The 55,305-nt window shown below is 69.0% G+C and carries 56 protein-coding genes and 2 pseudogenes (1 of these 58 only partly in view); 33 read left to right on the top strand and 25 right to left on the bottom strand.

All coding sequences use genetic code 11. The features are described from left to right. Positions 1-420 carry the end of a glycosyltransferase gene (locus tag ABZY31_RS22080; protein WP_356412876.1) on the top strand. The gene continues 894 nt to the left of window position 1, outside the view, so only the last 420 of its 1,314 coding nucleotides appear in the window; the start codon falls outside the window, past its left edge; it ends in the stop codon at positions 418-420. A gap of 25 nt (positions 421-445) precedes the next feature. Here the strand turns inward: ABZY31_RS22080 and ABZY31_RS22075 are convergent, their stop codons facing one another. Both ABZY31_RS22075 and ABZY31_RS22070 read right to left on the bottom strand, forming a co-directional pair. After that, a complete protein-coding gene (locus ABZY31_RS22075; protein WP_356412874.1) occupies positions 446-1,057 on the bottom strand; it encodes a TetR-like C-terminal domain-containing protein in 612 nt (203 codons plus the stop codon). Continuing rightward, positions 1,050-1,925 (bottom strand): alpha/beta hydrolase, encoded by an 876-nt coding sequence (locus tag ABZY31_RS22070; protein WP_356412872.1) that lies wholly within the window; start codon positions 1,923-1,925, stop codon positions 1,050-1,052. The genes ABZY31_RS22075 and ABZY31_RS22070 overlap by 8 nt, the downstream gene beginning before the upstream one ends. 650 nt (positions 1,926-2,575) lie before the next feature. On the opposite strand from ABZY31_RS22070, the gene ABZY31_RS22065 reads away from it, so the two are divergent. From ABZY31_RS22065 to ABZY31_RS22055, 3 genes are read left to right on the top strand one after another with little or no spacing between them, the layout of a single operon-like run. Then, the gene (locus ABZY31_RS22065; RefSeq protein ID WP_356412870.1) at positions 2,576-2,794 is read left to right on the top strand and encodes a hypothetical protein; all 219 of its coding nucleotides are present in this window, start codon (positions 2,576-2,578) and stop codon (positions 2,792-2,794) included. Then, positions 2,791-3,684 carry a sigma-70 family RNA polymerase sigma factor gene (locus ABZY31_RS22060; protein ID WP_356412868.1) on the top strand — a complete coding sequence of 298 codons (894 nt, stop codon included), beginning with the start codon at positions 2,791-2,793 and terminating at the stop codon, positions 3,682-3,684. The genes ABZY31_RS22065 and ABZY31_RS22060 overlap by 4 nt, the downstream gene beginning before the upstream one ends. Continuing rightward, positions 3,681-4,553, top strand: coding sequence for a hypothetical protein (locus ABZY31_RS22055; RefSeq protein WP_356412866.1), 873 nt, complete (start codon positions 3,681-3,683; stop codon positions 4,551-4,553). Before ABZY31_RS22060 ends, ABZY31_RS22055 begins: the two co-directional genes overlap by 4 nt. A 109-nt stretch (positions 4,554-4,662) precedes the next feature. Here ABZY31_RS22055 and ABZY31_RS22050 read toward each other — a convergent pair whose 3' ends face one another. Then, on the bottom strand, positions 4,663-5,391 hold the full coding sequence (locus tag ABZY31_RS22050; protein ID WP_356412864.1) for a VOC family protein: 729 nt from the start codon (positions 5,389-5,391) through the stop codon (positions 4,663-4,665). 83 nt (positions 5,392-5,474) lie between these two features. Next, on the bottom strand, positions 5,475-6,206 hold the full coding sequence (locus tag ABZY31_RS22045) for a helix-turn-helix domain-containing protein (protein WP_356412862.1): 732 nt from the start codon (positions 6,204-6,206) through the stop codon (positions 5,475-5,477). A gap of 236 nt (positions 6,207-6,442) precedes the next feature. Here ABZY31_RS22045 and ABZY31_RS22040 point away from each other — a divergent pair, with 236 nt between their 5' ends. The 3 genes from ABZY31_RS22040 (at position 6,443) to ABZY31_RS22030 (ending at position 9,131) form a co-directional block, all read left to right on the top strand. Then, the gene (locus ABZY31_RS22040) at positions 6,443-7,120 is read left to right on the top strand and encodes a DUF4097 family beta strand repeat-containing protein (RefSeq protein WP_356412860.1); all 678 of its coding nucleotides are present in this window, start codon (positions 6,443-6,445) and stop codon (positions 7,118-7,120) included. Positions 7,121-7,201: 81 nt separating this feature from the next. Beyond that, positions 7,202-7,765 carry a dihydrofolate reductase family protein gene (locus tag ABZY31_RS22035; protein WP_356412858.1) on the top strand — a complete coding sequence of 188 codons (564 nt, stop codon included), beginning with the start codon at positions 7,202-7,204 and terminating at the stop codon, positions 7,763-7,765. 208 nt (positions 7,766-7,973) lie between these two features. Beyond that, positions 7,974-9,131: an NAD(P)/FAD-dependent oxidoreductase gene (locus ABZY31_RS22030; RefSeq protein WP_356412856.1), complete on the top strand. Its 1,158-nt coding sequence runs from the start codon at positions 7,974-7,976 to the stop codon at positions 9,129-9,131. On the opposite strand, the gene ABZY31_RS22025 is transcribed toward ABZY31_RS22030, so the two are convergent. Then, entirely contained in the window at positions 9,124-9,561 is a 438-nt protein-coding gene (locus tag ABZY31_RS22025) for a protein phosphatase (protein ID WP_356412854.1), read from the bottom strand. The two genes, ABZY31_RS22030 and ABZY31_RS22025, sit on opposite strands and share 8 nt — an antisense overlap. Before the next feature lie 130 nt (positions 9,562-9,691). Continuing rightward, positions 9,692-10,171 carry a PH domain-containing protein gene (locus tag ABZY31_RS22020; protein ID WP_356412852.1) on the bottom strand — a complete coding sequence of 160 codons (480 nt, stop codon included), beginning with the start codon at positions 10,169-10,171 and terminating at the stop codon, positions 9,692-9,694. 319 nt (positions 10,172-10,490) lie between these two features. On the opposite strand from ABZY31_RS22020, the gene ABZY31_RS22015 reads away from it, so the two are divergent. Both ABZY31_RS22015 and ABZY31_RS22010 read left to right on the top strand, forming a co-directional pair. Further along, positions 10,491-10,661, top strand: coding sequence for a hypothetical protein (locus ABZY31_RS22015; RefSeq protein WP_356412850.1), 171 nt, complete (start codon positions 10,491-10,493; stop codon positions 10,659-10,661). Between the two features lie 95 nt (positions 10,662-10,756). Continuing rightward, complete coding sequence (locus tag ABZY31_RS22010) at positions 10,757-11,140, top strand: hypothetical protein (protein WP_356412849.1); 384 nt, start codon at positions 10,757-10,759, stop codon at positions 11,138-11,140. Here ABZY31_RS22010 and ABZY31_RS22005 read toward each other — a convergent pair. Further along, positions 11,038-11,466, bottom strand: a complete 429-nt coding sequence (locus ABZY31_RS22005) for a DUF5958 family protein (protein ID WP_356412847.1) — start codon at positions 11,464-11,466, stop codon at positions 11,038-11,040. The two genes, ABZY31_RS22010 and ABZY31_RS22005, sit on opposite strands and share 103 nt — an antisense overlap. A gap of 107 nt (positions 11,467-11,573) precedes the next feature. Between ABZY31_RS22005 and ABZY31_RS22000 the strand changes: the two genes are divergently transcribed. After that, the gene (locus tag ABZY31_RS22000; protein WP_356412845.1) at positions 11,574-12,128 is read left to right on the top strand and encodes a GNAT family N-acetyltransferase; all 555 of its coding nucleotides are present in this window, start codon (positions 11,574-11,576) and stop codon (positions 12,126-12,128) included. Between the two features lie 264 nt (positions 12,129-12,392). Here ABZY31_RS22000 and ABZY31_RS21995 read toward each other — a convergent pair whose 3' ends face one another. Both ABZY31_RS21995 and ABZY31_RS21990 read right to left on the bottom strand, forming a co-directional pair. Continuing rightward, positions 12,393-13,220: a 3-keto-5-aminohexanoate cleavage protein gene (locus ABZY31_RS21995; protein WP_356412844.1), complete on the bottom strand. Its 828-nt coding sequence runs from the start codon at positions 13,218-13,220 to the stop codon at positions 12,393-12,395. 124 nt (positions 13,221-13,344) lie between these two features. Then, a complete protein-coding gene (locus ABZY31_RS21990; RefSeq protein ID WP_356412842.1) occupies positions 13,345-13,746 on the bottom strand; it encodes a TraR/DksA C4-type zinc finger protein in 402 nt (133 codons plus the stop codon). 367 nt (positions 13,747-14,113) lie between these two features. Between ABZY31_RS21990 and ABZY31_RS21985 the strand changes: the two genes are divergently transcribed. The 7 genes from ABZY31_RS21985 (at position 14,114) to ABZY31_RS21955 (ending at position 20,353) form a co-directional block, all read left to right on the top strand. Continuing rightward, a complete protein-coding gene (locus ABZY31_RS21985) occupies positions 14,114-15,241 on the top strand; it encodes an alpha/beta hydrolase-fold protein (RefSeq protein ID WP_356412840.1) in 1,128 nt (375 codons plus the stop codon). A gap of 495 nt (positions 15,242-15,736) precedes the next feature. Next, positions 15,737-15,898 carry a hypothetical protein gene (locus tag ABZY31_RS21980; protein WP_037792689.1) on the top strand — a complete coding sequence of 54 codons (162 nt, stop codon included), beginning with the start codon at positions 15,737-15,739 and terminating at the stop codon, positions 15,896-15,898. A gap of 313 nt (positions 15,899-16,211) precedes the next feature. Then, entirely contained in the window at positions 16,212-16,385 is a 174-nt protein-coding gene (locus ABZY31_RS21975) for a CsbD family protein (RefSeq protein ID WP_356412839.1), read from the top strand. Positions 16,386-16,767: 382 nt separating this feature from the next. Then, positions 16,768-17,004 carry a hypothetical protein gene (locus ABZY31_RS21970; RefSeq protein WP_356412837.1) on the top strand — a complete coding sequence of 79 codons (237 nt, stop codon included), beginning with the start codon at positions 16,768-16,770 and terminating at the stop codon, positions 17,002-17,004. A gap of 244 nt (positions 17,005-17,248) precedes the next feature. Further along, positions 17,249-17,530: an STAS domain-containing protein gene (locus ABZY31_RS21965; RefSeq protein WP_356412836.1), complete on the top strand. Its 282-nt coding sequence runs from the start codon at positions 17,249-17,251 to the stop codon at positions 17,528-17,530. A gap of 2,153 nt (positions 17,531-19,683) precedes the next feature. Beyond that, positions 19,684-20,022 carry a MerR family transcriptional regulator gene (locus ABZY31_RS21960; RefSeq protein ID WP_356412834.1) on the top strand — a complete coding sequence of 113 codons (339 nt, stop codon included), beginning with the start codon at positions 19,684-19,686 and terminating at the stop codon, positions 20,020-20,022. A 139-nt stretch (positions 20,023-20,161) separates the two neighbouring features. Beyond that, positions 20,162-20,353, top strand: coding sequence for a cold-shock protein (locus ABZY31_RS21955; RefSeq protein ID WP_356412833.1), 192 nt, complete (start codon positions 20,162-20,164; stop codon positions 20,351-20,353). 38 nt (positions 20,354-20,391) lie between these two features. Here the strand turns inward: ABZY31_RS21955 and ABZY31_RS21950 are convergent, their stop codons facing one another. Further along, complete coding sequence (locus ABZY31_RS21950) at positions 20,392-21,588, bottom strand: macrolide family glycosyltransferase (protein ID WP_356412831.1); 1,197 nt, start codon at positions 21,586-21,588, stop codon at positions 20,392-20,394. A 57-nt stretch (positions 21,589-21,645) separates the two neighbouring features. Beyond that, entirely contained in the window at positions 21,646-22,299 is a 654-nt protein-coding gene (locus tag ABZY31_RS21945) for a CatB-related O-acetyltransferase (protein WP_356412829.1), read from the bottom strand. A gap of 99 nt (positions 22,300-22,398) precedes the next feature. Here ABZY31_RS21945 and ABZY31_RS21940 point away from each other — a divergent pair, with 99 nt between their 5' ends. The 3 genes from ABZY31_RS21940 (at position 22,399) to ABZY31_RS21930 (ending at position 24,221) form a co-directional block, all read left to right on the top strand. After that, positions 22,399-23,025 (top strand): TetR/AcrR family transcriptional regulator, encoded by a 627-nt coding sequence (locus ABZY31_RS21940; RefSeq protein WP_356412828.1) that lies wholly within the window; start codon positions 22,399-22,401, stop codon positions 23,023-23,025. 256 nt (positions 23,026-23,281) lie between these two features. Then, positions 23,282-23,611 carry a hypothetical protein gene (locus ABZY31_RS21935; RefSeq protein WP_356412826.1) on the top strand — a complete coding sequence of 110 codons (330 nt, stop codon included), beginning with the start codon at positions 23,282-23,284 and terminating at the stop codon, positions 23,609-23,611. A 331-nt stretch (positions 23,612-23,942) separates the two neighbouring features. Further along, positions 23,943-24,221, top strand: coding sequence for a hypothetical protein (locus tag ABZY31_RS21930; protein ID WP_356412824.1), 279 nt, complete (start codon positions 23,943-23,945; stop codon positions 24,219-24,221). 101 nt (positions 24,222-24,322) lie between these two features. On the opposite strand, the gene lpdA is transcribed toward ABZY31_RS21930, so the two are convergent. From lpdA to ABZY31_RS21915, 3 genes are all read right to left on the bottom strand, one after another. Continuing rightward, positions 24,323-25,735, bottom strand: a complete 1,413-nt coding sequence (gene lpdA, locus ABZY31_RS21925; protein WP_356412906.1) for a dihydrolipoyl dehydrogenase — start codon at positions 25,733-25,735, stop codon at positions 24,323-24,325. Between the two features lie 381 nt (positions 25,736-26,116). Next, a complete protein-coding gene (locus ABZY31_RS21920) occupies positions 26,117-26,470 on the bottom strand; it encodes an NPCBM/NEW2 domain-containing protein (RefSeq protein ID WP_356412822.1) in 354 nt (117 codons plus the stop codon). Positions 26,471-27,769: 1,299 nt separating this feature from the next. Then, complete coding sequence (locus ABZY31_RS21915; RefSeq protein ID WP_356412820.1) at positions 27,770-28,615, bottom strand: ribosome-inactivating family protein; 846 nt, start codon at positions 28,613-28,615, stop codon at positions 27,770-27,772. Between the two features lie 754 nt (positions 28,616-29,369). Here ABZY31_RS21915 and ABZY31_RS21910 point away from each other — a divergent pair. The 3 genes from ABZY31_RS21910 to ABZY31_RS21900 all read left to right on the top strand — a co-directional run bounded on the left by ABZY31_RS21910 (position 29,370) and on the right by ABZY31_RS21900 (position 33,730). Continuing rightward, positions 29,370-29,588 (top strand): hypothetical protein, encoded by a 219-nt coding sequence (locus ABZY31_RS21910; RefSeq protein WP_356412818.1) that lies wholly within the window; start codon positions 29,370-29,372, stop codon positions 29,586-29,588. A 464-nt stretch (positions 29,589-30,052) separates the two neighbouring features. Further along, positions 30,053-30,328: a hypothetical protein gene (locus tag ABZY31_RS21905; RefSeq protein WP_356412817.1), complete on the top strand. Its 276-nt coding sequence runs from the start codon at positions 30,053-30,055 to the stop codon at positions 30,326-30,328. Between the two features lie 246 nt (positions 30,329-30,574). After that, the gene (locus tag ABZY31_RS21900) at positions 30,575-33,730 is read left to right on the top strand and encodes a BTAD domain-containing putative transcriptional regulator (protein ID WP_356412904.1); all 3,156 of its coding nucleotides are present in this window, start codon (positions 30,575-30,577) and stop codon (positions 33,728-33,730) included. Here the strand turns inward: ABZY31_RS21900 and ABZY31_RS21895 are convergent. The 3 genes from ABZY31_RS21895 to ABZY31_RS21885 all read right to left on the bottom strand — a co-directional run bounded on the left by ABZY31_RS21895 (position 33,694) and on the right by ABZY31_RS21885 (position 36,500). Next, positions 33,694-34,674: an aspartyl/asparaginyl beta-hydroxylase domain-containing protein gene (locus ABZY31_RS21895; RefSeq protein ID WP_356412816.1), complete on the bottom strand. Its 981-nt coding sequence runs from the start codon at positions 34,672-34,674 to the stop codon at positions 33,694-33,696. The genes ABZY31_RS21900 and ABZY31_RS21895 overlap by 37 nt on opposite strands. 4 nt (positions 34,675-34,678) lie before the next feature. After that, positions 34,679-35,449, bottom strand: a complete 771-nt coding sequence (locus ABZY31_RS21890) for a TSUP family transporter (protein ID WP_356412814.1) — start codon at positions 35,447-35,449, stop codon at positions 34,679-34,681. 61 nt (positions 35,450-35,510) lie between these two features. After that, a complete protein-coding gene (locus ABZY31_RS21885; protein ID WP_356412812.1) occupies positions 35,511-36,500 on the bottom strand; it encodes a TauD/TfdA family dioxygenase in 990 nt (329 codons plus the stop codon). Between the two features lie 176 nt (positions 36,501-36,676). Here ABZY31_RS21885 and ABZY31_RS21880 point away from each other — a divergent pair, with 176 nt between their 5' ends. Then, a complete protein-coding gene (locus ABZY31_RS21880) occupies positions 36,677-37,435 on the top strand; it encodes a hypothetical protein (RefSeq protein WP_356412810.1) in 759 nt (252 codons plus the stop codon). A 529-nt stretch (positions 37,436-37,964) separates the two neighbouring features. Further along, the gene (locus ABZY31_RS21875) at positions 37,965-38,888 is read left to right on the top strand and encodes a hypothetical protein (protein WP_356412808.1); all 924 of its coding nucleotides are present in this window, start codon (positions 37,965-37,967) and stop codon (positions 38,886-38,888) included. Between the two features lie 9 nt (positions 38,889-38,897). Here the strand turns inward: ABZY31_RS21875 and ABZY31_RS21870 are convergent. Continuing rightward, positions 38,898-39,454, bottom strand: a pseudogene (locus ABZY31_RS21870) (DUF6233 domain-containing protein). 91 nt (positions 39,455-39,545) lie between these two features. On the opposite strand from ABZY31_RS21870, the gene ABZY31_RS21865 reads away from it, so the two are divergent. From ABZY31_RS21865 to ABZY31_RS21855, 3 genes are all read left to right on the top strand, one after another. Beyond that, positions 39,546-40,136: a terminal protein gene (locus ABZY31_RS21865; RefSeq protein ID WP_356412807.1), complete on the top strand. Its 591-nt coding sequence runs from the start codon at positions 39,546-39,548 to the stop codon at positions 40,134-40,136. Between the two features lie 230 nt (positions 40,137-40,366). After that, entirely contained in the window at positions 40,367-41,056 is a 690-nt protein-coding gene (locus tag ABZY31_RS21860) for a hypothetical protein (RefSeq protein ID WP_356412806.1), read from the top strand. Continuing rightward, positions 41,053-41,313, top strand: coding sequence for a hypothetical protein (locus tag ABZY31_RS21855; RefSeq protein ID WP_356412805.1), 261 nt, complete (start codon positions 41,053-41,055; stop codon positions 41,311-41,313). Before ABZY31_RS21860 ends, ABZY31_RS21855 begins: the two co-directional genes overlap by 4 nt. 570 nt (positions 41,314-41,883) lie before the next feature. Here ABZY31_RS21855 and ABZY31_RS21850 read toward each other — a convergent pair. Together ABZY31_RS21850 and ABZY31_RS21845 are read right to left on the bottom strand one after the other, a co-directional pair. After that, on the bottom strand, positions 41,884-42,057 hold the full coding sequence (locus ABZY31_RS21850; protein ID WP_356412803.1) for a hypothetical protein: 174 nt from the start codon (positions 42,055-42,057) through the stop codon (positions 41,884-41,886). 4 nt (positions 42,058-42,061) lie between these two features. Then, positions 42,062-42,319, bottom strand: a complete 258-nt coding sequence (locus ABZY31_RS21845) for a hypothetical protein (RefSeq protein WP_356412801.1) — start codon at positions 42,317-42,319, stop codon at positions 42,062-42,064. A 321-nt stretch (positions 42,320-42,640) separates the two neighbouring features. On the opposite strand from ABZY31_RS21845, the gene ABZY31_RS21840 reads away from it, so the two are divergent. Genes ABZY31_RS21840 through ABZY31_RS21825 form a run of 4 tightly spaced genes read left to right on the top strand, consistent with a single transcriptional unit; the run spans position 42,641 to position 49,034 of the window. Then, positions 42,641-43,165 carry an SseB family protein gene (locus ABZY31_RS21840; protein ID WP_356412800.1) on the top strand — a complete coding sequence of 175 codons (525 nt, stop codon included), beginning with the start codon at positions 42,641-42,643 and terminating at the stop codon, positions 43,163-43,165. After that, entirely contained in the window at positions 43,162-43,812 is a 651-nt protein-coding gene (locus ABZY31_RS21835) for a hypothetical protein (protein ID WP_356412798.1), read from the top strand. The genes ABZY31_RS21840 and ABZY31_RS21835 overlap by 4 nt, the downstream gene beginning before the upstream one ends. Then, complete coding sequence (locus tag ABZY31_RS21830) at positions 43,812-48,524, top strand: putative T7SS-secreted protein (RefSeq protein WP_356412796.1); 4,713 nt, start codon at positions 43,812-43,814, stop codon at positions 48,522-48,524. The genes ABZY31_RS21835 and ABZY31_RS21830 overlap by 1 nt, the downstream gene beginning before the upstream one ends. A gap of 21 nt (positions 48,525-48,545) precedes the next feature. Then, positions 48,546-49,034 (top strand): hypothetical protein, encoded by a 489-nt coding sequence (locus tag ABZY31_RS21825; protein WP_356412794.1) that lies wholly within the window; start codon positions 48,546-48,548, stop codon positions 49,032-49,034. A 666-nt stretch (positions 49,035-49,700) separates the two neighbouring features. Here the strand turns inward: ABZY31_RS21825 and ABZY31_RS21820 are convergent. From ABZY31_RS21820 to ABZY31_RS21810, 3 genes are all read right to left on the bottom strand, one after another. Next, entirely contained in the window at positions 49,701-50,579 is an 879-nt protein-coding gene (locus tag ABZY31_RS21820) for an AraC family transcriptional regulator (RefSeq protein ID WP_356412792.1), read from the bottom strand. A gap of 154 nt (positions 50,580-50,733) precedes the next feature. Next, entirely contained in the window at positions 50,734-51,150 is a 417-nt protein-coding gene (locus ABZY31_RS21815) for a hypothetical protein (protein ID WP_356412790.1), read from the bottom strand. 804 nt (positions 51,151-51,954) lie between these two features. Then, positions 51,955-52,116: a hypothetical protein gene (locus ABZY31_RS21810; RefSeq protein WP_356412788.1), complete on the bottom strand. Its 162-nt coding sequence runs from the start codon at positions 52,114-52,116 to the stop codon at positions 51,955-51,957. A 3-nt stretch (positions 52,117-52,119) separates the two neighbouring features. On the opposite strand from ABZY31_RS21810, the gene ABZY31_RS21805 reads away from it, so the two are divergent. After that, on the top strand, positions 52,120-53,037 hold the full coding sequence (locus ABZY31_RS21805; protein ID WP_356412786.1) for an NADP-dependent oxidoreductase: 918 nt from the start codon (positions 52,120-52,122) through the stop codon (positions 53,035-53,037). A gap of 185 nt (positions 53,038-53,222) precedes the next feature. On the opposite strand, the gene ABZY31_RS21800 is transcribed toward ABZY31_RS21805, so the two are convergent. Beyond that, positions 53,223-54,095, bottom strand: a complete 873-nt coding sequence (locus ABZY31_RS21800; RefSeq protein WP_356412785.1) for a hypothetical protein — start codon at positions 54,093-54,095, stop codon at positions 53,223-53,225. A 1,097-nt stretch (positions 54,096-55,192) separates the two neighbouring features. Beyond that, positions 55,193-55,305: pseudogene (locus ABZY31_RS21795) on the bottom strand (IS630 family transposase); the annotation flags it as partial.

Raw genomic sequence — 55,305 nt, 5'->3', positions numbered from 1 at the left:
GACCCCGCGCGGGCCGCCGCAGAACACGCTCCGGCCGACTTCTTCGTCGTGGGCGACGTGAACCACCAGGCCCTGTTCCGCCGGGTGGCCGCCGTCGTGCACCACGGCGGCGCGGGCACCACGACGACGGCCGCCCGGGCCGGTGCCCCCCAGGTCGTCCTGCCCCGGATCGTGGACCAGCCGCGCTGGGCCGCCCGCGTGGCCGAGCTGGGCATCGGCGCGGCGCACCACGCGCCGGACCCGACCACCGACTCCCTGTCCGCCGCACTCCGCACGGCCCTGGCCCCCGAAACCCTGGCCCGGGCCCGTTCCGTCGCCGCCACGATCCGCACCGATGGCGCCGCGGTGGCCGCGCGCCTGCTGCTCGACGGGGGCGGCGGGAGCGGCGGGAGCGGCGAAGGCGGCCGCCGCCCCCACTGACCGTCAGAGCCCATGGCAAGACGACTCATTCACGCGGCGCGTGCAACCCCGAGACGACCATGTGCACCAGCAGGTCGTACGTCTCGTCCAGCTTCTCCGGTAGTTCGAAGGCGCCCCCGGTCTCCAGCTCCGCGAACCCGTGCACCACCGCCCGCAGGCAGCGCGCCGCGTGGATCGCCGCGGAGTCCTCCAGCCCGTACGCGCGCAGGGTGGCCAGCATGATGCCGATCAGCCGCGCCCCCGCCTCGGCGGTCCGGGGCTCGGGGCGCTGGACGAGCGCCGCGTACCGGCGCGGATGGCGCCGGGCGTAGGCGCGCCAGGCCGTCATCAGGGCGCGGACGGCCTCGTCGGAGGAGCGGCCGAGGACGGCCGCGCCGACCTCGTCCGCCATCTCGTTCATGATCCGCGCCGAGAGCAGGTCGCGCAGCTCGGCCAGGTTGCGTACGTGCTTGTACAGCGAGGGGGTCGCCACCCCGGCCCGGGCGGCCACCGCCGACAGCGTCAGCGCGACGGGCCCGCCCTCGACGCCCCCGGCGCCCGCGGCCGCGCCACCCGCAGCCGCGCCCGCACCGCCCTCGTCGATGAGCTGCAGCGCGACGTCGACCACCGCGTCCACCGAGAGCGCCGCCCTAGGCACCGGCGCCGTCCTTCAGGAAGCCCAGGATCAGGGCGGCGGTCTCGGCGGGGAACTGGGCGTGCGGGTAGTGGCCCGCCCCCTCGACCATCTCCAGCCGGCCCACCCCCGCGGCCATGCCCGCCACGATGCCCTCGCCCTCGGCCCGGGGGTCGGCCCAGTCGGGGTCGAGCGTGCCCTCGACGACCAGTGCGGGGCACCGTACGTCGGCCAGCCGCGCCCCCGCGTCGGTCGGCGCGGACATCCCCATCGCGGCCACCACGGCGATCCGCCCGGGCCTGCGCAGGTCGGCCTCCAGGGAGGCGAGGCGCGCGTCGAGGCCGGTACCGGCGCCGTGCGGGGCGTGCGGGGCGGCGTCCCCGGCCCGCATCCCCGGGTGCGCGTGGCGCAGGTACCGCTTCCACAGCCCCACGCTGCGCAGCAGCCCCGTCCCCATCAGGAGCAGCATCCCCTTGCGGTAGCGGGCCCGCGTCGCGAGCGCGCCGAAGTCGATCTTCTGCGCCCGCGTGAAGGGGGCGATCTCGACGACCGCGCGGACCAGTTCGGGCTCCTCGGCCGCCGCGATCGTGGCGGCGCCGCCCGCGAAGGAGTGCCCCACCAGGACGGCGGAACCGCCGCCCAGGTGCCGGACGAGCGCGAGCAGGTCGCCCGCCACGTCGGTCCGGGTGTACGAGGCCCACCCCGCGTCGGATTCGCCATGTCCCCGCAGATCGGTACGGGCGACCCGGTGGCCGGCGTCTACCAGGAGCGCGGCCAGCGCCCCGTACGCCCCCCGGTTGTCGCCCATCCCGTGCGCCAGCACGACCAGCGGCCCCTCGCCCGTGACGTCGTACGCGAGCCGTCCGCCGTCGGTCCGCAGGAACTCGGTCATCGCTCTGCCCTCTTCCGGGAAGTCCGTGGGCTAATGCCCATTGCCTTAAAGCTAAGGTCATTAGCCTACGGCGTCAAGGGGTCGCGAGAGGACGAAGAAGGGGGCCAATGCGAGAAGAAGGCAGCTATGGGGGGAGGGCGCCGACGGCGGAGCGGAGGGGGCGGAGGCCGAGCGAACGGCACCCCGCGACGCAGGGCGGCACATGGCAACCGACGCCTGCTGAACGCGCTCCGATTCCCGCCCGGCCCGGACAACGGCCGGGCCGGGCGGGAACGGTCGAGCACACGCCCCCTGTAGTTCTCGGCACGGGAGCGGGCCGCTTCCGGATGGAAGGCCGACACCAACGGTGCCTTGCACCCATTGACGGGGGTCGGCGCCGCGATTGCAAGGAAAACCCGGAACTTCCGCGGCAGGCGCACGCTTGTGCCCTCGACCAGCACCGGAACGGTCATCCGTGTTCACGCGGACGTCGTTCCGTGATCGGCATTGTTCCGTGAATCCATGATCACGTGGCGTCACGGAGGGTCGGCGGTCCATGCTGAGCCTCCCCAACGACCGGCCGGCACCCGGGCGTTGAGGATTCCCGTGCCCCGGTCCCGGATGGCCGCACGGGCAGCAAGGCCGAACCCCAACGAAGTCGAGGACGACCCATGCCGAAGAAGTACATCGTGTTCATCGTCGCGCTGCTGATGGTGCTCGGCTGGAGCGTCGCGATGACCGCGATGGGCCAGAGCGCCGCGATCGCCACCCTCGCCCCGGCCCTCGGGCTGACCGTCCAGCAGATCCTCCAGGCGGCCCGGTCCCGGACCACCGCCGCGTCCGGGCACCGCGTGGCGACGGTGCCCGACGGGGAGGACCGCACCCCGTGACCCTCCCCTTCGATTCCACGGCCGCGGCCTCCCAGCCGGCGCCCGCCCGCCCCGGCCGCAAGCTCGGCCCGATGGCGGACACCGTCGGCAGCTCGCACCGGGCCTGGCTGGAGCACACGCGCGACAGCTACCTCGCCAGCGGCCTGACCCTCAGCGAACTCGGCCTGCGCATCCCGCTCGCCAAGTCCAAGCTCTCCGAACTGCTGCGGGGCCTGGGCCTCTACCCCCGCTGGGAGGTCGTCCACCGCCTCTCCGTCGAGCTGGACATGCCCGTCTCGCCCCTGTACCGGCTGTGGCGCCAGGCCGCCCTGGACGCGCAGAAGACCCACGAGTGGGTGCAGCGCTCCAGCGACAAGTCGGCCCTGACCACGCCCCACCCGCACCCGCCCGTGGCCCACGAACCCTTCCGCCGGACCGTGGAGGGCGACTACCGCCGCTACGCCCAGGCGTTCCTCGCCGACGGGCCGCGCGACGCGGCCGTCGACGACACCTTCGACATCCTCTGGCTGTCCTGGAACAGCGCCCTGGCCAGCCCCGACATACGCCGCTACGCGTGGAACATCCTGCGCGCCACCGTCATGGCCAAGACCCCCCACCTGGACGGTCGGCCCGAGCTGGGCTCCGCCGTCTTCGACACCGTCGCCGTGCGGGACCTGGCCGACGAGTCCGACCGTACGGAGCAGCTCGCCGAGAGCCTGGAACTGTTCCGCGCCATCAGCCGCCTGCCCGACCACCTCCTGGACGTCATGGTGCTGCGCCACCTGTGCGGCAACACCGTCGAGGAGACCTCCGCACTGCTGGGCGTCCCGCCGGCCACGGTGAACTCCGACGAACGCCACGCCGTCCGCGTCATCTTCCCCCCGCCCGAGAGTGAAGGCCCCCTCGAATGACAGCCGTCGAAGCGATCCTGGCCCGGGCGCTGCTGGTCCGCGACCGCGCCGTCCCCCGGGACGTCGTCCGCCCCCGCCCCTACCCGACCACCGACCCCTACCCGACCACCGATCTCCACCCGACGGCAGACCTCCACCCGACGACCGGCCTCCACGCCCCGGGCCGGCCCCGCACGCCCGCCCCCACCCCGGCCACCACCACGGCGGCCGAGAACCTGCGCGCCCTGTGCGAGACGCTGGTCACCCACACCCCGGCCGTCACCGTCACCGGGTTCGTCACCGACCAGGTCCCCGAGCCCCGCAGCGCCCTGGTACTGGCCTGCGTACTCCAGCTCACGGAAGCCGACGACGGCGCCCGCTTCTGGTGGCAGTACGCGGCGGGCGCCGGCCAGGCCACCGCCGCCTACTGCCTCTACCTCCACCACCTGTCCCTCGGCGAGCACGAGGCGGCCCAGTGGTGGCACCGCCAGACCGACGACGTCCAGTCGTCCCCGCCCGCCGCCCCCGCCCCCGCGTCCGGCTCCGCCCCCGCATGCGATGCGGAGCCCGAGGAACGGATCACCAGCTCCTCCACCACCACGATCCTGCGCGTCCTGCACCGCCTCGCCCAGCAGATGACCCGTCACCGCTCGGCCGCGGTCACGGAACTGATGGACTACATGCCGACCGCTGTCGCCACCGGCTACCTCCGCGAGCCCGACGTCGAACTCCCCCTGCCCGGAACCGACTTCGCCGCCCGCATCCGCACCCTCCTCACCCCCCGCCCGCACACCTCGACCCCGCCCCCACCCCGCCGCTCCCGCCCCTCGACCCCGCCCCGCCCCGCTGCTCCCGCACCCTCCACCCCATGGGAAACCGCCACCCGCTGAGGCCCCCCCGCACCCACATCCCGCCTCAGCGGCCGGTCAGTACGCAGCACTCATCACGCAGCACTCATCACGCAGCACTCGTTACGCGGAACTCGTCACGCAGCATTCGTCACGCGGAACCCGTCACGGAGAACTCGTTCCCGTCGGGGTCGGCCAGCACCACGCGCCCGCCGGCCCCGACGCCGACCCGCTCCGCCCCGAGGGAGAGCAGCCGGTCCACCTCCGCCTCGCGGTCGGCGCCCTGCGGTACGGCCAGCTCGAAGCGCACCCGGGGGCGACCGACCAGCGGCGCCACCGGCGGACCGCCCCAGGTGATCTTCGGGCCGCCGTGCGGCGAGCGGATCGCGGTCTCCTCGTCCTGGTCCCAGACCAGCGGCCACCCCAGCGCCTTGCTCCAGAAGTACCCGACCTCCTGCGAACCGTCGCAGGCCAGCGCCCCGACGAAGCCGCAGTCGGCGAGGAAGGAGTTCCCCGGCGGGATCACGCAGAACTCGTTGCCCTCGGGGTCGCAGAGCACCACATGGCCCTCGTCCGGGCGCTGGCCGACGTCGATGTGCCGCCCACCGCGCTCCAGCGCCCCGTCCACCGTGCGCCGCTGGCCCTCCAGGGACGTACTCGTCAGATCGAAGTGCATCCGGTTCTGCTCGGCCTTCGGCTCGTGCCGCTCGACGAAGCGGAGCCGGAAGCCGGTGTCGTCCAGGGGCAGGACCACGGCACCGTCCCCGGCGTCGTCGCCCGCGCCCTCGGCCACCTCCCAGCCGAGGACCCCTGACCAGAACCGCGCGAGCCGCGCGGGCTCACTCGCATCGAAACAGACCGCGAACAGTTGGGAGCTCATCCGCCAGAGACTAGGCGCGAGCGCTCCCCACCGCAGCCGAGTATCCGCCCGCCCGCCGCCAGGGCGGTCCGCCCAACGGCCCGCTACGGCGCCACCCGCCCCGCATCCGGTTTCGTGTGCAGGATCTCCCGCGCCTGCTCCGCGGCCCGCGTGATGCTCTCGCTGACGAAGTCGGTGAAGCGCGCGATGCTCTCCAGCCGGGTCGCGGCCGGGGTGCCGGGGCCGAGGACGCCCACGCCCTGGCGCGCGGTCGCGACGAGCTGGGCGGTGGCGCGGGCGCTGGCCATCGTCGACTGGTACCAGACGTCGTCGTCGACCACGTACCGGTCGCGCCGCCGCTCGTCGCGCTCCCGCCGCACCAGCCCCTGCCCCTCCAGGAACGTGATGGCCTTGGAGATGGACGCCGGGCTCACCTGGAGGCGCCGGACGAGTTCCGACGCCGTGAGACTGCCCGCGTCGGTGGTGTAGAGGCAGACCAGCACCCGGGCCGTCATCCGGGGCAGGCCGGACGCCATGAGGACGTCCGTGAACACCTCCTCGTACGCGCGCACGGCCTCCGCGTCACGCCCGTCGGCCGTCGGCGCCGCCCCGGCCCCCCGGTCCACGGCCGGCCCGCGCCGCTGCGCCCGCCGCTCGGTGGCGCGGTGGGCGAGGTCGGCGCGGTAGGCGGTCGGGCCGCCGTTGCGCATCACCTCGCGCGTGACGGTCGACGTCGGACGGTCCAGCCGCCGCGCGATCTCCGCGTAGGCGAGCCCGTCGGCCAGCCCCAGCCCGATCTGCCGGCGTTCCTGCTGGGTGAGCCTGCCTCCCGGCATCGGGATCTCCTTCGTACGTCATCGGAAAACCCCACGATAGCGTTCACTCTCATCTCATTGCAACGCACTTTCCGGCCTGTGTTGCGTTGAGCGTCATTCCATTGCAACGATTTGCTGCCATTGACCTGCAAAAACAACGGAGTTACGCAACAAGTCAGTTGTCTATTCCATAAACGCAACGTAGCTTTTCATTCATCAGAAACACCCGGTCGCACCTACCGAAAGAGACGGACCCCATGCAGAAGTTCTCCACCCCCACCCCCGTCACCGCCGTCCTCGACGTCCCCGCGGGACACATCCGCTTCATCGCCGCCGACCGCACCGACACCACCGTCGAGGTCCTCCCCGCCAACCCGTCCCACGCCGGCGACGTGAAGGCCGCGGACCGGATCACCGTCGCCTACGCAGAGGGCGACGGCATCCTGCGCATCGAAGCCGCACCGGCGAAGAACCGCGCCCTCGGCAGCTCCGGCTCCGTCGAGGTGACCGTCCAGCTGCCCGCAGGCTCCCGCATCGAAGCCAAGGCGGCGGACGCCGAGTTCCGGGGCGTCGGACGCCTCGGCGACGTCGTCATCGAGACCGCGCGCGGATCGGTCAAGCTCGACGAGAGCGCGGACAGCCGCCTCACCCTTCAGGCCGGCGACGTCACGGTCGGCCGCCTCGGCGGCGCCGCGGCGATCAGCACCCAGAAGGGCGACCTCCACATCACCGAAGCCGTGCGCGGCGCCGTCGAACTGCGCACCGGATACGGCAACATCGCGGTCGGCGCCGCCCGCGGAGTCTCCGCCTCCCTGGACGCCGAGACCCAGCACGGCCGCGTCCACAACGCCCTGCGCAACACCGAAGGCGCCACCGCCCCCCTGCACATCCGCGCGACCACCGCCTACGGCGACATCACCGCCGCCGGCCTCTGAACCCCGCGCACCGCACCACCCCGCGCACCGCACCGCGCAGTTCCCACCGAAGACCGGCCGCAGGCCCTAGCCTGATCGGCCATGCGAAAGATCATCCTCATGATGTCGGTGTCCCTGGACGGATACATCGAGGACGGCGACCGGCAGATCGACTGGCACCAGGTCGACGACGAACTGCACCGCCACCTCAACGACGAGATCCGCGCCATGGGCGGCCTCCTCGAAGGCCGCACGACCTACGAACTGATGGAGGACTACTGGTCCACGGCCGACACCGACCCCGCCGACACCGGCCCCACGGCCGACTTCGCCCGCATCTGGCGGGACACCCCCAAGTACGTCTACTCGCGCACCCTCCAACAGGCCGGCCCCAACGCCACGATCGTCCGTGACGTCGTCCCCGAAGAGGTCGCCGCCCTCAAGGCCGCTCCCGGCGGCGACCTCGGCCTCGGCGGCGCCCACCTGGCCGCCTCCTTCCTGGCCCACGACCTGGTGGACGCCTACCGCATCTACGTCCACCCGGTACGCATCGGCCGCGGCACCCCCCTCTTCCTCCCCGTGGACACCCCACCGGCCCCGCTGCACCTGGAAGGCACCCACACCTTCACCAACGGCGTCGTCGAACTCCGCTACGGGCGCCAGTAGGACCCGTAAGGCCGTAGGAACCGGAAGGAACCGCACGGTCCCGGCGAGGGGCGTCAGGGACCCCCGACACGCCCCCGACACCGCCCCGTCGGTGATCTGTCGGGCCCCGCCGAGCCCTGTCGGTCCGCTGTCGGCGCTCCACGGGCGAGGCCTGCCACCTTTCGGAGAGACGGCCGGGACCCCCGGCCGCCCACCCGAAGGAGCCCCCATGCCCACCACACCCAGCACCCCCACCCGCACGCCGGTCACCATCATCGGCGCGGGCCTAGGCGGCCTCACCCTGGCCCGCGTCCTCCACCTCCACGGCATCCCCTCCACCGTCTACGAGGCGGAAGCCTCCCCGGCGGCCCGCGCACAGGGCGGCCTGCTCGACATCCACGACTACAACGGGCAGCTCGCCCTCCGAGCGGCCGACCTCATGGACGAGTTCCACGCCATCGTCCTGGAAGGCCGCCAGGCCATGCGCGTCCTCCAGCCGGACGGCACCGTCGTGCTGGACAAGCCGGACGACGGCACCGGCGGCCGCCCCGAGGTCCTGCGCAGCGAACTGCGCCGGATCCTCCTCGACTCGCTCCCGCCCGGCACCGTCCGCTGGGGCCGCAAGGTCAGCGGCGCCCGCACCCTCGGCGAAGGCCGCCACGAAGTGACCTTCGCCGACGGCGCCACCCTCACCACCAGCCTGCTGGTCGGCGCGGACGGCGCCTGGTCACGGGTCCGCCCGCTGCTTTCCCCCACCACGCCCCGGTACACCGGCACCTCGGTCGTCGAGACGTACCTCTTCGACGCCGACACCCGCCACCCGGCCACCGCCAAGGCCGTCGGCGGCGGCATGCTGATCGCCCCCGCCCCCGGCAACGAGATCTTCGCCCACCGCGAGCGCGGCGACACCCTGCACGCCTACGTGGCCCTGACCAGGCCGCTGGACTGGTTCGACGCCATCGACTTCACCGACCCCACCGCCGCCACCGCACGCATCGCCCGCGAATTCGACGGCTGGGCACCGGAACTCACGGCCCTGATCACCGCCACCGACACCGCCCCGGTCCTGCGCCCGCACCACGCCCTCCCGACCGGCCACCACTGGGACCGCGTTCCGGGCACCACCCTCCTCGGCGACGCGGCCCACCTCGCCGCCCCGAACGGCGAAGGCGCCAACCTCGCCATGCTCGACGGCGCCGACCTCGCCCAGGCCCTCGCCGCCCACCCCGACGACACCGAAGCCGCCCTCGCCGCCTACGAACGCACCCTGTTCCCCCGCAGCGCCGAGGAGGCCACCTTCGAAGGCGTGCACCTCACCGACATCTTCTCCGACGACAACCCCACCCACGGCCTGCTCGACCTCCTCGCCGGCAAAGAGGTCAGCTGAGCGGGTCCAGGCCGACAAGGAGCCGGGCGACCCCGAGACCGGCGGTGAGGTATTCCTCGAAGACCCGGTTGTTCAGCGCGAAGGGGGATCGTTTCCGCCGGACGGTATCGACCGCTCCCGCCGTCTCCCAGCCCAGCTCGACCAGAGCCTGAGCCACAACCAGCCCGGAGCGGTTGTAGCCGGCTTTGCAGCGCACCAGAACGACCCGCCCGGCCCGGACGGCTCGTGCCGCGGTGAGGGCGAGCTGCTGGACGCCGTGGATCTGATCGGCGGTCAGCGGCCCGTCCGGTATCTCCGCGACCAGATGGTCGATGCCCGGACCGGGCCCGTGTCCGGGCCGGCTGAACAGGCTGATGACCAGATCGAACTCGGTGCCGACGACCGCCGCACGGCTCTCACCCCGGGCGTCGGCCCAAGAGTGACCACCCATCCACAGTCCGGCCGTGATCTCGTTCCAGGGGTCATGAGGTTCGGGTGCCCCATGGCCCTTCTGGCGTGTCCGCAACGGGGTCCTCCTTCCGCCCCCGCCGCCAACGATGCGTAGCTAGGCCGCCCTCGGATTACACCACCGGAGCATCACCGCCGCCGCGCCGCTCAGCGCAGATCATCCGCACGATGGCGATCTCCTGCTCGAAGTCGGGCACGTACAAGTCATTGAGGTGGATCAGCAGCTTGCGCCCACCGCGGGCCAAGTAGGCGTACGCGACCGTCTCCGGAATGTGGCTCGCCCCGCTGGTCAGGGGCTCGGTCCGGATGTCCTGGACCTCCGCCCAGGCAAACCGCCGCGTCCGGAGCGGACCGCGGAGCTCGATGCCGTCACCGTCGATCGAGGTACCACTGCGAGGAAGCGAGAAGGCCACGCCCGCGAACAACAAGACCATCAGCGCGCTCGCCGCCGCCTTGACCTGATCACTCACAAATTCCGGAAGGCCCCAGGTGAGAGTGAGGAACCCCAAAACGGATGCGCCGAAGAAGGTCAGCGTGCGGGCCGCCTTCCACCCGGTCACCCGATACCGGCGCGGCACATCCTGTATCCCCATGATCACCCCTCCTGGAAGCAGCCACTGTAGAACGGGCAGCGAACCCCGCGAAGCCGCGATGGCCCGTATGTCAAACCCCCGGTTGCCCGTTCACCCACGGGACCCCGACGGCGACAGCGGCTCGGCGTGGGTGGAAAGGCAGGGGTGACATCAGGGGACAGTCATGACATGGTCAACTCGCGTCTGGTATCTGCGACTTGGGGGCGTCATGGCAGGTAGCCCAGTGGTATTCCTTCTTGCTGCGGTATGGCTGGCGATTGCGCTGATCCCGCTGCGTTCGCCCGCTGCTCGAAGGGGCCTGGCGGCGTTCGTTCTGGGGGTGTCCGCCCTGGCGGTCATCGCCATCGGAATCCTGGCACGGCAGGCGGAGGAGAATCCCGCCCACCAGAGCGACGCCATGTGGTCGGCCATGCTGGTCGTAGGGGTACTGGTGGCTCCGGCCGCCATCGCCGCATTGGTGCGCAGGGCCCGCGTCGGCGGCGTGAGTTGAGATCCCCTAGTTGATCTTGAGGCTAGAGTGACCGGGCGTACGAGGGTCGGCTGACCGACCGTCGACGCCCGAAGCAGGAAAAGGAAACTCCGAGCGTGAAGAAGATGAAAGCCGCGGTCGTCGCGGCCGCCGTGACGGCAGGTCTGCTGATGTCCGTCGCCCCGGCTGAAGCCGCACAGTGCAAGGGGGGCGGCGGGGCCCTCTACATCTGCGAGTACGGGGTGACCGAGCACACGCTGTCCACCGGCGAAGAGGAAGAGTTCCTCATCGGCCTCGACTCCGCGGTGTGGACTCGCATGACCAGCGACGGCCACTGGGGAGGGTGGAAATCGCTGGGCGGAGTCGCCCGAAGCGGCGTGACGTACCACCCGGCCGGCTATGGCGGGATCACCGTGTGGGGCGCGGACGGCGCCATCTGGAACAGGCGCCGAACCGACGTCACCCAGGGCTGGACCCCGTGGGGAAGGGCCCTGCGGTAGAGGGCCCCCGGTCGGCGCCACTGCCAACCTGGGCCATGATCGGGGATGAAACACGGACCCGATCTGCTGACTGCTGTGAAGGTGTTGTGGGAGGAGTACCGCTCGGCTCCTTTCCCTCCGGGGCTGGCGGACGCCGGGTGCGTGCACACCTGATTGACACGATGAGGGCATGGGCTCTGGCCTACTGGATCGCGGGCCCAATGCCCGTCGGCCGCCGACGCCAGGTTGTGCCGTGCATGGGCACACCGCCCCTTGCAGTGCATCAACCGGCGTCGGGCGTCGGCGACGGCGAACACGGAGACGAGCACCCGGAAGGCACCTTCCACAGCGCCCCTCCGGGGCGAGCGCAGAGAACCGGACCGACCGACCGACCGCCCGCGGAGCGGACAAAAACGGATGGCCGGGCGCACGCGTGGCCCGTCAGGATGCCCGCATGACCTTGCTGCCCACCCCCGAGCTGCGCACGGCCCGCCTGCGCCTGCGGCCCTTCACCGACGCCGACGCGGCGCCGCTGTACGCCCTGCACAGCAGCGCCCACGTGCTGCGTTACTGGGACTCCCCGCCGTGGACCGACCCGGCCCGCGCCCAGCGCTTCCTCACGACCTGCCGCACGATGGAGGAGGAAGGCACCGGAGCACGCGTGGCCATCGACCGCGCCCCCGACGGCGAGTTCATCGGCTGGTGCGGCCTGCACCAGTGGAACCCCGACTTCCGCAGCGCCTCCCTGGGCTACGTCTTCGCCCCCACCGCCTGGGGCCACGGCTACGCCACGGAAACCGCGCACGCCGTCCTGCGCTGGGCCTTCGACACCCTGGACCTCAACCGCGTCCAAGCCGAAACCGATACCCGCAACCTGGCATCCGCCCGAGTCCTGGAAAAACTCGGCTTCGTCCGCGAAGGCACCCTCCGCGAAGACTGCATCGTCAACGGCGACGTCTCCGACTCCTGGATCTTCGGCCTCCTCCGCCGCGACTGGCACCCCGCCTGACCGGCCGGCCCCGTCCTTCACCGTCACGCCGGAAGCACTGCGGCCGACCACGTGCGGAGACCGAGCGGCCCCTCTCCGTTCGCGCGCCGACTCGGCAAGATCCAAACGGCTAGGCACCGACCGCTGCTGAACACATCGGGGTGTCCGTACGCACCCCGCGCCGGATCATCAGCGACCTCACCAACCGTCTGGGAGCGACACGGAAGAGCTCGGCCCCGCCCCAGGCCGAGGCCCCGGCCCAGGGCCTGGTGTGCGGTCAGCCTCCTACTCGTGACTGCCGCCACCCGCCCCTTCGCCACCGTCCCCCGCGCCACGGCCTCCACCCGGCACGGCGGCACCGTCACCCGACACGACGGCGCCGTCACCCGACACGACAACCCGGCGGCCGAGCGCAAGACGCATCAGATGGGCGTTGCCCTGCACCCGGGCACCGGCGGCGTCCGTCAGGACATCCTCCAGCCCTACCCGGCTCTCCAGACCGCAGGCCAGCGCCCTGTCCAGTACAGGCCACGTGCTGTCCCCGTCCCCGTGCAACAACACGGGGACGGCCAGGCCGGCCCCGTGCAGCACCGAAAAGATCCGATCCGCTTCGTCCAACGCACGCTGCCGTGGCATGCCGATGACCTCCACCAGCACACGGACGCACGAGGTGGCCGCCGAGCTGTTGAGAAGAAGGTGCGCATCGGCTACCGACCAGACGCCGGCCTCGACTCCGACGCCCATCCCACCCAGCACGTGCGCCATCTCACCGAAGCCCGGTTCGCTCACGTTCAGCGACACGAAGTCCGGCAGTGCGTCCTGCCGCCATCGCGTGACCAGCTCCAGTCGCCGCGACACGTCCCCATCCGTGATCCAGAGGCCAGTCGACACCCCCACCGGCAGCCGACAAGCCGCACGTACCGCACCGACGGCGTCCCCGATGCACCAGCTTTCAAGGCTTTCGCGCCCCGATCTGTCCCTGGGATGCATGTGAATGCTGCTTGCACCTTCAGCCGCCACCGCGGCCGCTTGGGCCGCCAGTTGCCGAGGGCTGAGGGGGACATCATCGTGCTCGCTACGGGTCCGGCGACCGTTCAGGCAGGCTTGGATCACTCGCGGGATCCTGCCCCGGCCTCCCGCCTCGTATCCCCGTGCCGGTGATCGCGATGCCGACAGTGTCCTCGACCAGCAGGAGGCCGAGCCACTCGCGGTCGCGCATCGCGAACTCCGCTCGGCGTCAGGCGGGACGCGGTGGCCGGCGCGGTGCGGACGCGCAGCGGACGCAGGTGGTCGCGGCCGGACGGATTTCCAGGCGCTCCGGCGCAATCGTGCCACCGCAACCCTCACACCGTCCGTACTCTCCCTGTTCGAGCCGTTCCAGCGCCCGGTCCAGTTCTTCCAGGTGTTCGGCCGCCCGCGCCATCAGTGTGGCCACGTGGGCCCGCTCGAAGGCGGTACTGCCCCCCTCCGGGTCGTGCTCGTCGTCGACCGCGACCAAGGCATTCGCCGCGACGATCCCGTCGAAGTCGCGGCCAAGGGCAGCCGCCCGCGCGAGGGTGTCGGCGCGATCGGCCGCGAGGCGTGCACGGGCGGTCGCGAACTCGGACGGGCCTTGCTCGTCACGTCCTGCCTGAGTCATGTTCGGGACAGCGCCTTCCCCAGATCGTCGCGGGTCACGTTCGAGTGCCCAAGGACGTGGGCGGCGGCAGTCCGGCCTGCACCGCCCGTCGTCCCCATGCTCGCGCGCCCCCGCTGCATCGCAAGCCGTGAGCCGTAAGCCCGGCCAGGAGGGTACGGGTACGTACCCGCACCTGGCCTGGAACGGTACGACCCCACCTCCGCCGAGCAGCACGCGCACACGCCGAGGCGGGCTGGTTCATCTACGCCCCCGCCGTGACGAGCCTCGCCCCGCTCGGCTGGAACCGATCCGTCGCCGTATTGATCTCTACCTGCGAGATCCGTTCGATACCGCGTTCGAGATCCTTCAGTCTGCACCGGAGTCCCCAGTGAAACACCGTTCCGCCACGTTCTGCGCCGCCCTCGTCCTGTCCGCCGTCGCGGCGTTGTCCGGCTGTTCCAGCGACGGAGATCCCGTCTCCTTCGCCCCGAAGGAGACGGCGAAGCCGGGGGAGAGCAAGGCCCCGAGCGACGTACGGATGCCGACCAACCCGCGCGAGTGGACGACGCAGCGGGAACTGCCCGACGGGACCCGCGTGGTGCGCACCGACCTGACGGGACCGAAGTCCGGCTTCACCGGCCGGGTATGGGCCTGGGTGCCGAAGCAGTACGGCAAGCCCGAGTACAAGGACAGCGCCTTCCCGGTGCTGATGGCGCTGCCCGGCGCCGTGGGCTACCCGACGAACTACTTCTTCTCCAAGGAGTTCCGCCTCCAGGAGCGGATCGGGGAGGCGGCCGACAAGGGCGAGAGCCTGCCCTTCATCGTGGTCATGCCGGTCCTCAACGCCAACAAGGACACCTACTACGACGGCAGTGACATACCGGGGCAGCCCAAGATGGGCACCTGGATCTCGGACGACGTCCCGGACCTGGTGCGGGAGAACTTCCGCACCTACGCCGACCCGAAGGGCTGGGGCTTCTTCGGCTCCTCCTCCGGCGGCTACGTGGGCATGAAGATGGTGCTCCAGTACCCCGAGCGGTTCAGCGTGGCGATCGCCGGCGGGCCCGACGCGGCCCCCGATTCCCCGCTGTGGAACGGCCACCCGAAGGAGAAGCAGGAGAACAGCCCCGCCTGGCTGGCGGAGCAGCTGATCAAGAAGAGCGGCGGCGCGGGCGGCCCCTCGAGCAGCCCGTCGAGCAGCGCCAAGACCGGTTCCAAGAGCAGCCCCAAGAGCACGCCGAAGAGCAGCCCCTCGACCAGCGCCCCGACCGGCCCGTCGACCGGTCCCACCACCGCCCACAAGGTATCGATCTCCTTCCTCATGGGCACGAAGGAGCCCAAGTCGGAGGTCGCGGCCCTCGACAAGCTCCGCCAGGACATCACCAAGGGCCCGATCGAGACCAAGGTGACCTCTTTCGAGGGCGGCCACGACGGCTACAAGTACACGGACACCCTGTTCAACGGTGACCTGAAGTGGATGAGCGACCGCATGCGCGGCCCGGTCGCCGTGAAGTGACCGTCCGCAGGAGCAGACGACCAGCGCCACCAACGGTCCTCGCTGCCACGCCCCGGAGGGGTGTCGCTCACGGCAGGGGGAGGCCGGTGGGCGGCGGGGTCGGCCACGGTGCAGGCGTGCTCGCCGACGGTGTCCGGGGGTACTCGTATCGTGGCGGACTCCATGTGGGCGCGGGCTCCGGCGCGAACGGGCCTGCCCGGGGTGCCATGAGGAACAGCACCGTCCCTGCGAGGAGTGGAATCAGGATGATCAGCACGAGCCCCATGGGGTTGCGCGGGGTCTCTCGTTGATGGCCGCGACAAAGACGGTCGCCTCGTAGCGAACCGCAAAGCCCTTCGGCGTGGCAGACGCCTTGATGCCGTCCGCGCCACGCTCGCGCCGAGCGCGACGGGAACGAAGTGTGTTCTCCTTCCCTGCCCCTAAGGTAGGAAACAAATAAATTCGAATGCATGGCCGGGTGGGGTCGGGGCACACGGTGTCTCGGAGGTAATAACTATGGTTCCCCTGCTTCTTGTTCTTCTGCTGGCTCTGATTCTCTTCGGCGCGGGATTCGCGGTGAAGATTCTCTGGTGGGTCGCGATCGCGGTCCTGGTCCTGTGGCTCATCGGCTTCGTCGCCCGTCCGAAGGGCGGGAGCGGACGCTGGTACCGCTGGTAGCGGCGCCGCAACCTCGCAGATGTACGCTGCACGGCGGTGGCGTGCCCCCCATGCGAATGGGGGGCACGCCACCGCCGTTTCTGCATGTCCCCGGGTCCTGAAATCCGGCAACGGGGGTATCCGCGAGACAGCCGGGATGGCCGTCGTGACGCAGCAGGGAACCTGCTCACCTCCACTGATCGACGGCCATCCCGGCGCGAACGCCAGCTGCCGCCGATCATCCGAACACGAAATTGCGAAACCCTGTTTGGGAGATTCCCTGCCGGTCATACGGGCCTCGTAACGCTTTTCGACGAACAGGGAGTGATCAGCTGTGTCTGGTGAGCAGAAGACCAAGGCGATGGGCGAGCAGGCCAAGGGCAAGCTCAAGGAGACCGCCGGTCACGTCACGGGTAACGAGCGGCTGACCGCCGAAGGCCGGGCCGAGCAGGCTGCGGGCGACGCGCGCCAGGCCAAGGAGAAGGTCAAGGACACCTTCAAGCACTGACCTTCACGGGACGGGGCCGGGACCACCGAGGGTGGTCCCGGCCCCGTCCCGTGTGCGCACGCCCGCGGTAGCGAAGGAAGCAGCGAGTGCAGGCCCCACCCCACCCGAGACGGGTGCGGGTACGCCCCGACCCGGGCGGAGCAGGACGAGCTGGATGATGAGCTCGACCGTCGCCTCGCCCAGATGCAGCGTCCGTCACCGTCCTCGATCTGGATCTGCCGACCGCGCTCGCCGTTGCGCGGCAGGAGACCCGGGCGACTGCCCACAGCCGACATCACCGCGTTGAACTGCAATAACGGGGAAGTGGAAGGGGAACTGCTTGTCCATCGTGTGGAGTGTGAGGGCCGAGGCCGCCGCGCCCCCTGTGTAAGGAGATGGCTTCGTGACCACCGCCCCCGCGCCGATACCGGGTTCCGTTTTCGATGCCGCCTTGGACGCCGCGTACGAGACACACCGCCGGTTCCGGCACGGTGCCTTCGCCGAAGCCTGTCCCACCTGCCACGTGTCCGCAGGCGAGCTCTGCCTGGCGCGGCGCAGTGTGCACGCCGCGCGCCGCCGATCCCATCGCGCCCGCTCGCAGCCCGCCGGGGTTCCGCTGCTGGCGGCGCTGGTCCGTTGAGCCCACCCGCCGCCCCCGGTCGGTCTGCACGCCCTGGCCAACAACGCGGGCATCCGCTCGGCCGGTTCGGCCGACGGCTCGCCGAGGAGGACTTCGAGCGACTCTCGACGGTGTAGGTGAACACGCCGATCTGCGTGATCCAGCTCGGGGAGGCGAGCAGGGACCACGGGGCGCTGTCGCGGGTACTCCCGATGCCGAACTGCCCGCGCCTCCGGTCCCTCCCGTGGTGATCGCGTGTGGAGACATGGACATGGACACCAGCGGCCCCGTCACCGACGAGCTTCTGGCGGCTGCCCGCGCTCATGCCGTGGTTGTCCTGGACACCAGCGGGGTCACTTTCGCCGACTCCTCCTTCCTCAACCTTTTCCTGCGCGCCCATGCCCTCACCGACTTCCGTGTGGCCGCTGCACCGGAGCAATTGCAGCGCCTGTTGGAAATGACCTGCGCCGACACGGTCCTGCGTCTGCACCCCACCGTCGAAGCCGCCACCATCGCCACGCCGTTGGGGACCCGAGACGCCGGCTGACGGGCGAGCCCTTCGCGTATGCGCCGGCGTCCGGAGGATGCCGGCGGTCCCTTCTCCAGCGGGTGCAGCGTGCCCGGGCGGGACGGGGCTGGGCGCACGGCCCCGAAGCCGTCCCCGGTCGGTCGGCCGCACGGGGGTACCCGGTCGACGGTCGTGCCGGGCTGCGCGTCCGGCTGCTTCTGGGTGATCGGACCGAGAAGCGCGCGTGGCGCAGATGTCTTCCCCTGGCGGGGCGGTCATGCTTCCGGTCCTGTACAACCCGAATAGACCGGGCAGCCGGACCCGGCATCCCGGGCTGGAGCGGTCAGCGAGCCGGACCGCTCATGCGTGTGAGGGCTTCAACGCTCGACCAGGCACTGCCGAGGAGGGCGGTGACCAAGCCGAGCCGGCGGTTTCGGGTCTGTTTCCGGCGATGTCGATTCGGCGAGATGAAGTTCGTCCGCGGGGTCGGGATCGGTGAAGGTCGCCGACGAGCAGCCGCCGGGCAGGAGGGTGAAGCGGCTGACCGTGCCTGGGGTGGGGCCGGTGGCTGTGGGGGGCGGTGCGCGGGGGAACGGGTACGAGCGTCACGCAGTGAACGTCGGCGTGCATGTTCCGTGCTGGACGGGGCACTGGATCAGAGCTGCGATGTCGGGTCCTTTGCTCCGACGGCGAACTGCGGCCCCGCACCTCAACCCCGAGACGAGTGGCTGGGCCGCAGCGCGTGATGTGGTCGGCGGATGCCATCGCCCTGAGGGCTGCGGCGGAGGAAGCTGTCCCAACATCCACTCCGCCTTCTCCAACGGTTACCTCCCTGGCGCCAACGCCTTCGGGGGTTGAGCCCCCGGCAGCGGCCGCGGCGGATCGCAGCCTGTTTTCCCCGTTCAGGGCGTTGTGAGCATTCTTCGGCCCGGGTGTTCTGGAGTGAGTGGAGCGGGGTCGTCACCGGTTGCCGGTGTACCCGCTTCGTTGTGTCCGGGCGGCCCCTTGGCGTTCGCCCCGACGGGCGTCGCGAGCGCCGTAGCCGGCTCACGCGGCAGTGAAGCCCCGTCCCATAAGCACGCCGAGCGGGCGGGGCCACTGGGCCGCCTGCGGTGAACGCCAAGGCACGTCGCGGGTGAAGGGCCCGGTCGTCACGACCATCGACTGCGGGGCCCCGTACACGGGCCCAGGCCGTTCCGTTGATCCGGTACAGGACCTCGGAGGCGACCTTGCGGCCCGGGCCGCATACCCGCACTGCACCGCGAGGGTGCGGTCGGCGGCGTCGACCGCGAGCACGGTGGCACCCCCGGTAGGGGTTGGGGCCGACCGGTGCGGCGCCGCTCTCTACCTCCGGCGTCGTCCGAGGTCGATTACCTGATCGCCGGGCGCGCAGAAATCTGTATCCGCGGGAGTAGACATTGGGCTGTGGTGTGGTTATGGTTTCTCTCGTAACCAAGAAGGACCGCAGGGCCCGGCAGAGACGAACTGCCGGGCAGCAGTACACGCAGTTGCAGTTCGCAGGACGGTGCGGTGACGGAGTTTCGAAGCCAGGGCAGTTGCAGGACGGCGACGGGACTGGTGATCGGACCGGGTGGCCCGCAGTAATCAGGGGCCGCCGTGAGCAGTACCGCAGTTGACGCAGTACCCGTAGTGAATGAAGTTCGCAGTACCCAGCAGTGAAATCAGTGAGTGGTTCCTCGGTGAAGGCGTCGGCTGCGGACGCGCGCACCGGGAGGTTCGGCAGTGGGGTTCTAAGCCAGAGCAGACGCAGGATGGGCGACGGGGCTGGCTGCCGAAGGTGGTGCTGGGACAGGCCACCAACAGTTCGCAGGAGCAGTTTGAGCAGTACCCGCGTTACAGCAGTACCCGCGTTACAGCAGTATCCGCATCACCAGCAGTACGCAGTTCCCGTTTGGCAAGTGATTGATCCAGAGGGAAGAACGGAGGAGCCGAGCGCCATCAGGATCGCCCGGGCGAGCAGTACGACGCTCGGGTACCGCAGGACATCGATAGTGAGGTGGTCTCCGGTCACGCATACGCGATCCCCGCACCCCCGACAGCATCTCGGTCGGGTTTGCGGAAACAGGAGGCCGGCGCAGCATCAGGGCCGGCAGATGGTGTGAGCAGTTCCTTCGGGGCCCGGGTGCCAGTACGGCACCCGGGCCCCTCCACGCGTGCAACAGGAAGGTGTGATGACAGCAGACGACTCGTTCGGCCGTCTCGACGACGACGACTACCCCGCCTACACCATGGGCCGGGCCGCCGAGATGCTCGGCACCACCCAGAGCTTCCTCCGCGCCATCGGCGAGCACCGCCTCATCACCCCGCTCCGATCCGCCGGCGGACACCGCCGCTACTCGCGCTACCAGCTGCGCATCGCCGCCCGCGCCCGCGAACTCGTCGACCAGGGCGCCCCCATCGAAGCCGCCTGTCGCATCGTCATCCTCGAAGACCAGCTCGAAGAAGCCCAGCGCATCAACGCCGAACACCGTCGCGCCGCCGAATCGGCCGGTCTACCGGCCGCGGCCTGAGCCCGTGTCGGTCTTCGGAAGTTCCCCTCTGCCCACGCCTCGGCGTGGGCGTTTTGCTGTGCTGTGCGCAGGAACCAGGGCGATCACCTCCGCCTTCCGCAGGGTGCGGGAGGCGTTCATCGGCTGGAAGGCGCGAGACATGGCTACGGGAACCGTGAAGTGGTGCAACGCGGATGAGCGCTTCGGCTTCATCGCCCAGGACGGGGGCGGCCCGGACGTCTTCGCCCACCATTCGGCGATCAACTCCTCGGGCTTCCGCGAGCTGCAGGAAGGCCAGGTCGTGACGTTCGACGTCACCCAGGGCCGGGGCGGTCGGCGCGGCGGCCGTTGACGGTCGGCGTGTCCGCGGGCGCCCCTGTAGCGCTGAGCTCAGAGCGCGGGGCCCTCGGCGGCGGGCAGCATGCTCTCGATGAGGTCGGCAGCGCGTGGGGTGCCGCCCTCGGCCCGGGCGGCGGCCTGCAACTGCTTTGACCGGTCGACGCGTTCCGGATCCGTGACCAGGTCGTTCAGCGCCGCGCGAAGGGTTTCGGCGGTGGCGTCGGCGGTGTCCACACGGCGGGCGACGCCGAGCTCCACGAGCCGGTCGGCGTTCATGAACTGCTCGGCTCCCTGAGGCACGGCGATCATGGGAACGCCGGCGAGGAGCCCTTCGCCACAGCTGCCCATGCCGGCGTGGGTGACGAAGGCGTCGGCCTGTTCCAGGATGGCCCGCTGCGGGACCCAGGAGTGCACTTCGACGTTGGATGGGATGGTGCCGAGTTCCTCGGGGTCGGTGTAGCTGCCGATCTGGAGTACGACGTGCCAGCCGGGCAGGTCGCCGAAGGCCGCGATGCACTGGCGGTAGAACGCGGGCTGGCGCGTGTACGCCGAGCCGAGCGAGACCAGCAGCACCTTGTCCGCGGTCGCCGGGCGGGTCCAGCCGTCCGTGTCCGCTCGGGTGTCGGAGCAAGGGCCGACGAAGGTCATCGTGTCGGTGTCGACTCGATCGGCGTGCGGCTGCATCGCTCGCGGGATCAGGGCGAGGGCTCGGGCGGGCGGCCCGGAGAACGTGTCCACGTCCGTGGTGGTCGCACCGCAGTCGGCGAGCCACCGCGCGAACTTGTCCCGGTACGCGTCGGCGCCCGGCAGCTTCCGCAGATGCGCCGCGACTTCCTCCTGGTAGCCGTCCCAGCCGACGAACGTCGGGGACAGCTGCACGAGGGGACGGCCCTGCGCCTCGGCGAGGGCGCGCGCGGCATAGGCGCCGATGTCGTAGAGGTACAGGTCGGCCGGATCGTCGTCGTAAGCGGCGTGCAGTTGCGGGAGCGCCTGGACGGCATCGTCGAGGAAGAGGCTCGCCGCTGCGATGGGATCGGTAGGCCAGTCGTTGTCCGCGACGGGCAACGTCGAGGTGCAGCGCACCAGCTCCGCGCCGGCCGACTCGATCCGGTCGGCCGCGAACGGGTCGTTGGCGTAGGTGACCCGGTGTCCGCGGGACACCAGTTCACGGATGAGCGCGAGGCTGGGCAGGACATGGCTGACGATGGGGACGCCGACCATCGCGATATGGGCGCGGCGACGGGACATGGGCGATCACTCGTTTCTGGCGCGGGAGGGTGCGGGCGGTGTGGCCAGGACGCGGTGTCAGGGCTGGTCGATCTGCGCGGCGGCCTCCTCCAGGTCGGCGACGGTCCCCGACATGATGGTGCGTACGTGCCTGGTGATGTGCCGCACGGGCCAGTCCCACCACGCCACGGCGAGGAGCCTGGCGGTGTCCGCAGCGTCGTAGCGGGTGCGGATGAGGCGGGCGGGGTTGCCGCCGACGATGCCGTAGTCGGGGACGTCGCCCGTGACCATCGCGCCGGCGGCGATGATCGCGCCGTGGCCGATGCGTACGCCGGGCATGACCGTGGCGCCGTGGCCGAACCACACGTCGTTGCCGACGACCGTGTCGCCGCGGCCGGGCAGGTCGGTGATCAGGTCGAAGTGCTCCGCCCAGGATCCCCCCATGGTGGGGAACGGGAAGGTGGACGGTCCGTCCATGCGGTGGTTGGCGCCGTTCATGATGAACCGGGTGCCCGTCCCCAGCGCGCAGTACTTGCCGATGACGAGCCGCTCGGGCCCGTAGTGGTAGAGGACGTTGCGCGTCTCGAACGCGGTCGGGTCGTCCGGGTCGTCGTAGTAGGAGAAGTCACCGACCTCGATCAGCGGCGACTTCACCAGCGGCTTGAGCAGAACCACGCGCGAGTGCTCGGGCATCGGGTGGAGCACGGTGGGATCAGCGGGAACGGGCGGCATCGTGGAGGCGGTTCCTCTCTGGTGAGCCTAGGGCGACAACTGTCGCGTTAAGATGCTGGCACAGCCCTGCCGCCTTGATCAACCGGATACTGATTGCCGATGACAGACCCACTGGACACGACGTCGGACCGCCGTCCGGGCGGTCGCACCGCCCGCATCCGCGCCCAGGTTCTCGATGCGGTGCGCGCCGAACTCGCCGAAGGCGGTCACGAAGGACTCACGATGGAGGGTGTCGCGACGCGGGCCGGAGTGCACCGCGCCACGGTCTATCGGCGTTGGCGCGACGTCGGCGGCCTGCTCGTCGACGTCATCGACGCCGCCGGCGAGATCGACTGGCAGCCGCCGGACACCGGCTCGCTGCGTGGCGATCTGACGGCCCTCAACCAGGAGATCCAGGAATCCCTGGTCGTACAGCCGTCGTTCGCCCTCGCCCTGATGGCCGCCTCGTTCCACTCCGAACAGGCCGCGCAGGCCCAGACGCGGCTGTGGACGGACCGGTACACCCAGTGCGAGGTCCTCGTCGAGCGCGCCATCGAGCGCGGTGAACTCCCCGCACAGCACACGGACGCGCGGGGCCTGCTGATCGCCGCCACGGCGCCGCTCTACCACCAGCTGGTGCTCATGCGTGCCGATCCGGACCCACAGCTCCCGGAACGGGCCGCGGAGGCAGCGGTCCTGGCGGCTGCCGCGGGTGCCTTCTCCGTCCGTCGGGAAGAGAGCGCGTGATCGACGGCGCTCCATATCCGTTCTCCGTAGCTATACGAGAACAGGGCCGACAGGACACATGCTGCACGGCCCGGTCGTAGGCACCGTCTGCGGCGGCCAGGGCCTCGCCCGGTCCAACGGACCGTGCCCTGGGCCCGAAGGCGGGCGCAGAACTCGTCCTCTCATGGGGGATTTTCCTCCAGAGGATGGGAGAGACGCTTGTTCAGCTGGTGGCGGGCTTCTCCGGACCAGTGGTCCTTTCGAGGAGGAGTCCTGCATGCGTGCACTGAGGCGTTCGGTGAGGATCGCTGCAATTGCCGGGACCGCGGCGCTGATGGCGGTGACGGGTATGGCCACATCGGCGCAGACAGCGGACGGGACGTTCTTTCACACCCGCGCCGACACGGGAGGCGAGACAGTCCTCGGCTCGACGCCGACCGGGCCGTGCGTCGCCACCCCAGGCGGTGCCCGTCAGGCGACCAACGACACGGACACAGATGCCCGCCTGTACACGAACAGCAGTTGCACGTCGTCCAGCAGGTTCCTCAGATCCCGGCAATCGGACGATTATGCGGCCCCGTTCCCGACGTACGTCACGTTCGGCTGATGCTCGCCCGTCCACACCGGAGTTGGTGAGGGCCGGCACTCCGCGCCCGCACCCCGACGAGCGACACCCGGGAACGACACCCTTTCGGCGGGGCGCCCAGCCTAAAGAGCACCTGCGCCGGCCTGGGTGCTTCATCTCCTCTCACGCCGAAGGTCCCCACTTGAACCGGGACGGGAACCTTCGCGTTCCAGGTCTCCGACAGCACGCCGCCGGCCCAGGTCCTCGATGTCACCTGCCGCGGGGAGGTGCTTTCCAACACGCTGCCGCCGGAGGTGCTGCACGTCGCCTCGGGCGCCTGCGGGCGGGGAACGGGTTGCGCTACCGTCCCGTCATGACGACTCCGTACGTCACCGATCCCGATGCCCTGGTGTGCGGGATCTGCCCGGCGACACGGCTTCCCCGCGGGGGGTTCGTGGTCTACGACCGGCCGTCCCGCGAGTGCCCGTTCAACCCGGCCGACGGGCACCGGTACACGGCCGACGGCGCCCCCGCGTGCGTCCACCCCCACAAGGTCGGCCTTGAGCCGGACCGCATTGCGCCACCGCCGGAGCCGGTCGTGGTGCCTGAACCGGTCCGACGGCGGCGCTGGTGGAACCGCTCGGCCGACTAGGCGGCTGCGAAGGCGATGTCGCACTCGCGCCCGGCCCGGTCCATGCCGATCGACGCGTCCCGCGCCCGGCCGTCCCGGTGAACGGACCCGCCGTCGGCGCCTCACATGTTGATCATATGTCCGGCCAGGCCGTGCACGGCCTCCTTGACGGCCTCGCCAAGGGTGGGGTGGGCGTGGACGTTGCGGGCGACCTCGTGCACGGTGAGGTCCCACTGCTGGGCCAGGGTCAGCTCGGGCAGCAGCTCGGTGACATCGGGGCCGATGAGGTGGCCACCGAGCAGCTCGCCGTACCTGGCGTCGCTGATCAGCTTGACGAAACCGGTGGTGTCACCGAGACCGTGCGACTTGCCGTTGGCGGTGAAGGGGAACTTGGCGATCCTGACATCGTGTCCGAGGTCGCGGGCCTGGGCCTCGGTGTAGCCGAAGCTGGCGATCTGGGGCTGACAGAAGGTGGCGCGCGGAATCATCGCGTAGTCGAGTTCCATGGTTTCCGCGCCGGCGAGGGTCTCGGCGGCGATGATTCCCATGGACTCGGCCGCGTGCGCGAGCATCAGCTTGGCCGTGACGTCGCCGATGGCGTAGATGTGCGGGACGGAGGTGCGGCAGCGACCGTCCACGTCGACGGCGCCGCGCTCGGTGACCTTCACGCCGGTGTTCTCCAGACCGTAGCCGGTGACGTTCGGGGCGAAGCCGATGGCCTGGAGGACCTTGTCGGCCTCCAGGACCTGCTGGGAGCCGTCCTTGCCGGTGACCGCGACCCGGACCTGCGGGCCGGACTCGTCGATGGACTCGACACGGGTCGAAGTGAGCACGTCGATGCCCAGTCGCCGATACTGCTTGGCCAGTTCGGCGGAGACCTCGGCGTCCTCCAGCGGCGCCATCCGGTCCAGGAACTCGACGATGGTGACCTTCACGCCGTAGTTGTGCAGGACGTAGGCGAACTCGATGCCGATCGCGCCCGCCCCGGCGATGACGATGGACTGGGGCAGCTCCTCCGCGAGGATCTGCTCCTCGTACGTCACCACCCGGGCACTGCGCTTGGTGCCGGGCAACAGCCGGGGCGTGGCGCCGGTGGCGATGATGCAGTGCTCGAAACCGATGGTGCGGGTCTCCCCGTCGTAACCGGTCACCTGGAGCGTGTGCGGGTCGAGGAAGGTTCCGCGGCCGTCGTACTCGACGATCTTGTTCTTCTTCATCAGGAAGTGGACTCCCTTGACGCGGCCGTCGGCGACCTTACGGCTGCGACGGTAGGCCTCGCCGTAGTCGAAGGAGACCTGTCCGTCGACCTTGATCCCGAACGTCTTCGCCTCACGGGTGAAGATGTGCGCGAGTTCGGCGTTGCGCAGGAGGGCCTTGGTCGGGATGCAGCCCACGTTCAGACAGACGCCGCCCCAGTACTTCTCCTCCACGACGGCGACGCGTTGTCCCAGCTGGGCGGCGCGCACTGCGGCGACATAGCCGCCGGGGCCGGCACCGAGTACGACGACATCGAAGTGCTCGTCCTGCTCCACCATGGGGCGTTCCTCTTCCTCGGTCGCGTTACCCACTCCGTGGTGAATTGTTCCGCTCCGCTGCGCCCGCCGCCACAGAGATCACCGTGGTGTGTCAAGATCGCCAGGGGAAGAGCCCTGTCGGCTACGCATGGGTTCCAGGTGTGTTGTGACGCGGGCCGCGGTCACCGGTGGTCGCACGCGACAGCGGGGACAGCGGCAAAGCCGACATCGGAGCACTACTGAATGTGGAAACGACTCAGAGCCGATACGCGGGGGACGATCTGTCTGTCACGGCTTGCGGCTCCGTCTTGCCCGAACGGGTGGGGCGGGCGCCGGCCAGTTGCTGACGGGGGCGTTGGCGCGGTGTGCGCGGATTGGCAGGGGCCGACCCCGCTCCGGCCGCTACCGTGCCTTGACGAGGACAGGATCGATCCACACTCCGCGGCCCCGTTGATCCGCGTAGGTGCAGCCGTCGGTTCCCAGGCTGATGCGGTAGGCGCCGCTCACGTCCAGGCTCACGGTCTCCACCGAGTCCCCGGGGCTCATGGTCAGCTCCTTCTTGCGGGCGCCCTCCACGTCGACGTAAAAGGTGATCGTGTGCCCCGAAGGGGTGTCATCGCTGACGCCGACACGACTGGTCAACGTCGTGTACCGGCGGTCCAGCTGCCAGGTGTGCTTGCTGCACAGTCCGCTCAGCGCAGTGGGGTACGAGCGGGTGTCGACCTGCTGCCCCCCTTTTATGTATTCGCCGTCCACCTCGACGGGAAGCAGATCACGAACGAGCGAGAACGGTCCGGTGCCGGATGTGGGAGGTGGCGACGCCCCACTGCCGGTGGGCCCAGTGGACGGAGCGGGCCCGGTGCCGTCCGGGGAGGCGGTGACGGTGACTGTCGCCGTGACCGTCTGAGTCACGGTTCTGGCCGTCGGTGAGTCCACGAAAGTGGGAAGGCCGAAAAACCCGAGTATGAGACCGAACACGGCGGTGATCGCCGACACGACGGCCGCCAGCTCCCCTAACCTCCTTGGCGGCGCGGGAGAGACGGGGACGCCCGCCTGCCCCGCCGGATCAGGAAGAGGGCCGTGCCCCGGTGGCGGCCCCACGGGCGGAGGAGGTCCTACCGGCTCAGGTGGTACGGCTGCACTCACTGATTCCCCCGCATCTGGGCTGCATCGCCGTTCGTTCGCCTACGTCTGGCATGTTCACGCGGTGTACAGCTGTATTCAACGGGATCGGACCACCTGCCACCAGATCCGCACCGGTCCTTGCGCGTGATCACACCGTGCTCGCCGGCTTGCTGTCCCACGGTGCGATGCACCGGCTTGGTGTCAACGGGTGTTGACGGTGACGCTTGGGGTGGTTGCCGCTGTCATGGGGCGGTACACCACCTCGGTCTCCACGGCCGTGGAAACGGTGCTTCATATGCACGCCCGGGTCTCGGCCGTGAGGCTTCCGGTACCCCGGGAGGCCAAAGGCCCGCAGCGCTCCTCGTGCGGCGGCTGCGGCTGCGTGATCTTCCTGACCGGCCCGGCCGCCGAGACCGGTCTGTGCAAGCTCTGCCGCGAGGAGGCCGACGCCGGCGCGACGGCCGCGCCCCATGGACCTCGGCGAGGCGGTCACCGCACTGATGGCCGAACGCGGCTGGGACGTCCCGGCAGCCGGCGCAGGTCTGCGCGAACGGTGGCCGGCCCTCGCCCCTGACGGTTCGCCCCCGCGTGGGCGGGGAGCACGACGGGGCACTCCTCGCGTACGGCCTCCCGGTCCGTCGGCGGCGGGACGTCGGCGAGGGCGTCCAGGGCGGCCCACGGACAGCGCCCGCCGCCCCCGGGCACGGCGGACGAAGGCGGACGCCCAGTGCGGGACCGGCCAGCGGGGCAGTCGCGTGAGGTTTGTCCCGGCCGGTTCCGTTCGACCACTGAAGGTCCGGGGAACACCGCGCGGTCCGGGCCGGGCGGGCAGGGCGCGCGGGCAGGGCCTCCGGGCCGGGGAGCGAGCAGCGTGCTGCTGTTCGCCTCCGTGGCCCGGAGGCACTGTTGGCTATGCGGCCCGCTGGGGGCCTATCGCTGGACGCGGGATCCGAGCAGTTCCACGAAGGACACCCGCTGCCTCAGCTGGTCGAAGTTGGTGACGTTCTGGCCGAAGATCGAGATGGACGCGGGACGGTTGTGGAGTCGCGCGTTGACGAAGTCGGAGAGGGCCGACCACTGGTTCTCCAGCCCCGCGTAGTCCGTGCCCAGGGCGGTGTCGGTGTGGTGGTAGAAGTTGCTGTAGGCGCGGTCGAGGATCGGTCCGAAGCGCGATGCCTCGGCGAACGCCTGTGCCATGAACAGCAGTTGGCGGCCGACGTCGTCCGTGTAGCCGGTGGCGGTCGAGAGAACGGTCGCCGCGTGGTACATGTTCTGCGGCGTGAGGCGGATGGTCTCCCTGTTGTTCCCGCCCGGCAGGCTGCTGTAGTTCCCGGTCCGGCCGAGCAGCCGGACGGGGCCGATGTTCAGGGCCCTGGAGAACGCGGCGCTGCGGTCGTCGTTGAAGGCGAAGTGGCGGTCGGGGCCGGCGCCCTGGGCGGCGTAGAAGCCAGCGAGGTAGAGGGTGTCAGGCCAGAAGTACAGGGAGACGAGGTCCCTGCCGCCGGTGTCACGGATGCGGACCTGGATGAGCCGCTCCTCGAAGTTGTCCTGGGTCTGGGTGATGCCCGTCTGGCCGGTCGTGTCTCCGTAGGACAGTGTGTGGATGGCGCCGATCACCCGGAAGTAGTTGGCGGCATGTTCCTGCCCGCCGTCGGTGATGCGCGAGACGTTGTAGTCGATGACGTTGTAGGTGGCGGATGCCGGGGTACTGAGGGTCGTCACCAGTCCCATGGCCACGGCCATGGAGAGCAGCATCGCGTAGAGCCTCTTGAGCACGGATATCGACCTTCTTCGTTCAACGGGGCCGGGCGGCGACTGGGCGGGGACGCCCGGAGTGTTGTCGCCGCGGTTGAACGTACGTCCACGCACGCGCCCCGAGTGGTCTGTACGTGCACCACGACGTGCCCGTTCGCGCACACCTCGCCGATGCCGCGCACGGGTACGGACATCACCGGTGAACCGTGTGGATGCACATGGGCAACAGCCCTTCACGGCCAGCCGACAGCCCTCGTTCTCCTCGTACGACGATCGGGTGCCGCTCCTGTTCAGAAGAGGGTGCGCCGAGCGGAATACCCCAAGCCCTCACTCTGAGGAAATGGCGGGTATGACGGCCTGTACCCATGCCCCATCACCGGGGTCATCTCCGCGGGTGCGGGGAGAAGCTGCACGATCTCATGCGCAAGCCCGTGCAGGGGTCATCCCCCGCGGGTGCGGGGAGCAGTCTTGCTGACCAGCCACTTTAGGTCGGGGGCTTTTTGAAACCACTCCCATCGCTACCGGCATATGGAACATGCCGCAGCAGTCCAAAATCGGATGCCCGCCCACCACTGCTGATGTGCCCAGTTCACCGAGCCATGCTCAAGACCTGTGGATCGGCCTCGGGAGGGGTGCCTCGCGGGATGCGGAGGGCGTACCTTCCCGAGTGATCGATTGAGCCCCCCCGGTAGACGCTGAGGGCACAGTCCCTGTCTCCCTCGAATCAGAGACAGGCCAACTCATCCTCAAACAGCTCACTTTCGGGCCCGCGAGCATGATGGACCTGCCCCGACCCGGCGTCTATGACGGGCACGCGGCATGGAACGGACGAGACGCCACGGCCGCCTACTACGACACATGCCTCCAGCGCGCTTCCGATCAGCAGTGGGGCGCGGAGCAGATCGGAGCAGCGTGGAAACAGTGCTCCACGGCTGAGCAGTACACGCTCGACCTCTGGTTCGTCAGGGAATCCGAACCCGAGGGCGAGGAATAGCCTTGGGGACGGCTCCCCGGGCATGGGGCCCGTGCCTTTCATCCACCGCAGGGACGGAGCCCTTGTCCCAGATCGCCTGCTCTGCCCCGTCGGCCTCGGGGCCGGCTGCTATTTCGGACCAGACCGGCTTGGTGTCCGTAGCCGGACGCCGGTGTGAACGGTCACGCATTTCCCCGGCCCGACGGTCACGCAATTCCCCAGGTGCTCGTGGTGGGGACGTCTGTCGGGTCGCGGGTCACTCTCACCAGAGCACGACGAGCAGGTGGCGCTTGGCCGCGTCGCGGTAGAAGTTTTGCATGGCGTCGAAGTGCCCCGCAGGTACGCCCTTCGCCCTCAGACCGCCGGTGACAAGGCGGCCTCCGACGCCATACCCGCGCTGCGGGTGACCGACACGCTGACCGCGTTCCTCCAGACCCCGCCCGAACTGCCCCGGTGCTCCGCAAGGGCGCGGTACCCCCGCCGACATGCTGTTCGCCGTGCCCGGCACGACGCTGCCACTGCCGTTCGTAGAGATCGACAACGGAACCGAGGGCCCGCCGATTCTCGCGAAGAAGATCACCGACTACCGCCGGTTCTTCGCCCGCACCGTGTCCCAGGACGCGCGCGATGTCGTTCTGTGGCGCACCGTGGCCTGGGTGCCCTTTCCGCGATCCTTCGGCAGGGCGCGGCCCGCTACAGCGCCCAGTCGAGGCCGAGCCCCTGCAGTGCGTCGAGTTGTCGGGGCGCCAGCTGTTCTGTGACAACAGCGACTGCACGAGGGTTACCTTCGCCGAGCAGGTCGAGGGACTGACCTGCCGCTACGGTCGGCGAACGCCAGTCCTCCAGCGGGCCATCGGTGTTCTTGATGTCATCCCTGCCGCTCGCGCCATGGTCCGGCTCAGCACGACTTGGACGTTGGTGATCCCTGCGTCCCACCGCCCCGGCCGACGGTAACTATTTCAGCCACCAAACTGCAACGGCGGGTGGTTTTCCAGCCGCGCACCCCCATGCATGCATGGTCAGATGTGATCAATCCCGCAGGTCAGAGGGGTGATGGTCAAGATCACAAAATATGGCGGACACGCTGGCGGCGTGATATCTGTTTGATCGATCATTACACCCGCATACGACTCGCTGGGGGCGATGTGTTGTCTGCGATGCCATCGGGGGCCGGCGCGTTGGAGTTACGTCTTCTCGGGCCACTCGAGATCCGAGTCGACGGGCAGCTGTTGGACATGTCCGCACCGCGGCTCAGAACGGTCCTGGGGACGCTCCTGCTGAGCCCCGGAGAGATCGTTTCCACTCGGCGCTTGGCGGAGAGCCTCTGGGAGGACAACCTTCCTGCGGATCCGGCCAATCAGGTCGCCGCCTGCATCTCCATGCTGCGCCGCATGTTCCGGCAGGGAGGAGTCTCGCAAGACCTCATCGTCACCCGGCGGCCGGGTTACCAGCTCATGACGGGGGCTGGGGTGCGCGTCGACACGATTGACTTCCGTGACCGGCAGGAAGACGCGCGCAGAGCCGACGAAGCAGGCGATCCCCGGCAGGCCCTGTCCCTGCTGAAATCGGCGCTGGGGCTGTGGCGCGGTCCGGTCCTGTCCGGGATGGACTGCCGGGCCTGGCAGCCTGAGCGCCGCCAGCTGGAGGAGGAGTACATCGCCCTGCGCGAGCACTGCTCCGATGTGCAGCTCGGTCTGGGGCTCAACGAGGACGTAGTCACGGAGCTGTCGGTATTCGTCGAGCAGTATCCGCTTCTCGAGCGGCCGCGCGCGCAGCTCATGCTGGCGCTCTTCCAGGCTGGCCGGCAGGCCGACGCACTCCAGATATACCGAGCCACGGCAGACCTGCTCCGTGAGGAGCTGGGGGTTTCACCGGGTGAGGACTTGCAGCAGGTGCACCAGAACATGCTGCACGGAACTGCGAACACCTCTGCCGCCAAGAAGACCTCTCGCGAGCGGACCCCGGCCCCGGCTCCGCATGCCGTTTCACTCACCAACCCATCCGGTCCGCCGTGCCAACTTCCAGGAGACCTGGCCGAGTTCGTGGGCCGCAGGCAGGAGATCGACACCCTGCAATCGGTGATCGCGCCCGGAAGCGGAACCGTACCGGTGGCGGTGATCGTGGGCCCGGGAGGCACGGGAAAGACTGTCCTCGCCGTCCACACGGCACATCAACTGCGTCAGACCTTCAATGAAGGGCAGCTGTACGTCAACCTCCGCGGCATGGACAGCGTTCCTGTGCCAGCAGAGGAGGCCCTGGCCCGTTTCCTGCGGGAGCTTGGCCTCTCGGGCGCGGCGATACCCGATTCTCTGGACGAACGCGCGGCACTCTTCCGCAGCCTCGTCGCCGGTCGACGGATGCTGTTGGTCCTGGACAACGCCCGCGACGCCCAACAGATCGGGCCGCTGCTCCCTGGAACGGACACGTGCGGAGTACTGGTCACCTGCAGAACCCGGCTCACGACCGTGCCCAATACGCACGTGCTCGAGCTGGATGTCCTGGGCCTGGAACAGGCCCACATGCTGCTCTGCCAGTTGGTTGGTGAGGAGCGTGTCGAGGCGGAGCCCGACGTGGCCCGCGAACTCGTCGAGTACTGCGGCCGCCTGCCGTTGGCCGTGCGGATCGTCGGAGCGAAGCTGGCTTCGAAGCCGCATTGGTCGCTGCGGAAAGCCGCCTCCCGGCTCGTGGACGAGCGCCGTCGACTCGACGAGCTCGCGCACGAAGGGCTGGAGGTACGCAGCAGCCTCGAGCTCTCACACCAAGGACTCAGTCCGCAGGCGCGCCGGCTGTTTCGCAGGCTGGCACTCCTGGCAGCGCCGGACTTCGCCGAATGGGTCTGCGCACCCCTGCTCAGCGTGCCCGTCCTGGAGGCGGAGGATCTTCTGGAGGAGCTGCTGGACGCCCGTCTCGTGGACGTCGTCACTCCCGTAGGCAGTCCCCAGGCGCGCTACCGCATGCACGACCTCGTACGGCTGTTCGCCTCGGAGTGCCTCGCCGAGACGGAGCCCGGCGTCGAGCGTGCGGCTGCCCTGAAACGTATCGCCTCGACCACCCTGGCCCTGGCGGATCTGGCGCACCGAGAGGTGTGTGGTGGGGACTTCACCGTAGTGCACAGCCTTGGCTCGCGGTCCTCCGTATCCGAGGACGTGACCAGGCTGGCGGCTGAAAACCCGCTCGGCTGGTACGAGGCTGACCGGTCGACCATCACCGCCGTTTGCGCCCACGCCGCAGAGCACGACGAGGACGAGATCGCCTGGGACATCGCCGCCACGTCCCGATGCCTGTTCAGCGTCCGGTTCCACTTCGACGACTGGCAGCACACGCACGAGCTCGCTCTCGCGGCCGTAAAGCGGCAGGGCAACAAGCGGGGGGAGGCGGCCCTGCTCTTGGGCCTGGGTGACCTGAACCTGACGCGGCGCCTCTACGACCGGGCGGTCCCGCTGTTGGAGCGGTCCCGGGAGCTATTCCTGGAGGTCGGGGACCGGCACGGGTACGCACTTGCCCTGCGCAAGGCCGCATGCGCGGACCGAGTCCAGGGACGGACCGCCATCGCGCTGGAGCGTTGGCGCGAATGCCTGCCGATCCTGCAGGAGGCAGCGGATCTTGAGGCGCAGACGCAGGTGCACCGATGGACGTCGCAGACCCTGCTGGAGCTGGACCGGAACGAAGAGGCCGAGGTTTCCCTGCGCATCGCGGTACGGATGGCCGAGTCGTTTAAGGGACGTAGTGCGGCGCAGGTCCACCTTGCTCAGGCAGATCTGCGGATGGCCCGCGGCGAGCTCGACGAGGCGGCGGCCGCGTACGAGACCAGTCTCCGCGCGACGAGTCGGCTCGGAGATCTTAGTGGCCGCTGTGCTGCTCTGCTGGGACAGGGGACGCTCGACGTACGACGACACCGGATCACGCAGGGGCAGCAGCGACTGGGCCAGGCCCTGGATCTGGCGCGCAGCATCCAGGATCCGTTGCTGGAGGTCGAGATCCTGCTGAGCCTCGCCGCCGCGCATGTGGCGCAGGACCAACCCGGTAAAGCCTTCGCACTGCTGACCGAAGGCGAGGAGTTGTGTCGCCGGATGGGCGCTGCTTCCCGGCGCGAGCGCTTCACCGCTGCCCTGGCGGGACTGCCCGGTCAGCCGACCGGCATCGCCGGCAGGCTGGTCGAATAGGTGTTGGCACCCTCCCGGGCGCGGATCACCACGGTCATCCTCCGGCGGGGGCCGGCCTCGACCTGCAGAGTGCGTTCGTCGCTCCACCCCCGCATCCGGAACTCGCCTTGGCCCAGATGCTCCAGAGCGCAGAAGGATTGTCCAGCCAGGACGAGCCGGGGCGCACCGCCGCACATGGCGATCTCTGCCGTGACGATGCCGCGCAGGGCGTTGCGCGGAAGGAAGTGCCCCGGCTGCTCCCAGTTCGCGAAGGATTCGGGGAGCGGGAAGCGGCACGCGTAGCGCCGTACCTCGTCCGGGCTGAGCGCCACCCGTGGGCGTAGTTCCAGCGACGCGGGGGCCGTCAGTCTGGCCTGGAGGCGCTGGGGGAACAGCCGGGCCAGTTCTGCGGTGTGGTAAAGGTCGATGACGAGGTGGACCAGCTCTTCACCCTCGTCGTTGACCAGGGCGTGCTGGCGCCAGGAAGCCGCGAACGATAGGGTGCCCGGGCTCCAGCGGTAGCTGTCTTCCACGAAGACGGCCCGCGCGCCGGCGCCGCTGACGATGGGTAGGTGTAGCCGGCACATTCCCCACGGCGGACCGCACTTCGCGGACTGCAGACCGGTGAACCGGGCACCGGGTGAGAGAGCCATGAGTCGCACGGATCGCAGTGGTGCCGGGAGCGACCGCAGGGCCTTCCGCAGGGCCGGCAGGCGCCGCAGCCAGGGTGTTGCCGCATAGTCCTGTAGGCTCGGCCCGCCGGTGTCGGTGAGGTTCGGGTCCCCGCCGAGGCTGTGGAGAGCCAGTATGCGGCGCCCCTGGACAGCTGCCAGGGGCGCACCACCCCACTCCGAAAGGCCGCTGATCTCGGCACGCAGCTGGTCGGGGTCGTACGCCACGGGAATTTCGGCGCTGTTGGGCAGCCCCCTCCCCAGCGGGTCGTGCATCCTCGGGATCTCGGTCACGGCTTCACCTGAACTGGTCGAACGCGAGCTTCACGACCATGCCGCTCACGACGACCAGCAGGACGATGCGGACAAAACCGGATCCGCGTTTCAAGGCGGTCCGCGCACCCAACGTTGCCCCGGCAATGTTGCAGAGGGCCATACCCGCACCCAGGAGCCAGAGCACCTGTCCCTGGGCCGCGAAGACAGTGAGCGCGCCCAGGTTCGTTCCCACGTTGACGACCTTGGCGAGCGCCGAACTCTGGAGGAACTCGAGCGACAGCAGGCTGGTGAAGATCATGATCAGGAATGTGCCGGTGCCGGGACCGAATACCCCATCGTAGAAGCCGATCCCGCAACCAGCGACCGTAACCACCATGAGTCGGCGGTGCCTGCTGATGATCTCCGCATCCTCGATGACCGAGCCGAAGTTCGGGCGGAGGGTGACGAATGCGGCCACGGCAATCAAAAGCGCCATGATCACGGGGCGGAACCAGTCGGCCGGCAGGCTCGAGGCCGACAGTGCTCCGAACCCGGCCGAGGGCACGGCCAGGGCCGCCGCTGGCAGCGCGACTGACCTGTCCAGCTTCGTTCGGCGGGCAAAAGTGACGGCCGCCACGGTGGTTCCGGTGATCGCCGTGAGCTTGTTCGTACCGAGTGCTGTAGAGGGGGGAAGGGTCGGAAAGGCCATCAGCAGCGCCGGGATGAGCACGAGTCCTCCGCCCCCGACCACGGCGTCCACCCAACCGGCCGTCGTCGCGGCGACGAGCAACCCGGTTATTCCTACGGCGTCCATCAAGCCCTTCCCATGATGCGTGACAAGCCGGTCGAAGACGTTGCGTTGACGAGGTCGGGTCTCACAGCACGCCAGTAATCTTCATGAGCGCGGGCAGGACCCGGGGGCGGGGCATCATCCGCTCGGCCCAGCGCGGAGTGGATCGCAGGGAGTAGCAGCGGCGCAGCCAGCGGTCTGTGCCGTCGAAGCGGGGCGTGAACGCGGACCGGCCGTGAGCCGCGATGTGGTTGTCCACGACGACCAGGTCCCCGGGCGTGAGCACGACCTCGTGGCATACCTCTTCCAACGCTTTCGACAGGGCCTGCAGAGCCCTGGTGGCCGAGGCGTCGACGCTGGTCGTGGTGTGGGAGTTGAAGCGCATGAACAGGTCAGGCTCCTGGCCGAACAGCACCGGGTGAAGGCCCGACGACGGGCGAGGCCCCGCGATGTGGCGGGAGAACGACGTCGGGTAGGCACTCTTGAACACGGGGGTGCGCAGAATCTCCCGCTGCCCCTCCGTCAGCAGGGCATATGCCTCGCGGACCGATGCGACGCGGGTGGCCGCTACCCCTTCGTGGTCCTGGCGGAGACAAAGTAGACCCAGGAAGTCGGGACGAAGGGGGTGGTGCACGTTCTCGGTGTGGAAGTCGAAGGCCACCGATCCGCTGTTCTCGATGCGCTGTTCCTCACCAGGGACAGGGTGGACCTCGTGGATCAGATTCCCGTCCTTCTCGTCCTCGTATCCGACGAGGTTGCCGAGCAGGTCCGCCACAAGGGTCAGCAGCCCGGCCGAGCCGTGCTCTGCGAGCTCGCCGGCACGGTGCTCCAGCGGGGTGGCGGGGAGCTCGCCCACCGGCAGGCCCCTGATGAGGAAGTAGCCCTGCCGGGAGGCGCCTGCGGAGAAGTCGATCAGCTCAGATCGCAGCCCCGACGGCATGTTGAGCAGCAGATCGCTCAGATCGGAAACGTTCTCCGCCTTGCGAGCCGCCGCGCTCAAGGCGAGTTCCCACATGGTCCTGGCGTCGGTTCCCGACAGCTGATGTCCACTGCGCGTGGTCGTCGTCGCGTGCACAACTGGCTCCTGTGTCAAGGCTCTGTGCCTGATCTCCTGACCAGGCGCAACAGACGCTACGGAGGGCTCCTGCGGATTCGATGTCAAGTCTCTGTCGAAGCCGTGCGGAGGCCGAACAGGATGATCACGTAGCTTCCCCGGACGTCACCTCACACACAACCCAAGGGGAGGTAGCCGTGCCTGATCCACACCACACAGGCAAGGAAGGCGAACGCGTCTCGGACCGGACCTTCCAAGTACTCGGGGCGATACGAGGCCTGGGCGACGGCCCGCACGCGCTGCGCGCCATCGTCGGCCGGACCACACTCAGCCGCTCCACTGTCCAGCGCCACATCGTGTCGGGCCTGCGGAACGGATTCATCCGGCAGCCCAGTCACGGGCATTACGCCCTGGCCGACGAGCCGGAGAACTGGACCATCCCGGCACACCAGGCACTGCTCGCCCCGGGTGCAAGCAAACAGTCCCTCGCCGCGCTCAGCCGGGAGTCCGGACACACGGCGAGCCTGCACGTGGCGGTCCTGACCGATGTACCCATGCAGATGTGCGTCGCCCGGCAGTCGGAAACTGCAGATCCGCAGCTACCGCATGAAGAGCTGGGCAGCCCCCACCCACTCGACGCCGACGCCGCCGGACTCGCGATCCTGGCCCATCTGGACCTTCCCCACACGGACCTCGAACAGCGTCAGGCGATCAGGTGCCGCGGCTGGGTCGCATCGGCCGGCCCCGCGGCGGGGACCCTGATGATCGCCGCTCCGATCATCAGATTCGGCGTTCCGGTCGGGTCGCTGAGTCTGATAGGGCTGGCAGAGGCCTTTCGCAGCACGCTCCCCCACTGTGTGGGCTCACTGCGCCGTGCCGTCACGGCGCTCTCGAGGGCTGCCGTCCAACCGGCGGCGGGCCGGTCGCATCGAACACTCCAAAATGACCACACATAGCAAAGAGGAAAGGTGCCCCTGAGCCTTCGGGCGCAGGGGCACCTTTCCTCTTTCTAGTAAACGTATCGCGCCCAGCCCTGACCGGGAACGTATACCTCATGTCCCTTCCGGTTGACGTATGCGGTGCCGCAGTCGGCAGTAGCGCTCCCCGTGCCGGAAATGGATCCACTGGTCCTCTGGAACGAGCCACCGCTCTCGGTAACACATTCGGCCCAGGCGCGTACCTGGCGGCTGCAGGGGTTGCTGGTGACGTTTACCGTCACCTTCTGCTTGGCCCAATTGACCGTGGAGTTCGCGCTGGTGATGCAGCTGGGGTCCGCGCTGGCCGACGTGGCTGTAATGACCGGGATACCGCCGAGAACGGCGACCGCAGCCGCAACGGAAAGGGTCCTCTTGAATATGGTGGCGATTTGCATCGGAGCCATCCCCCTCGAAAGTGAACTACTCAAGGAGGACGTCTGTCCTCCTGATGCAATTAGAAGCCCAACGGAAACAAGGTCTCAATGAAGTCGTCGGAAGAGGTCAAGAAATGACCCATCGGCGGGGTGCCGGGCGTCGTCTGATAACCCCTTGCTCCCCGGTCCGCAGCCACCACATCACCGACGACGACCGGCCCGCCCTCACAGTCGCGGCCTCATTGCACCTGCCCGAGCTCCAGCCGTACATCGGCGAGCCCTTCTTGCAGACGCTCCACACGCTCGTCGCCCTCCAGCGCAACGCGCCGGTGTCGACGCAGGACGCCACGAAGCCGCGCTACACCCTCGCCGACATCGCCGGAGCGCTCCCCGGCCTGCCAAAGGACTTCCTGGCACGTCTCCCCGACATCCTGAGGCTGGAGCCCGCCACCTGGGTCGGCTCCAGTGGAACCACCGAGGAAGGCATCTGGTGGCGCGAACTTGACCGGGAGCTCCGCAAATATCGGGAGGCGACGGACCTCGAGCAGTACGTGCGTACCACGTCACGCCTCATTACCGAGATGGCTGGGGAGCTCCCGGTCCCCGCTCAAACCGCTCCGGCACCGTTCCCTGTGCCCGCGCCCGGCTCGTATGTCGACGAGGGTCTGATCGCCGATCTGGAAGCCAAGGACACGGCCCTGCGGGTGGACAAGCTGGTGGCCCTGGCGTGCGAGCTCAACACCAACCATGCTGCCGAGAACCCGTACGCATGCCAGATGCTGCTGCGCGCAATCCTCGACCACGTCCCGCCGGCCTTCGGCCAGAGCGCCTTCCAGGGAGTGGTCGCCAGCTTCCCCTGGGGGAGGACCGACAAGGCGTACGTCAAGAAGCTCGCCGAGTTCCGCAACTCCGCTGATGACGTCCTGCACCGGCAGATCAGCACCCAGCCCAGCCGAATCGACATGCACGACCTTCCGCCGCGCGCATACGTGAACGCGCTTCTGCAGGGCGTACTTGTCAACCTCCCCGGCATTCCGCAGCCTCAGGGGTCCCAGTAAGTACCCACGTCAGTTCTCGCGGTCGAAGCCGCGGTCGAAGCCGCGGTCGAAGCCGCGGTCGAAGCCCGCGAGGACCGGGTCCAGTTCGGCCGCCGCCCCGCACAGAGAGCACAGCCGGGTGCCCGGGTGCTGCGCCGCGTCCAGGGCCCGGTTCTGGGTGAGCACCGGCGCCCCGGCCGGGGTCTCCTCGCAGTCGACGGATTGGAGGGTGCCCCGCCGGGCCCGCGGCCGCCGGCCTTCGCCAGTACCCAGCCGGACGGGCGGCGCGGCCCCAGCTTGCGCTCCACGAGCGACGCCGGCTCCAGGTACTCGACGGGCACGCCGTCGTACGAGACGCCCTCCACGGGGCGTACGTGGTGCGGCGCGCGAACCCAGACACGGTACTCGACCGGCTCTACCGTGTCCCCCGACGGGCCGTTGCGGTACGCGGGGAGGCCAACCTCGTACAGCCAGCCGTCGCGCACCTGGCGCTTCGACCACAGGCGAGCGACGACCTCTTGGTTCCCGGGCAGCAGCACCCGGATGGGGACCGGCACCGGCTCGGAGGGGGCGGAGGACGTCGTCATGCCTCCACCGTAGGCGCCGACCCCGACAGCACCCCAGTGACCTGCACGAACGCGGTCTCTGTCCACAGGCCGAGGCGCACAGCATCGCGGTATGACGAACGACGACGCACGGCAGCCAGCCTTGGGCCGCGGCATGGCCCTGGAGGCCCTCGCGCGGGCGGAGCGGAAGGTCTTCACCCGGCCCGCGCCGAAATCCGCAAAGGCACAGATGAAATTCCTCCTCACGCGGGCGAAGGGCTCGTCCAAGGCCCTGGCCGACCGCTTGGGCGTCTCGCGCCGGACGGTGGAGCGCTACCGCGCCGGGAGCCTGACGACCCCGCAGAAGCGGCTCCAGGCTGCCCTGGTGGAGGAGACCGAATCCGAGTGGCAACCGCAGGTCAGAGCACAGGTACGCGAACGGGCGTCCACCACAAGCGGCATGATGGTGGACGTGGTCGCCTACTTCGGATTCACCTGCAAGGGCAGCTCGGACGACGGCCGCGAGCGCTCCATCACCACGGACATCTCACCCACCTACGCGAAGCAGATCCTGGAGCTCCAGGCAGCCGGAGCGACGGAGGAGGACCTGCATCCGCTCGTCGCCGAGGCCATCACCGAGTCCTATTTCACGGAATGGGGCACCCGAGCAAAGGGCCTTCGCGCAGATTTCACACACGTCCAGTCCATAAATTTCCGCCTCTGACCCGGCCACATTCCGAGCCTGCTATAAACCGTATTCGGTGGGCCGCTGACAACGTTCTGGCGGCGGCCCGCTCCCTGATTCCGGACACCGATTGCGAGGCCGCGACGACCACGCCCTGGCCGACCCGGCGCACAGCGCGCCATCCGCTCCCTCCACACGTCGCCGCGCCCCGCGGGCCGGTCGACCCGGCCCGGATCGGCCGCCGTGTCGTACGGCGCCAGCCGAAGGGGATGGACGTCGGCGCCGTCGCGGCCGCCCTCGAGGAGGCACGGTTCGACGCGCGGCAGGCGTCCCGGTACGAGGACCTGGCCGACGACCTCCGCGGCCCGGCGGAGCTCGTGGAGTGGGAGCGCATCGCCGCGCTGCTCGCCGCTGCCGGTCCGGGCGCCGTGTATGACCCGGACGTCGACGACGTCGTCCAGGCCGAGCTCGCCGCCGACGCCGCGGCCCCCGCCGACGCCGCGGCCGCCGCCGACGCCGCGGCCGCCGCCGCCCAGGAAGCCGAGCTGCGGGAAGCGATGCGGATCGCGGCCCGCGCCGACGAGCTCCAGGCGCTGCGCGACCCCGGCACCCTGGATCAGATCGAGCCCCGCCACCACGGCGACGAAGCGGTCCGCGACGAGCTCACCCGCCGCGCCGGGGCGTACATGCAGCCCGACGTCGACGCCTGGCTCGCCCGCCCCCTCGCCGCTCACCGCGGGCACTACGCCGACCCGGCCACCCGCGAAGGCGCAGCCGGCCTCCTGCACCCGCCGGTCCTCGCCCACGCCGCGCTGCTCGCGGCCCTCACCCAGCTCGTGGCCTGCGCCGACGTCGACCAGCTGCCCTTCGCGGCCCGCCTCGCCATCGCCGACTCCGAGGACGCCGGCGAACTCGCCGCGTTCCTCACCCGCGCCATCACGCCGGGGAGCCGGGCATGAAGCGCGGCCAGGAGGTCGTCGCCGTGTGGGAGGAGCACAGCGACATCGGCCACCACTACGAGGAACTGCGCGCCGACGGGACCGTCGAAGCCTGGACCGAGCCGCCCTTCGGCGAACCGCTCTACCCCGGCCAAGGCGACCCCGACTACAACCCGATCTGCTCCTGCCCCGGGCTATGGCCGCTCGCCTTCTGCCTCGACTGCGCCGGCTGCGACACGTGCGAGCAGTGCGACTGCTTCCTCCCACGCCTGCTGTGAGGTTCACGCTGAGCGACAACAACACCTCACAACACCCTGTCAGCCAGCCTGTGAGCAGTGAGGCTAAATGCGACTGTATGCCCTGTTTGCCTATGAGGTAGCGGGCTGTTCCCCCTGGTGAACAGCTTCCAGACCGTCCGGCCTGTGAGCTGTGAGGCCCCAGACCCGCGAGCTCGGCGCTCGTCACCCTTGGTTGCATACGGGGTGCAACACTGCCGTGCAACGCACTCGCGCAACACACCGCAACAGACCCCCTGTTGCGGTCTGACCTGCGAAGACGCCTCCGGTGCAACGCGAGCAGGCATGTTGCACCCCCGCGTTGCACCACTCCACCCCGCCCGGACCCCGAGCGCCCACACGCCGCTGCCCGTCACTCCCGCCCGACCACGGACGTTGTGCGGGACATGGACTGGGCGCAGTTGCTCAAAGACCTCGCGGACGCGGTGGAGCTACGCAATCGCAGGGTGGCAAGCGAACGCAAGGACGATCAAGAGCGCGACAAGGCCTGGATCACGCTGCGGTAGTCCTGGCTCAGGGCTGTCCCGTAAGTGGGCTCCGTGGTTGTGGGCTTCAGAGGAAGACCAGCGGGACGTCCTTGTCGACGCAGAGTCGCAGGACGCTCGCCAGCTGGCGGGCGTCTTCGATGTGCTGCTGGAGGAGCTGGTCGCTGCCCTCCGGTGCCCACTGGTTGGTGATCGCCTCCAGCCGGGCCAGAACCGACGCGCACTCGGAAGGCGAGAGCACTCAGTCAGCGATGGTCGGGGCTCAGCAGCGTGGCGGCCGCGGCTATGAATGCAATGGATGCGTCCTTGGCCGCATGCCGCCGGGCGTCCAGTTCGGGCCGGTCGATGGCCTTGCGCAGGGCGTACGTGGCATCTGCGGCTTGCTGTGCGGGGCTGGCCAACTCGGGGACCAGGACCTGAAGGCGGATGTGGGGCGCGGTGATGGCCGCCCGGGTGTCATGGGACCTGGTCTGGGCCTCCAGCAGAGCGCGACGAGTTGCCACTGCAGCCCCGTTCACCAACTCCCTCACCATCAGGCTCACCCACAACACCCCCGGTGGCGCACCCGATCGAGGGCCGCACACCGCATCTGATGCACCGCCCCCTAACTGCACCTTTGGGCCCAGCACCAGGTTGACGCTCTTGGCCAACGCCTGCACCACCGCGGAGCGGCTACGACCCGAGCACCATGACGCCGACTGAACGCATCTGAATGGCCCGCCAAGGCCTCGCCGCGCCATCCCTGCCCACTGCGTGACAGGGTTTTTGGCCATAAGCCCGGCCGACGTTGCACGTGGAAAGTCTCCCGTGTGAGGATTCGGCTGGTGAGTGACAACGGGGAACACATACCGTCGCCCATGGGGCGCACCAGGCTTGCCGACTTGGCTGAAGCGGCCGACCAGCGAGGTCCGTCGAGCGCGCCGCCGGCCTCGCCCGCACCACAGCCCGTCGAGCAGGCACCGGCGGCAGATGCCCCGCCCCCTGACGAGCTGGCAGCCGCGCGGCGGCGGTTCGCGATCCTGCTGGGTGAATTCCGGCGTACGGCCGTACTCGTGCCGCTCGACGACCAGGGCAGTCTGTGGACCGCGGACCAGGACGGCGTGCGGTGGATCTGCGCGTTCTCCGACGAGGCGGCGCTGGCCGCCTTCGCGTGGGCGCGGGGGGAGGCCGGCCGGGAGTGGAGCTATCAGACGCTCCTGGGTGCGCGGCTGTTGGATGTGATGGTGCCGTTGCTGCCGGGGCCGGGCGGTGTGGCGCTGGATGCGGGCAGCCCGGACGGGATGCTCTTCCCGCCGGTCCGGGGCATTGTCCCGGCTGCCGTCGCCGTCGACCTGGAGGGCGCCCGATGAGCGGGGGCGGGGGCGGCCCCGACCTCCAGGCACCGGCCGAGGCTCTGGCGAAGATCGCGAGCGGTATCGATCTCGCGCACGCTGAACTGAAGGATCTCGGGGTCATCGGCCGGGCATCGGCGGGCCGCGGGTTCGCCGGGCTCGCACTGTCAGGGCTGGAGCTGGGGGACAGCGCGCTGACGTCGGAGTTCAAAACGTTCTGTGACCGCTGGGAGTGGGGGGTCCGGGCGCTGACTCTGCGCGGGAACTCGTTCGCGCAGGAGGTCGGCCTGTCTGCTGGCTCGTTCGCGGAGCAGGAGCGTTACATCAAGGACTCGTTCAAGATCGGCGTGAACTCCCTCAACGGGAACCCGCACCTGTCGGAGGACGACGTCAAGGAGATGAGCTGGGACCAGGTCAGCTCCCAGATGGCGACGGACCGTCCCGACTTCAGCGCAGAATCGTTTTCCCAGGCCAACCAGGACGTGAAGCAGACCTGGAAGGACACCGCGTACGACGCCTTGGACACAAAGATGGAAGACATGGAGCGCTACGGTCTCCTGGATCCCACCGTGCGGGAGAAGGCGGGCGAGGAGCTGCGCGAATCCTTCGATCCGTCGGAGCAGGCCGTGGAGCAGGCCGAGCGCTCACACCGGGGTGAGCGCTGATGGTGAGCTGGGACGGCCTGGGCCACCTCGCGGACAAGGGGATCGACCTCGTCGACAAGGGCATCGACAAGGGCAAGAAGCTCGTCGGCGAAGGCATCGACAAGGCCACCGACGTCGCGGGGGAGGGCCTGGAGAAGGTCGGCGCCCACGACTGGGCGGACGCGGTCGAGGACTGGGGCGACGAAACCGCCTCCTCCCTCGGCGCGGACGTCGGCGAACAGCAGCTCGGCCAGACCGAAGAGGCCAACGAGCTGGTCCACGGCAACCCCGAGAAGATCGCCGAGACGGTCAAGAACCTCCGCGACTTCCACCGGGCCTTCGACCTCGTAGGCGCCGGAATGAAGGGCCTGGACTCCGACCACTGGAAGGGCGAAGCCGCCAACAGCTTCCGCGAGCACTTCCAGACCCTGCCCACGGACTGGCTCCACGCCTCCGACGCCTTCGAGAACGCCGCCAAAGCCCTGGAGACGTACTCCACCGCCATCACCACCGCACAGGGCAAGGCCCGCGAGGCGATCGCCCTCTACAAGGAGGGCACCCAGGACTCCAACACGGCCGTCCACGCCTACAACAAGAAGGTCGACGCCTACAACGCCGCCCGCAACAGCACCAGCCCGCTGCCCCTCCCCGGCGAGTTCACCGACCCCGGCCAGGCCAAACGCCAGCGCGCACAGGAGATCCTCAAAGCCGCCCGCGAGACCCGCAAGGAAGCCGCCGCGACGGCCAAGAACGCGGTCAGCGCCGCCATGGCCCATGCCCCCAAGGAGCCCACCGGCCGGGAAAAGGCCATGCTCGAGATCGGCGACTACGGCGTCGCCCAGAGCGTCGAACTGGCCCACTTCGGCGGCGGCATCGTCAAGGGCACCGCCGGCCTGGTCAACTTCGTCCGCTCCGTGAACCCCACGGATCCCTACAACCTCACCCACCCCGCCGAGTACTACAAGGGCATCAACACGACGCTCGCCGGCCTCGTCTCCACCGCCGCCAACCCCGACCGCGCACTCAAGAACGCCTGGGACGCGGCCAACGGCGACCCCTCCGAGTTCATCGGCCGACTCGTCCCCGAACTGGTCGGCACCAAGGGCGCAGGTCTGCTCCGGGGAGGCCTGCGCGCAGGAATGCGGAACGGTCTCAAGCACGGGCTGGAAAGCGATCTACCGGGCCCAGCGCGCAAGGGTGTCTCCGACCCTGCCAAGCCATCCCGTACGGAAAGGGCGGCCGAGAACGACCCGTCCGACCCGATCGACCTGGCGACCGGCGCCATGTACCTTCCGCAGACGGACATCGTGCTCCCCGGCGTCCTCCCGCTCGTTTTCCGACGCAGGGTCGCCTCCGACTACCGTGCCGGCCGCTGGTTCGGTTCCTCGTGGTCGTCTACTGCCGATCAGCGATTGGAGATCGACGCGGAGGGAATCGTCTTCGCGTCGGAGGACGGACTGCTGCTCGCCTATCCCCATCCCGCCCCGGGCGTTCCCGTCGTGCCGAGCCACGGCCCCCGCTGGCCACTCGACCGCGACCAGCACGGCGCGTACACCCTCACCGATCCCGACACGGGCCACGTACGGCACTTCGAGGTCCTCCGCGGCGGTGAGGCACTGCTCAGCCAGATTGACGACCGCAACGGGAACTGGATCACATTCGGCTACGACGACGTCGGCGCTCCCACAGAGATCGTCCACCACGGCGGCTACCATCTGAAGCTGACCACGTCGTGCGGACGGATCACCGGGCTGCGCCTGGCCGGGGCGGCGCCTGACGGCAGCGATCAGGACATCCTCCGTTACGGCTACGCCGATGGTCACCTCACCGAGGTGACGAATTCGTCCGGCCTGCCGTTGCGGTTCACGTACGACGAGCATGGCCGCGTGACCTCGTGGACCGACACGAACGGCAGCCGGTACGAGTACGCCTACGACGAGCAAGACCGCTGCGTCGCCGAAGGCGGTACGGAGGGGCATGTCACCCTGCAGCTGGAATACCGCGACGACCTGCGGACGGGCCAGCGCGTCACGACGGCGGTCACCGGGGACGGTGCGGTTCACCGGTACCTCGTCAACGAGGCTCATCAGATCGCAGCGGAGATCGACCCACACGGCGCGGTCACACGTTTCGAGCGCGATCAGCGCAACCGCCTCCTCTCCTACACAGATCCTCTTGGGCGCACCACATCCTTCGTGTACGACGATGCGGGTCATCCCACGAAGGTGACGCGACCGGACGGCCGAGAACTGTCCGTGGACTACAACGCGATGGGGCGCCCGACTCGAATCACCTATCCCGACCGGACGACGGTACGCAGGGAGTACGACGAGCGGGGCAATGGAATCGCGATCACGGATTCGGCAGGCGCCGTCACCCGTTTCGTCTACGACCAGAGCGGCCGCACCACCCAGGTCACCGACGCGCTCGGCAACACCACCCGCATCCAAAGCAATGCTGCTGGTCTCCCCATCAGGATTACCGACCCTCTGGGACATACGAGTCGGATTGAACACGACGCGTTCGGCCGCCCGACGTGCACCATCGACCCGGTCGGCAGCATCACCCGGTTCGAGTGGACACAAGAGGGCAGGCTCGCCCGGCGCGTCGACAGTGACGGTTCCGAGCAGTCATGGACGTACGACGGTGAAGGGAACTGCCTCACTCACACGGACGCCATGGAAGCGGTCTCACGTTTCGAGTACACCCATTTCGATCTCATGGCGGCTCGTACCGAGCCCGACGGCACTCGATACGAATTTCAGCACGACCGACAGCTGCGCCTTACCCAAGTCCTCAACCCCTTGGGCATGACCTGGGACTACGAGTACGACGCCGCCGGCCGCCTGATCTCCGAGAACGACTTCGACGGCAGAAGCCTCACGTACGAGCGTGATGCCGCCGGGCGCATGATCACGCGTACCGATGCCATGGGCCGAGTGGTGCGCTACGAGCGCGACGTGCTCGACAACGTGGTGTCCAGAGATGCCGACGGCTCCGTAACGACATTCGAGTACGACCTCTTCGACCAAGTCACCCGAGCGGTCGGTCCGGACGCGACGATCACCTGTATCCGTGACCGCCACGGCCGCATCGTGTCCGAGACCGTGAACGGGCGGACGATCAGCTTCACGTACGACGTACTTGGGCGAAGGACGGGCCGCACCACACCGAGCGGTGTCGTGAGTCGCTGGGGCTACGACGCCGCCGGCCGCCGCGCCTCGTTGACCACCTCGGACCGCTCGATCACTTTCGAGCATGACGCCACGGGCCACGAGATCGCCCGGTACATCGGCGATTCCCTCACTCTGCTGTCACAGGTCGACGCCATGGGACGCCTGCTCGGCCAGCAGGTGACGAGCCACGGGCGCGGGATCCAACGCCGGGACTACTCCTACCGTGCGGACGGAAACCTCGTCGCTCTCGTCGACCAGCACGCGGGTGCCAAGCGATTCGATCTCGATGCCGCAGGCCGTGTGACCGCGGTTCACGCCGCAAACTGGACCGAGCGGTATGCCTATGACCATGCCGCGAACCAGACGGAGGCCCACTGGCCCGGGTCGCACGCTGCGCCGGAGGCAACCGGCCGCCGTTCGTACCAAGGAACCGCGCTCGTCGCGGCTGGGAACGTCCGGTACGAACATGACGAACTCGGCCGGATCACTGTGCGGCAGAAGAGGCGCCTCTCACGCAAACCGGATACCTGGTCCTACACCTGGGATGCGGACGACCGTCTCGCTGGTGTCACCACACCGGACGGCACGGTGTGGCGCTATCTCTACGACCCGATGGGCCGCCGCATCTCCAAGCAACGGCTCGGCGAAGACGGAGCGGCGGTTCTGGAACACGTCGTCTTCAGCTGGGACGGAGCCACTTTGTGCGAACAGGTCGCGTCCGCGCCCGACCTGCCTCATCCCGTGGCGATTACCTGGGACCACAAGGGAGCACGGCCGCTCGCCCAGACCGAGCGGCTGCTCGCGGGTGCGGACGCACACGAGACGATCGACGAGCGCTTCTTCGCCCTCATAACCGACCTCGTCGGTACCCCGAGCGAAATGATCGACGAGTCGGGCCGCGTGGTGTGGCGGGCTCGCAGCACACTGTGGGGCACCACGACCTGGAACAGGTCGAGTACGGCATACACGCCGCTGCGATTCCCGGGCCAGTACTTCGACCCCGAATCCGGCCTGCACTACAACTTCTTCCGTCACTACGACCCTGAGACCGCACGCTACCTTTCCACGGATCCGCTAGGGCTGGCACCCGCGCCCAATCCGTCGACGTATGTGCATAACCCCTTGACGTGGTGTGATCCCCTGGGCCTGGCGCCCGACTACACGCCTCTCCGAGAGGGCTACAGCTCTCAGCCCGGTTTCGAAAAAGATCCGTACCACAGCGATGTCGTGGATCGGCGCAGAGCGAATATGCGCGACCTCTACGGCATCAAGGATCATGATGCGAACGCCATGATCGGGGCCAACGGTACCCAGATCACCAGCAAAACCCTCTGGAATCACGGGCAGTACCGCATCGATGTCGAGAACCCGGATCCAGGCGGGCGGGCCGGGCAGCTGCACTTCCAGGACCAGGGCAACAAGGGTGCCAAGTACCAGTACGATTTCGACACGGGGAAGTTCGAGGGACTCCCACGGTCCATCGAAAAGGCCGTGGGGAAAACCCCGGGATTCATTGGCGCGATCAGAAAGGGCCTCTCCGCTCTCGGGGAGGGATAGGGCATGAAAAAGAATTCGAAGATGGCCGCACTCCTGGCGGAACACTCCCTTGCCGACCTGACCGACGAGGACATCCCGCCCATGTTCCGCGAGGTCAAGGAGGAGGGATGGTCGTACACCTCTAACGGCGCACGTGTGCTGACTGGCCTGATTCCGGACGCCACCGCCTCCTATTACGACGTGCTTCAGGAGGAGACATCGATCAACGGGCGGGGGATGACCGACTACGATCTGCCGACGGCGGAGGCCGAGCGGGCAGTCCCCCTCCTCCGGAGGTGCTTCGCCTACGCGTTCGCATGTCTCACGGAAGCGGAACGGCGGTTCGGGGACCGCGAAGTGCTGGCCTACATCATCCTCTCCATGGGCGGCGTCGACGACGATCTCCTGACAGCGACGGTGACCTTCTGCACACACGATCCGAACACCGCGCCGTACATCCGTGACATCGAGAACGTCCAGGACGGGGCGGTCGCCGAACTCACCCTGGGCGACGGCGGCAAGCGGAACTGAACGGCGTCGGCGCGAAGCGGTTCCTTCCCCCGGGGAGATACGTGCCCAGGGGAGGCCGGAGCCTCGCAGCGTTACCGGATCTCGGACGGTGACCCGGTTCTCGTCCAGGAGAGCATCATCGGGCCCCGGTGGACCCGAAGCTGGGCCCGCTGCCGGGCGGCGTAACCCAGATAAAGATGAGAGAGGGCAGACAGGTCCCGACTCATTCCATGCGGCACACCAACGGAGATCCCCAAGTGACAGAATCAGATCCCGGCCTCGTGGTCACATGGGCCCAAGGCGACAGCACATTCCGGTGGAGCGGCCCCGCCGGGACCGTCGAGAAGCCGTACGAGCGTCCGCCGCAGGATGTCATGCCGTGGCGGGAGTACGACGAGACGCTGGTCGTTGTGGTGGAAGCCATCAACACGCACCGTTCACGCCGCCGGACAATGCGGTGGTCTTCCGGGCCGACGGCTCGGAACGGTTCCCGGCTGCACCGCCGCGTGACCTGGTGTACACGCCGAGCGATGTGCACGGCTTCGACCTCGCTGTACCGCAGGATGGCCGACCGCTCATGATCATGAGCACGCGCACGGAGGCGATTTCCAAGCCCGAATCGACCTGGAGACCGGGCAGATCGTGGACACCAACCACTGGCGCGGATAGCGCCGCAGCCGTCCGGTGTCAGCCGTGCTCCGGCTCAACGGGAAGCCACAGCTCGGCGTCAGCGTCGGCGCCGGGCTTGTCCCCTGACATCCGGATGCGCAGTAGCTCAGGGCCGGTACGACTCCGGTACGGGTTCGACGGGAACCACTCGGTGAAGACGTCCCGCCACAGCTCCTGGATGGCCTGCGGCGCCGGTCCGGAGGCGCAGAAGACCGCCCACGTGCCGGCCGGTACGGCCAGCGTGGTCGCTCCCTCGGGCATAGCCGGGGGAGCGGATGTGATGACGCCCTGGTAGTAGTCGAGTTCGGTGCCCTCGGCGCGGCTGGGGTCCAGGCCGTCACAGACCGCGACGATGCCGTGAGGCTCCTGATCCGACAGTTTCTCCAGGCCTTCCAGGGCCGGCCGATCGATCCCGCGAACGAAGTCGATGATCGCCTGGTTGGGTCCCGCGTGCACGAGCGGTACCCGCGCCTTGAACCCGACGACGCTGAACTCCGCCTTGTCCACAATCCGGTATCGCATATTGCTACTCCCTTCGATGGTGAGGCGGAAGGCCATCCGGGACTGGGAGTTGAGCGCGGCGCCCGTACGGCGGGCCTCGCCCGGCCCGACGCCGTGCATGGAGCGGAACGCCCGCGCGAACGCCTCGCCCGAGCCGTACCCGTAGTGCACCGCGATGTCCAGCAACGTGTCACGCCCCGCGAGTACCTCGGCGCCCGCAAGGGTCAGCCGACGGCGCCGGACATACTCCGACAACGGCATGCCCGCGAGCGCCGAGAACATCCGCCGCAGGTGGTACTCGGACGTGGCCGCGATCCGTGCCAGCTCCTCCACCTCGATGGTCTGGTCGAGATGACGCTCGATGTGCTCCATCGCCTGGTTCAGCCGCTCCAGCATCCCGGCCTCCTTCCTCTTGACGACCACCACGCTAGACAGCAACCACCGGGGCGGACCCGACATCTCGTGCCCGATCGAGTCGGGTCGACGACGGCCCCGTCCATTGAGGACTGACGGCTGACCAACCCACCGAAGATCGGCCGCCGCCTTCCGGTCAGCGGCAGCTCGAAAGTCGCAGGAGGGCTTCGCTACGGACGTCGGGGTCCTGATCCGACGCCAATGTCCGCAGCTGCGCAATCAGCTCGCTACTGTCCTCTTCGCCCGTCCACCGAGGGTCGCAGTCAAGTTCCGCATCGAGCTGATCAGCGGTTCCGTCGCCAGGTGCGACTGCACGGGCCGTGAGCACGAGGCGCAGGCCGGCCAGATCCCTCCGCGCCAGAAGAGCCGACGCGGTATCCGAGGTCACCCCGGTGTCCTGCTGGTCCAGGAGGAGGCGGCGCAGGACACCGGCGACACTCTCGATCTCAGTCACTGCCGCCAGACGACGTCCGGCAGCGGCTCTCACGGACCAGGCCGGAGATTCGGCGGCGGCGATCACGTCGGCCAGCCCTTGTCCGGCGAGTTCTTCCATCGCCCCAGTCTCTCAGCAGGATGTCTCGACCCATCGGCGGTCATGCATCAGTGCGAGCGGTCAGCCTCCGGCGAGCCAGGCCAGACCAGGCGCCCCAAGTCCGGATTTGCGGCGCACCCGCCCAAAACCGGCCCACAGAATGGCCCCCCAGAGGTCCGATCCCAATGGCCCCTGGGTGATGAGACCTTCCGTCGCCTCACAGCCCCGCAGCGGGCCACTCAGGGCGTTCCTGTCATCCTGAACTACAAGTGAGGCTCCTCAAACTCCTCTGATCGGCTCAATTGCGAGTGCGTGCTTCAAGCCCTCGCGTTGGCCAGCCACGCGGGCTACTGGGCCAAACCCATCACGAAGATCAAGGGCAGTGCCGTCGCTGAGCTGGACCTCGAAGGGCTCGAACCGGTACCTGAAGTCCAGGGCCTCGCGGACACTTGGTGGCGGGGCAAGAATTCGCTGGTTGCCGTCTACCGCGGCGAAGCTTCAGGCTTTGACGCCCCCCACTGTCTGAGGGCCCACATCTACGACGGCCCCGACACATGGGGTCGCAGAGGCAATTGACACGCCGATGACCAAGCTCGTCGACCCGTCGTCGCCAGCTGAGCGCCTACTTAAGCGAAGAGGCTTCCCGATGAAGAGGTGGAACCGTAAGGCCTGTTTTGATGGCCGCTAAGTGACTGCCGCCTGACAGCCACACCTTCCCTTGGAAACGAAGCTCAGGTGCCAGCGGCCATTGAGGATTCCCCTCATACGGTCATGTCTGCCGTCACTTTCCGTCGATCTGCCGGGGGTCTGAGTTGATGGTGGGAGTCAGGCCATGGATGGGTCCTGGGCGCTGACGGCGTTGCTGTCGGTGGTGGTTTTGGGAATACGGATCGGCGTTTGGTCTTTGAACGCGTTGGCACGGTCGGTGTCGGCCCTCTGGTGTGCGGCGGGCCACGTCTTGTCCGAACGAGAGAGTGCGGTGATCACGCAATGCAGGCGGTGCGGTTTCACGAGTACGGCGGGATCGATGTGCTGCGGGTGGAGGAGGTGGAGCGGCCGGTGCCCGGTCCTGGGCAGGTGCTGGTCGAGGTCCGTGCGGCCGGGATCCAGCCGGGCGAGGCGCATATCCGCACGGGTGCGCTGCATGACCGCTGGCCGGCGGCGTTTCCCTCCGGGCAGGGTAGCGATCTGGCCGGCATCGTGGTGGAAGTCGGCCCGCACGTCCGGGGTTTCGCGGTGGGCGATGAGGTTGTGGGCTTCACTCACAGGCGGGCCAGCCATGCGCAGTTCGTTGTGGTCGACGACGTGAACCTGGTCTCCCGTCCGGCGGGGTTGGCCTGGGAGGTGGCCGGGGCTCTGTACGTGGCCGGCACGACTGCCTACGCCACCGTGTTCGCGGTGGACCCCGGCCCGGACGATACGGTCGTCGTCTCCGGTGCGGCGGGCGGAGTTGGGTCGCTTGCCGTGCAGCTCGCGCGGCGGCGCGGCGCCACGGTGATCGGGCTGGCGAGCGAGCGGAACCACGCTTGGTTGAAGGATCGTGGTGTCCTGCCGGTCGCGTACGGGCCGGGTGTGGCCGAGCGGATCCGTCAGGCGTCCGGCGGCAGGGTGGACGCGTTCATCGACACTTTCGGCGACGGCTACGTGGCACTGGCAGTAGGGCTGGGCGTGCGGCCCGAGCGAATCGACACGATCTGCGACTGGCAGGGCGCGGCCAAGGTCGGCGCGCGGACCTACGGAGAAGGTGCGGCGGCGTGTGCCGTCGTGCTCGGCGAGCTGGCCCGGCTTGCCGCCCGCGTGGAGCTGGAGGTGCCGATCGCCCGCACCTATCCACTGGAACATGTGCGGGACGCCTTCCGCGAGCTGGAGCAGCAGCACACCCACGGCAAGATCGTGCTCCGGCCCTAGCTGCGGCTGCCCGAGGCGGGCACAGATCCATCCGGGCTCTCGACCCGTGCAGAAGCACTCCTGCGTCGCACCGGTCACGGGGAGTGCCCCACCCCGATCTCACCTCGGCATAGCGGCCATGTGGCGGGCGCTTCATGTGGCTTCTCGGCCACCCATGGTCGCTTCTATACCGCTGGCGGCCAAGGTCAGAGGGCCCAGGGCAGTCGGACGGCCTCGATTTCCGTGTCGTTCAGGAAGGCCTCGATGAGCGGGGCGGGGCCCGCCACCTTCGTGGCCCAGAGGTCGTAGTCCGTGCAGAGGACCCAGGACCGGTCGTGGGCCCAGAGGTTGGACGGGGTCCAACCGTCCTCCTCCGGGTGGTCGTACAGCGCCTTGGCATCCACGAGCGTGCCGTCCCGGACGTGCAGATTGTCGAAGTCTTCAGCCCTCTGCAACAGCGGGTTGTAGTAGGCCAGGCAGCGGGTTTGTGCACCCTGCGGGCTGTGCTCGGTGAGGATGTCGATCAGCCGATTCCAGTCGGTGCGGTCCATGCTGCCCTCAGACGGCCCGTCGATACCGACAGGCCAGCCGCTCGGCTCCCGGAGCGAGGGGAAGGAGCGGTAGCAGGGCAGCTGACCCTCAGAAGCGACTGGATCACCGGTCCGCCGGGAGAGTTCCGCCCAGCGCAGCCGGCGCCAACGGGGGCCGCGGTGCTCGCCCGGCGGCCCGTTGAACACGTCCCCGGGGTCGAGGCCCGGAATGATCTCGGACCCGCCTCCATTCAACACAGCTCGCCGATACGCGACATAGGACATGTCGGTGGGCCCGAGATTGTGCTCGTACATGGAGTGGAGAACCCAGGCGGCGTCGGGCAGTGCCGGTGGCATGAAGCCGGTAAGCCCGTCGTCATCGGTCAGCTCCCGCAACCAAGCCGTCTCCCCAGTCGCATTCAGCGGCCACCCAGCGGTCGCCAGCGCAGCGGATGCCTCGTTCATCCGCTCAGGATCGCACCGCCGCAGCGACAACGGTCCGCCCCCGTCAACTACGGCTGCGTGACCGGTGTTCTTGTCTGCCGTCATCACCGGACCGTGAATCCCAGGGGCCAGCCCCTGGACCCCGCCAGCGCCTGGCCGCGCTGGACCGGCCGTGGCATGGGGGGCTACTCGCCCCCCAGACCCCCTCGCCAGGCGCTCGGGCGCCCTGGACCCGCTCACCCTCGCGCCCTGCCCCACCTCCCTGACGGTCGGTGGTGCACCCCTCGGGCGCTGGGCGCCCTCACTGGGCACGAGGGCCATGCAGCATCCGTACTCCACCACGTATGAGGCTGGGGAGGGGATGACCCTGTGAGTTCGCTGACCGCGGGCTGAAGCAAGTGCGGGTGCGTCGGCTGGTGTTCGGGGAGTGGAGCAAGTAACCAAGCCAGGGGGAACAGGTCCGAAGTACAAGCCGGTCCTGTGTGCGTGTGTCCTCCGGAGCACATGAGCACCTTCGGAAGGCCCCCGCAGAGTGCTCAACACACGTCAGATGTACCTGGCCCAAGGGGAGATGACCCTCCCGGAGGCCGTCGGTCAAGTTGCGCTCTTTAATAAGAGGGTGCCGCGATTTTAAGCCTCTGACCTGCGGGTTCGTCGCAGGGCATGTGTCCCCCAGGACACATTTGGTCCTCCGAGATGTATACCTGGCGAGCACATTTCGCTGAAAACTCAAGCAGCCATGTACTTTCTGACAGCGCCTTGAGGCTCGGCGTCGTCGCAGGTCAGCGAGGCGACCCTCGGGCCGACAGGGCTCCTCTGCTCGAACGCTGAGACACCCGAATGTGCCGCCATCTCGACACAAAAAAGTCAAGCAGCCGTGTACTTTCGGCGCTTGTTCGCGAAATAACTTCACGATTGGTGTACTTTCAACGGCCGGATCGAACAGCGCCTCCCCGAGACCCCACCCAGAGGCGAGTTCCGGCGCGCCGACGCAGCAAAAGAAAAGCAGCAGTTGATTTTTTGGATACCCTCGGACCGCCTGAGTAACAAGGAGGTCCTGTGACATCTGATCCGCCCGCCCGTCGTCGGCAGCGCGGGCCCCGGCCTGTTCCCGTCCCCACAGCGGCAGGGAACGAGGCCGAGTACGCAGACATCCTGGCCGTCCTAGTGCCGTGACCGGGAAGGTTCGCCGGGTTGGGTGGTCAGGCCGCGATGGGTATGGGTCTGCCGCCCCAGCGAAGGCCTCTTTCGCTGCGGATTCTGGCGCGTTCGCGTCGTTGGGCGGCGAGGACGTCGGGGTGGCGGGCGTTCTGGT

The organism is Streptomyces sp. NPDC006529, from assembly GCF_040611795.1.
Classification (GTDB): domain Bacteria; phylum Actinomycetota; class Actinomycetes; order Streptomycetales; family Streptomycetaceae; genus Streptomyces.
This window is presented reverse-complemented; position numbering and strand designations above follow the sequence as displayed.

Coding starts and splice junctions, on each gene's coding strand:
- ABZY31_RS21960 (WP_356412834.1), top strand. CDS start 19,684: ATGACAGCAGACGACTCGTTCGGCCGTCTCGACGACGACGACTACCCC.
- ABZY31_RS21930 (WP_356412824.1), top strand. CDS start 23,943: ATGACGACTCCGTACGTCACCGATCCCGATGCCCTGGTGTGCGGGATC.
- ABZY31_RS21860 (WP_356412806.1), top strand. CDS start 40,367: ATGGACGTCGGCGCCGTCGCGGCCGCCCTCGAGGAGGCACGGTTCGAC.
- ABZY31_RS21815 (WP_356412790.1), bottom strand. CDS start 51,150: ATGGAAGAACTCGCCGGACAAGGGCTGGCCGACGTGATCGCCGCCGCC.
- ABZY31_RS21835 (WP_356412798.1), top strand. CDS start 43,162: ATGAGCGGGGGCGGGGGCGGCCCCGACCTCCAGGCACCGGCCGAGGCT.
- ABZY31_RS21830 (WP_356412796.1), top strand. CDS start 43,812: ATGGTGAGCTGGGACGGCCTGGGCCACCTCGCGGACAAGGGGATCGAC.
- ABZY31_RS21910 (WP_356412818.1), top strand. CDS start 29,370: ATGATGGACCTGCCCCGACCCGGCGTCTATGACGGGCACGCGGCATGG.
- ABZY31_RS21940 (WP_356412828.1), top strand. CDS start 22,399: ATGACAGACCCACTGGACACGACGTCGGACCGCCGTCCGGGCGGTCGC.
- ABZY31_RS22055 (WP_356412866.1), top strand. CDS start 3,681: ATGACAGCCGTCGAAGCGATCCTGGCCCGGGCGCTGCTGGTCCGCGAC.
- ABZY31_RS21865 (WP_356412807.1), top strand. CDS start 39,546: ATGACGAACGACGACGCACGGCAGCCAGCCTTGGGCCGCGGCATGGCC.
- ABZY31_RS22045 (WP_356412862.1), bottom strand. CDS start 6,206: ATGCCGGGAGGCAGGCTCACCCAGCAGGAACGCCGGCAGATCGGGCTG.
- ABZY31_RS21965 (WP_356412836.1), top strand. CDS start 17,249: ATGGACATGGACACCAGCGGCCCCGTCACCGACGAGCTTCTGGCGGCT.
- ABZY31_RS22030 (WP_356412856.1), top strand. CDS start 7,974: ATGCCCACCACACCCAGCACCCCCACCCGCACGCCGGTCACCATCATC.
- ABZY31_RS21855 (WP_356412805.1), top strand. CDS start 41,053: ATGAAGCGCGGCCAGGAGGTCGTCGCCGTGTGGGAGGAGCACAGCGAC.
- ABZY31_RS21950 (WP_356412831.1), bottom strand. CDS start 21,588: ATGTCCCGTCGCCGCGCCCATATCGCGATGGTCGGCGTCCCCATCGTC.
- ABZY31_RS22020 (WP_356412852.1), bottom strand. CDS start 10,171: ATGGGGATACAGGATGTGCCGCGCCGGTATCGGGTGACCGGGTGGAAG.
- ABZY31_RS22065 (WP_356412870.1), top strand. CDS start 2,576: ATGCCGAAGAAGTACATCGTGTTCATCGTCGCGCTGCTGATGGTGCTC.
- ABZY31_RS21990 (WP_356412842.1), bottom strand. CDS start 13,746: ATGACTCAGGCAGGACGTGACGAGCAAGGCCCGTCCGAGTTCGCGACC.
- ABZY31_RS22035 (WP_356412858.1), top strand. CDS start 7,202: ATGCGAAAGATCATCCTCATGATGTCGGTGTCCCTGGACGGATACATC.
- ABZY31_RS22050 (WP_356412864.1), bottom strand. CDS start 5,391: ATGAGCTCCCAACTGTTCGCGGTCTGTTTCGATGCGAGTGAGCCCGCG.
- ABZY31_RS22000 (WP_356412845.1), top strand. CDS start 11,574: ATGACCTTGCTGCCCACCCCCGAGCTGCGCACGGCCCGCCTGCGCCTG.
- ABZY31_RS21825 (WP_356412794.1), top strand. CDS start 48,546: ATGGCCGCACTCCTGGCGGAACACTCCCTTGCCGACCTGACCGACGAG.
- ABZY31_RS22025 (WP_356412854.1), bottom strand. CDS start 9,561: ATGGGTGGTCACTCTTGGGCCGACGCCCGGGGTGAGAGCCGTGCGGCG.
- ABZY31_RS22070 (WP_356412872.1), bottom strand. CDS start 1,925: ATGACCGAGTTCCTGCGGACCGACGGCGGACGGCTCGCGTACGACGTC.
- ABZY31_RS22040 (WP_356412860.1), top strand. CDS start 6,443: ATGCAGAAGTTCTCCACCCCCACCCCCGTCACCGCCGTCCTCGACGTC.
- ABZY31_RS21890 (WP_356412814.1), bottom strand. CDS start 35,449: ATGGACGCCGTAGGAATAACCGGGTTGCTCGTCGCCGCGACGACGGCC.
- ABZY31_RS21955 (WP_356412833.1), top strand. CDS start 20,162: ATGGCTACGGGAACCGTGAAGTGGTGCAACGCGGATGAGCGCTTCGGC.
- ABZY31_RS21875 (WP_356412808.1), top strand. CDS start 37,965: ATGACCCATCGGCGGGGTGCCGGGCGTCGTCTGATAACCCCTTGCTCC.
- ABZY31_RS21980 (WP_037792689.1), top strand. CDS start 15,737: ATGGTTCCCCTGCTTCTTGTTCTTCTGCTGGCTCTGATTCTCTTCGGC.
- ABZY31_RS21945 (WP_356412829.1), bottom strand. CDS start 22,299: ATGCCGCCCGTTCCCGCTGATCCCACCGTGCTCCACCCGATGCCCGAG.
- lpdA (WP_356412906.1), bottom strand. CDS start 25,735: ATGGTGGAGCAGGACGAGCACTTCGATGTCGTCGTACTCGGTGCCGGC.
- ABZY31_RS21900 (WP_356412904.1), top strand. CDS start 30,575: ATGCATGCATGGTCAGATGTGATCAATCCCGCAGGTCAGAGGGGTGAT.
- ABZY31_RS21820 (WP_356412792.1), bottom strand. CDS start 50,579: ATGCTGGAGCGGCTGAACCAGGCGATGGAGCACATCGAGCGTCATCTC.
- ABZY31_RS21800 (WP_356412785.1), bottom strand. CDS start 54,095: ATGACGGCAGACAAGAACACCGGTCACGCAGCCGTAGTTGACGGGGGC.
- ABZY31_RS21935 (WP_356412826.1), top strand. CDS start 23,282: ATGCGTGCACTGAGGCGTTCGGTGAGGATCGCTGCAATTGCCGGGACC.
- ABZY31_RS21905 (WP_356412817.1), top strand. CDS start 30,053: ATGCTGTTCGCCGTGCCCGGCACGACGCTGCCACTGCCGTTCGTAGAG.
- ABZY31_RS21805 (WP_356412786.1), top strand. CDS start 52,120: ATGCAGGCGGTGCGGTTTCACGAGTACGGCGGGATCGATGTGCTGCGG.